The organism is Lactiplantibacillus sp. 30.2.29, assembly GCF_018991255.1.
GTDB lineage: Bacteria > Bacillota > Bacilli > Lactobacillales > Lactobacillaceae > Lactiplantibacillus > Lactiplantibacillus pentosus.
Genome location: NZ_JAGYGU010000005.1, coordinates 1 through 57,671, shown reverse-complemented (window position 1 = coordinate 57,671; position 57,671 = coordinate 1). Strand labels below are relative to the sequence as shown.

45 protein-coding genes, 1 tRNA gene and 2 pseudogenes (1 of these 48 running past the window's edge) are annotated in these 57,671 nt (G+C 46.6%); 12 read left to right on the top strand and 36 right to left on the bottom strand.

The window, feature by feature from the left end; genetic code table 11:
- Window positions 1–619, top strand: partial view of a glycerol kinase GlpK gene (glpK, locus tag KGF65_RS04115; protein ID WP_216748396.1) — the final stretch only. 878 nt of this gene lie to the left of the window's left edge; the window shows 619 of its 1,497 coding nt (coding positions 879–1,497); its start codon lies off the left edge, out of view; the stop codon is at window positions 617–619.
- A 95-nt stretch (window positions 620–714) separates the two neighbouring features.
- Here glpK and KGF65_RS04110 read toward each other — a convergent pair whose 3' ends face one another.
- The 4 genes from KGF65_RS04110 to KGF65_RS04095 form a co-directional block, all read right to left on the bottom strand.
- On the bottom strand, window positions 715–1,911 hold the full coding sequence (locus tag KGF65_RS04110) for an MFS transporter (RefSeq protein ID WP_216748395.1): 1,197 nt from the start codon (window positions 1,909–1,911) through the stop codon (window positions 715–717).
- Window positions 1,912–2,366: 455 nt separating this feature from the next.
- Complete coding sequence (locus KGF65_RS04105) at window positions 2,367–3,119, bottom strand: nitroreductase family protein (RefSeq protein WP_101873965.1); 753 nt, start codon at window positions 3,117–3,119, stop codon at window positions 2,367–2,369.
- Window positions 3,120–3,542, bottom strand: a complete 423-nt coding sequence (locus KGF65_RS04100) for a hypothetical protein (protein ID WP_101873966.1) — start codon at window positions 3,540–3,542, stop codon at window positions 3,120–3,122.
- A 263-nt stretch (window positions 3,543–3,805) separates the two neighbouring features.
- Window positions 3,806–4,114: a hypothetical protein gene (locus tag KGF65_RS04095; protein ID WP_003637905.1), complete on the bottom strand. Its 309-nt coding sequence runs from the start codon at window positions 4,112–4,114 to the stop codon at window positions 3,806–3,808.
- Window positions 4,115–5,571: 1,457 nt separating this feature from the next.
- Between KGF65_RS04095 and KGF65_RS04090 the strand changes: the two are divergent.
- Window positions 5,572–6,591: pseudogene (locus tag KGF65_RS04090) on the top strand (aldose epimerase family protein).
- Between the two features lie 12 nt (window positions 6,592–6,603).
- Complete coding sequence (locus KGF65_RS04085; RefSeq protein WP_050339100.1) at window positions 6,604–7,194, top strand: TetR/AcrR family transcriptional regulator; 591 nt, start codon at window positions 6,604–6,606, stop codon at window positions 7,192–7,194.
- 199 nt (window positions 7,195–7,393) lie between these two features.
- Here the strand turns inward: KGF65_RS04085 and KGF65_RS04080 are convergent, their stop codons facing one another.
- The 5 genes from KGF65_RS04080 to cdaA form a co-directional block, all read right to left on the bottom strand.
- Complete coding sequence (locus tag KGF65_RS04080) at window positions 7,394–8,209, bottom strand: Cof-type HAD-IIB family hydrolase (RefSeq protein WP_101873968.1); 816 nt, start codon at window positions 8,207–8,209, stop codon at window positions 7,394–7,396.
- Window positions 8,210–8,505: 296 nt separating this feature from the next.
- The gene (gene glmS / locus KGF65_RS04075) at window positions 8,506–10,323 is read right to left on the bottom strand and encodes a glutamine--fructose-6-phosphate transaminase (isomerizing) (protein ID WP_216748394.1); all 1,818 of its coding nucleotides are present in this window, start codon (window positions 10,321–10,323) and stop codon (window positions 8,506–8,508) included.
- A 1,611-nt stretch (window positions 10,324–11,934) separates the two neighbouring features.
- The gene (gene glmM / locus KGF65_RS04070) at window positions 11,935–13,293 is read right to left on the bottom strand and encodes a phosphoglucosamine mutase (protein ID WP_216748393.1); all 1,359 of its coding nucleotides are present in this window, start codon (window positions 13,291–13,293) and stop codon (window positions 11,935–11,937) included.
- Window positions 13,294–13,323: 30 nt separating this feature from the next.
- Complete coding sequence (locus KGF65_RS04065; protein ID WP_050339105.1) at window positions 13,324–14,301, bottom strand: YbbR-like domain-containing protein; 978 nt, start codon at window positions 14,299–14,301, stop codon at window positions 13,324–13,326.
- Window positions 14,298–15,140, bottom strand: a complete 843-nt coding sequence (gene cdaA, locus KGF65_RS04060) for a diadenylate cyclase CdaA (RefSeq protein WP_003637898.1) — start codon at window positions 15,138–15,140, stop codon at window positions 14,298–14,300. The genes KGF65_RS04065 and cdaA overlap by 4 nt, the downstream gene beginning before the upstream one ends.
- Before the next feature lie 182 nt (window positions 15,141–15,322).
- On the opposite strand from cdaA, the gene KGF65_RS04055 reads away from it, so the two are divergent.
- On the top strand, window positions 15,323–15,982 hold the full coding sequence (locus KGF65_RS04055; RefSeq protein ID WP_101873970.1) for a DUF1361 domain-containing protein: 660 nt from the start codon (window positions 15,323–15,325) through the stop codon (window positions 15,980–15,982).
- A gap of 84 nt (window positions 15,983–16,066) precedes the next feature.
- Here the strand turns inward: KGF65_RS04055 and KGF65_RS04050 are convergent, their stop codons facing one another.
- The 4 genes from KGF65_RS04050 to KGF65_RS04035 all read right to left on the bottom strand — a co-directional run bounded on the left by KGF65_RS04050 (window position 16,067) and on the right by KGF65_RS04035 (window position 20,875).
- A complete protein-coding gene (locus KGF65_RS04050) occupies window positions 16,067–16,579 on the bottom strand; it encodes a MarR family transcriptional regulator (protein WP_003637896.1) in 513 nt (170 codons plus the stop codon).
- Between the two features lie 135 nt (window positions 16,580–16,714).
- The gene (locus KGF65_RS04045) at window positions 16,715–18,844 is read right to left on the bottom strand and encodes a sodium:proton antiporter (protein ID WP_050339109.1); all 2,130 of its coding nucleotides are present in this window, start codon (window positions 18,842–18,844) and stop codon (window positions 16,715–16,717) included.
- A gap of 34 nt (window positions 18,845–18,878) precedes the next feature.
- Entirely contained in the window at window positions 18,879–19,787 is a 909-nt protein-coding gene (gene murB / locus KGF65_RS04040) for a UDP-N-acetylmuramate dehydrogenase (protein WP_050339110.1), read from the bottom strand.
- Between the two features lie 185 nt (window positions 19,788–19,972).
- Entirely contained in the window at window positions 19,973–20,875 is a 903-nt protein-coding gene (locus KGF65_RS04035) for a Gfo/Idh/MocA family protein (protein WP_050339111.1), read from the bottom strand.
- Between the two features lie 1,141 nt (window positions 20,876–22,016).
- Between KGF65_RS04035 and KGF65_RS04030 the strand changes: the two genes are divergently transcribed.
- Window positions 22,017–22,781: an exodeoxyribonuclease III gene (locus KGF65_RS04030; protein ID WP_021337446.1), complete on the top strand. Its 765-nt coding sequence runs from the start codon at window positions 22,017–22,019 to the stop codon at window positions 22,779–22,781.
- Window positions 22,782–22,843: 62 nt separating this feature from the next.
- Window positions 22,844–23,380: a 3'-5' exonuclease gene (locus KGF65_RS04025; protein ID WP_003637891.1), complete on the top strand. Its 537-nt coding sequence runs from the start codon at window positions 22,844–22,846 to the stop codon at window positions 23,378–23,380.
- 60 nt (window positions 23,381–23,440) lie between these two features.
- Here KGF65_RS04025 and KGF65_RS04020 read toward each other — a convergent pair whose 3' ends face one another.
- The 4 genes from KGF65_RS04020 to KGF65_RS04005 form a co-directional block, all read right to left on the bottom strand.
- Window positions 23,441–23,956, bottom strand: coding sequence for a GNAT family N-acetyltransferase (locus KGF65_RS04020; RefSeq protein WP_050339112.1), 516 nt, complete (start codon window positions 23,954–23,956; stop codon window positions 23,441–23,443).
- A 5-nt stretch (window positions 23,957–23,961) separates the two neighbouring features.
- Window positions 23,962–24,423 carry a tRNA (adenosine(37)-N6)-threonylcarbamoyltransferase complex ATPase subunit type 1 TsaE gene (gene tsaE / locus KGF65_RS04015; protein ID WP_101873971.1) on the bottom strand — a complete coding sequence of 154 codons (462 nt, stop codon included), beginning with the start codon at window positions 24,421–24,423 and terminating at the stop codon, window positions 23,962–23,964.
- Window positions 24,424–24,539: 116 nt separating this feature from the next.
- Window positions 24,540–25,517: a phosphate acetyltransferase gene (gene pta / locus KGF65_RS04010; RefSeq protein WP_105923692.1), complete on the bottom strand. Its 978-nt coding sequence runs from the start codon at window positions 25,515–25,517 to the stop codon at window positions 24,540–24,542.
- A 23-nt stretch (window positions 25,518–25,540) separates the two neighbouring features.
- Window positions 25,541–26,233, bottom strand: a complete 693-nt coding sequence (locus KGF65_RS04005; protein WP_050339114.1) for a uracil-DNA glycosylase — start codon at window positions 26,231–26,233, stop codon at window positions 25,541–25,543.
- A 115-nt stretch (window positions 26,234–26,348) separates the two neighbouring features.
- Here KGF65_RS04005 and KGF65_RS04000 point away from each other — a divergent pair, with 115 nt between their 5' ends.
- Both KGF65_RS04000 and KGF65_RS03995 read left to right on the top strand, forming a co-directional pair.
- Window positions 26,349–27,218 (top strand): Cof-type HAD-IIB family hydrolase, encoded by an 870-nt coding sequence (locus KGF65_RS04000; RefSeq protein WP_216748622.1) that lies wholly within the window; start codon window positions 26,349–26,351, stop codon window positions 27,216–27,218.
- A gap of 23 nt (window positions 27,219–27,241) precedes the next feature.
- Window positions 27,242–27,829 carry an LURP-one-related/scramblase family protein gene (locus tag KGF65_RS03995; protein WP_050339116.1) on the top strand — a complete coding sequence of 196 codons (588 nt, stop codon included), beginning with the start codon at window positions 27,242–27,244 and terminating at the stop codon, window positions 27,827–27,829.
- Window positions 27,830–27,892: 63 nt separating this feature from the next.
- On the opposite strand, the gene KGF65_RS03990 is transcribed toward KGF65_RS03995, so the two are convergent.
- The 17 genes and pseudogenes from KGF65_RS03990 to rpoN form a co-directional block, all read right to left on the bottom strand.
- Window positions 27,893–28,645 carry a Fic family protein gene (locus KGF65_RS03990; protein WP_216748621.1) on the bottom strand — a complete coding sequence of 251 codons (753 nt, stop codon included), beginning with the start codon at window positions 28,643–28,645 and terminating at the stop codon, window positions 27,893–27,895.
- A 1,078-nt stretch (window positions 28,646–29,723) separates the two neighbouring features.
- Entirely contained in the window at window positions 29,724–30,458 is a 735-nt protein-coding gene (locus KGF65_RS03985; protein ID WP_088769962.1) for an amino acid ABC transporter ATP-binding protein, read from the bottom strand.
- A gap of 2 nt (window positions 30,459–30,460) precedes the next feature.
- Window positions 30,461–31,897, bottom strand: coding sequence for an amino acid ABC transporter substrate-binding protein/permease (locus KGF65_RS03980; RefSeq protein WP_003637882.1), 1,437 nt, complete (start codon window positions 31,895–31,897; stop codon window positions 30,461–30,463).
- A 539-nt stretch (window positions 31,898–32,436) separates the two neighbouring features.
- Window positions 32,437–33,492, bottom strand: a complete 1,056-nt coding sequence (locus KGF65_RS03975; RefSeq protein WP_216748620.1) for a bacterial Ig-like domain-containing protein — start codon at window positions 33,490–33,492, stop codon at window positions 32,437–32,439.
- Entirely contained in the window at window positions 33,468–37,238 is a 3,771-nt protein-coding gene (locus tag KGF65_RS03970; RefSeq protein WP_216748778.1) for a BspA family leucine-rich repeat surface protein, read from the bottom strand. The genes KGF65_RS03975 and KGF65_RS03970 overlap by 25 nt, the downstream gene beginning before the upstream one ends.
- Before the next feature lie 393 nt (window positions 37,239–37,631).
- Window positions 37,632–38,102 carry an SsrA-binding protein SmpB gene (gene smpB, locus KGF65_RS03965; protein ID WP_003637880.1) on the bottom strand — a complete coding sequence of 157 codons (471 nt, stop codon included), beginning with the start codon at window positions 38,100–38,102 and terminating at the stop codon, window positions 37,632–37,634.
- 25 nt (window positions 38,103–38,127) lie between these two features.
- Complete coding sequence (gene rnr / locus KGF65_RS03960; protein WP_216748618.1) at window positions 38,128–40,530, bottom strand: ribonuclease R; 2,403 nt, start codon at window positions 40,528–40,530, stop codon at window positions 38,128–38,130.
- Between the two features lie 8 nt (window positions 40,531–40,538).
- On the bottom strand, window positions 40,539–41,288 hold the full coding sequence (locus tag KGF65_RS03955) for a carboxylesterase (RefSeq protein ID WP_105920636.1): 750 nt from the start codon (window positions 41,286–41,288) through the stop codon (window positions 40,539–40,541).
- Between the two features lie 281 nt (window positions 41,289–41,569).
- The gene (secG, locus tag KGF65_RS03950) at window positions 41,570–41,806 is read right to left on the bottom strand and encodes a preprotein translocase subunit SecG (protein ID WP_003637877.1); all 237 of its coding nucleotides are present in this window, start codon (window positions 41,804–41,806) and stop codon (window positions 41,570–41,572) included.
- A 99-nt stretch (window positions 41,807–41,905) separates the two neighbouring features.
- Window positions 41,906–43,456: pseudogene (locus KGF65_RS03945) on the bottom strand (ClC family H(+)/Cl(-) exchange transporter).
- 18 nt (window positions 43,457–43,474) lie between these two features.
- Entirely contained in the window at window positions 43,475–44,350 is an 876-nt protein-coding gene (locus KGF65_RS03940) for a hypothetical protein (RefSeq protein ID WP_216748617.1), read from the bottom strand.
- A 147-nt stretch (window positions 44,351–44,497) separates the two neighbouring features.
- Complete coding sequence (gene eno / locus KGF65_RS03935; RefSeq protein WP_003637874.1) at window positions 44,498–45,826, bottom strand: phosphopyruvate hydratase; 1,329 nt, start codon at window positions 45,824–45,826, stop codon at window positions 44,498–44,500.
- A 79-nt stretch (window positions 45,827–45,905) separates the two neighbouring features.
- Window positions 45,906–46,664: a triose-phosphate isomerase gene (gene tpiA / locus KGF65_RS03930; RefSeq protein ID WP_003637873.1), complete on the bottom strand. Its 759-nt coding sequence runs from the start codon at window positions 46,662–46,664 to the stop codon at window positions 45,906–45,908.
- Between the two features lie 26 nt (window positions 46,665–46,690).
- Entirely contained in the window at window positions 46,691–47,893 is a 1,203-nt protein-coding gene (pgk, locus tag KGF65_RS03925; protein ID WP_003637872.1) for a phosphoglycerate kinase, read from the bottom strand.
- 116 nt (window positions 47,894–48,009) lie between these two features.
- Window positions 48,010–49,032, bottom strand: coding sequence for a type I glyceraldehyde-3-phosphate dehydrogenase (gap, locus tag KGF65_RS03920; protein WP_003643974.1), 1,023 nt, complete (start codon window positions 49,030–49,032; stop codon window positions 48,010–48,012).
- A 66-nt stretch (window positions 49,033–49,098) separates the two neighbouring features.
- Entirely contained in the window at window positions 49,099–50,130 is a 1,032-nt protein-coding gene (locus KGF65_RS03915) for a sugar-binding transcriptional regulator (RefSeq protein WP_003637870.1), read from the bottom strand.
- Window positions 50,131–50,349: 219 nt separating this feature from the next.
- The gene (gene rpoN / locus KGF65_RS03910; RefSeq protein WP_213472034.1) at window positions 50,350–51,684 is read right to left on the bottom strand and encodes an RNA polymerase factor sigma-54; all 1,335 of its coding nucleotides are present in this window, start codon (window positions 51,682–51,684) and stop codon (window positions 50,350–50,352) included.
- 82 nt (window positions 51,685–51,766) lie between these two features.
- Here rpoN and KGF65_RS03905 point away from each other — a divergent pair.
- Window positions 51,767–51,838 (top strand) — tRNA-Arg (locus KGF65_RS03905).
- A 615-nt stretch (window positions 51,839–52,453) separates the two neighbouring features.
- Here KGF65_RS03905 and KGF65_RS03900 read toward each other — a convergent pair.
- Window positions 52,454–52,591, bottom strand: coding sequence for a MerR family DNA-binding transcriptional regulator (locus KGF65_RS03900; RefSeq protein WP_082230272.1), 138 nt, complete (start codon window positions 52,589–52,591; stop codon window positions 52,454–52,456).
- A gap of 85 nt (window positions 52,592–52,676) precedes the next feature.
- Between KGF65_RS03900 and KGF65_RS03895 the strand changes: the two genes are divergently transcribed.
- The 3 genes from KGF65_RS03895 to KGF65_RS03885 all read left to right on the top strand — a co-directional run bounded on the left by KGF65_RS03895 (window position 52,677) and on the right by KGF65_RS03885 (window position 55,478).
- A complete protein-coding gene (locus KGF65_RS03895; protein ID WP_216748616.1) occupies window positions 52,677–53,420 on the top strand; it encodes an SDR family NAD(P)-dependent oxidoreductase in 744 nt (247 codons plus the stop codon).
- Window positions 53,421–53,702: 282 nt separating this feature from the next.
- Window positions 53,703–54,293, top strand: coding sequence for an ATP-dependent Clp endopeptidase proteolytic subunit ClpP (gene clpP, locus KGF65_RS03890; RefSeq protein ID WP_216788188.1), 591 nt, complete (start codon window positions 53,703–53,705; stop codon window positions 54,291–54,293).
- A 213-nt stretch (window positions 54,294–54,506) separates the two neighbouring features.
- Window positions 54,507–55,478: a 2-hydroxyacid dehydrogenase family protein gene (locus KGF65_RS03885; protein WP_101873980.1), complete on the top strand. Its 972-nt coding sequence runs from the start codon at window positions 54,507–54,509 to the stop codon at window positions 55,476–55,478.
- Between the two features lie 151 nt (window positions 55,479–55,629).
- On the opposite strand, the gene KGF65_RS03880 is transcribed toward KGF65_RS03885, so the two are convergent.
- A complete protein-coding gene (locus tag KGF65_RS03880) occupies window positions 55,630–57,282 on the bottom strand; it encodes a peptide ABC transporter substrate-binding protein (RefSeq protein ID WP_105923695.1) in 1,653 nt (550 codons plus the stop codon).
- Window positions 57,283–57,671: the final 389 nt, after the last annotated feature.

The window sequence follows — 57,671 nt, the reverse complement described above, 5'->3', positions numbered from 1 at the left end:
CCTCAACGGCGAAGTCAATTACGCCCTGGAAGGCTCGATTTTTGTTGCCGGTTCCGCGATTCAGTGGCTCCGCGACGGCATGCAACTGATTGAAACGGCCCCTGAATCTGAAACGCTGGCCCGTCAAGCCACCAGTCACGACGAAGTGTATGTCGTTCCCGCCTTCACTGGTTTAGGCGCGCCGTACTGGGATTCTGAGACTCGTGGCGCCGTCTTTGGTTTGACCCGCGGCACGACCCGGGCTGATTTTGTCAAAGCAACGCTCCAATCGCTGGCCTATCAATCCCGCGACGTCATCGACACGATGAAACACGACGCCCACATCACCATGCCAACACTGATGGTCGATGGCGGTGCGACCCGTAATGACTGGCTGATGCAATTTCAGGCGGACATCTCGAACGTCGAAATCATTCGGGCCGCTGACTTGGAAACCACCGCGCTCGGGGCCGCCTTTTTAGCAGGGCTCGCAGTCGGCTATTGGCAAGACTTAGCTGAAATCAAAGCCATTCACCAAGCTGGCCACGTTTTCAAGCCCCAGATGTCTGAAGAACAACGCACGATCCTCTATCAGGGCTGGCAAACAGCCGTGAAAGCGGCGCAATTATTTAAACACTAACCAAAAATCGGCGTCCCAACATCAATTGCAATCACTGATGTTGGAACGCCGATTTTCATTTGACCACAGCCCCATATGTATACCGGCCAAATTAATTATAATTGCAAGTCATCCACCCGACTGAAGGACCAGCTGAGCGCGAATAATAGGAACACCACGGCGTCGAATACGCCGAATAAGAAGAGAAAGAGTCGTAAATCGAAGCGGTCGGCTAGGTAAGCAAAGGCGATTGAACCTAACGGGAGCGTGATGGAGACCAGGGTATAAAAGCTGGTCATGACCTTACCAAGTTGATCTGCGGCCACACTGGCTTGAATCATTGGCGTTTCATACACTTGGGTCAAGCCTAGGAAAATAAAGCTTCCTAAATAGACCACCGCAAACGCCCAAAATTGATTGAATGTGACGACCGTCAAGAACATGAATATCGTGCAACCTAGATTGCCAATCAGATATGCAACGCGAACCGACAATCGTTTTAAACTCCGGTATAACAACGTCATCCCCACTAACGTCCCAACTGCGGACATTGATTCCAAAATTCCATAATAGATTGAACCACCAAAATGCCGGCCAAATAATACCACGTACGTGTTCAACCCACCGAAAAAGAAGTTCAAAACGGCACTGGAAAACGTCAATAAGCCCAATAATCGATTTTTCGAAATGATCTTGAAGCCGACCAGTACTTGTTGAAAGTAAGGCTCAGACGTTTCGGCAGTTTGGTGGTGCGGCTCGTGCACCTTGATTCGATTAAACGTCAGGACCGTCACGACGAAGGTGACTGCATCCGCAATGAGGATTCCAAGTACCGACAACAACCCAATCAAGAACCCCGACAACGCGTTAAACACATAGTCGGTCCCCTTGTAAGCAATCGACATGTATTCCTGTGCCTGGACCAGTTCATCCTTTTTGACAATCAATGGCACCAAGGCGTCTTGAATGGGATAGGCCAAGGAGCCGAACAACGCCGCGATGAAGACCAAAATGACGTAGACGCCCGCTAGCTTAACGTGCGCCAGCAACGCCACAATCAATAATACGACGACCACTAATTGTGAGAACTCAACGGCCACCAGCAATCGACGCTTGGAATGCCTGTCGATCGTACTCCCAAATAAAAACAATAGAATGCCTGGCAACACAATGGCTGCGTTCATGATGCCAATCCACAAGGCACTATCGGTTAGTTTGAGAATAAACCAGTTCATCGCAATCATGTAAATACTATCGCCGGCATTACCGATGGCCCGCCCAAAGACCAGCTTACTAAAATTCGGATTGATCAATCGTCATTCCCCCTCTCAAAAAATGATTATGTTTGCCGGATACTGCCAATTGACTATTGCACCAATAGCGTTTGCTCACAACGGACAGTTATGCCGGTTGAAACTGGTTCGCGTCTGAAACGCTAAAACAAGCATCCGTTTGAATTGGCAGAATCACGCTTGCTTTAAATTATAATACAATGAGAGTTTTTTGAATAACTAATTTTATTTTAACTTAAAAGCTTATTCGTCGATGTTATTAGTTGTCACAAGATCATCGAAGTCATTCATCATCAGCCTGGAAAGCTTCACCAATAAACGCCATCGTCTCTGCCGCTTCCTATCAGTGCTCATACAGCATGCCAAAAAGCCACGCCATCGATTCAACTTCGATGACGTGGCTTTCAAACGCTTAATTTATAGGTCTATTCAATACTGATTCATATCGCTTAGTCGCAACAAGTTGCCCCCGTTAACTAGTGATCTAGTTCCGGTAAGAACCCCTGTCGACGCGCAATATTCAAGAATTCCCGACGTTTGGCCGCTGAATGGGTCGCTTCGGCCGTCATGTGGGCTAAATGTTCGGTCCGAGCATGACTGCTACGATGTTGGTAATACTGATTCAACACGCCATCAAAACGAGTCAACTCGTCTTGATACGTGGTCGGTTCTGCATATTGATCCTTAAATAACACTGCTGAAAGACCTAGTCGGGGCTTAACTTCTGGCACGTCAGCCGGATGTCCCAGTTGCAAGCCAAATACTGGCAAGGTCAAGTCGGGCAACTTCAACGCGTCAATGACCGCTTGCGTATCATTGTTGATTGACCCCAGCACGACCGTCCCGAGTCCGAGACTTTCAGCCACCATCACCATTGCCGCGGTCATTAGCGTGGCATCTTCAATACTGCCGACGAACCGATCAAACTCACTGAGCGCTTGGCGCGTAGTTGCGCCCGGTGCCAACTGAACGTTACGGTGCTGGTCTGCTAATACCACGAATAGTCGGCCATGTTCGCCGACCGTTGGCATCGTGGTAATCTCAGCTAATTGCTGCCGCAATGCTGGTTTGGTAATTTCAATCAAGCTATACGCTTGTAAATACTGACTGGTCGGCATCCGTTGCGCCGTCGTGATAATTTCGGCTAACTGGTCATCACTGACGGGTTCATCCGTGAACAGCCGCCGAGTCCGGTGGTCTTGTAAGGTTTCAATCACACTTTTTGCCACTTAATATCGCTCCTGTTCTTGCTGAAGTTCTTGGGCCCAACTGGTTAATTGGGGTAAAACGTCTAAATTCAAATTAAAAACGATGCGCTGACAAACTTGGTCAAGTTGGACACTCCGAAACAACGGATAACGTGTCCGTCCCTGGTCTTGAACTATCATGACACTGAGCGTTGTCAACTCGTCTAACGCCGTTTCTAACAACGTCATTTCACTCTTCGGGAAGTACTCGCGCCGCAGTTCTGGCGCATCTAGGGAACACCCCGCCAAACGCTCGATTTCTGGGCGCGTTAATAATAAACTTTCCGAATGCTCACTAATTAGCCGTGTCAAAATTTGAACGGTTAACCGTGATTCAAAGCCGTTGCGAAACCGAAAACGCGTCTGAAAATGATTCTGAATAAATTGTAATAATGATTCGGTCACGGCTCACCCTCCTATGCACGCTTAACGATAATACCACGGATTTTTTGATTTGTAAGTTATTTTCCCCGCCCAACGGCACCCAAAAAAGTCGTCACAAGCGTAACGCTGTCTGCTTGTGGCGACTCTCCTTAGGTTCTGATTTAAATTAGCATCGAGTTGTTGAATGTCCTGTAACGCAGCGTTTGAAGCGACTCATTCAACACGCTGTCACCTGATGCCCTTAAATTGCTACCAGTAATGCACTGAACGATGGTGTGTTTCGTTTAACCAATATGGTTTTCTTTCAAAATCATATCGACTTCTTCTTGCATTTCCGGTGTCTTCGTCCATTCTTCCCAATGATCCATACTCTCATCCGGGATTGTAAAGGTTTCGTTAATGTACTGCTCATATTTCACCACGTGGGTCGAATGTGGAATATTCAACTGCAAAATTCGGACCTGCTTAATGAATCCCCGTTCAGCAGCTAGTTCGGCACGACCATTCATCAACATATTGCCAATTTCCATGTAAGTTGTCCCGTCATTACGGGTAATCTCTTGAATCAAATCTAACACTTCATGATTTTTCAACTGTCATCCCTCACTTCAAACTTTAGTATAGCGAGGGCCAGCGACGGTGTCAAAGCCCACTTACTTAGTGGATTCCTGTTCGTCGGCCGGGGCGCGTCTTAGTCAGCCAGCCCCTACAGTCGGGAAGCCGCTCGAATGGCGGATGAACGGCCACCTATCTTGGTGCAATTGACCATTGAATATTAGGAGGCCGGGCCTTCATGCAAACTTTCAATTGGTATCGATGATGCTTTGTGTCATTTGTATACTAAGAAGATTTCCTGAACGTTATTCACTAATTTAAATGGTACCGGGTGTTGAAATTAGTCGATAGAATTGCCTTCGCTTACAGTTCGAAAATTTGCTATCTCAGACGAACAGAGAATATTTTGACAAATTCAGTGAAGTCGCTTGTCCGAGAATCTGAAACATGGTAAGGAAGTTTAGCGATTGTTAGAAACCAGTCTGATTGTTGAATATCAAAGTTTCCTCGTACTAAGGAACCAACGACTAATCCAACAAAAAGTTGGGCCGCATACATCCGCCTTTCGAATACTATCCCGGCTGGAAGGTATTCTGGGCAAGGCCAAGTGGTGAAATTTCACTTAGCAAGCGTCTTGTGCTTGGTTAGTGAAAGACCAGTATTTAAGACGTGGTTTTCGGCTTAAATCTGTGTCCACCACGTCACGGGCATTGCCCAGAATGCCTGGAAGCTGGCGTAGGACGCGTCTATCTACTAGTTTTACGCTAACTCGCTTTGTTTCCAGCGGGGCTCAGCTGGCTGCTTTTGAACTTGAAAGCAGCATGCTTTAATCATGATTCGTGTCAAATTAGTTGGACACCAAATATCATAAGTTGGACAGAAAAAAACCACTATCCAAGCAGATAGTGGTCGGCATAAGAGAGAAAGAGAATTGATTAGAAGGTAACTAAATACCTTACAAACTAAGAATAAGCGAATTTGTAAGCGTTGTCAACAGTTAGTCGAAATAAATAGATAAATTATTTCAGTTTGATGGCTAAGTCCCTGTTAAATCGCATCGTAACAGTCATACGCCCGCGGTACTAGACCTGCCATTTATTAGTTGACTTTCTTTAACGTACGGCCGTTACTGATATTGTCTAATCGTGAGCATGTGCAGTGGAAAACAATAAGTATTTTTGTTTGAGATTATTACCTATTTACATAAATGAGCACCGTCCTGCCACGTCTTTTTTTAGCATACCTGGAATCAAGTATACGAGGACGAATTTATCACTGCAGGTTTACGCTAGCCTGTACTATTTCCAATGGATCTCAGCGGATCACCCTTGATTGCCACCCCACCCATTTTGATATTCAACTCATTTAAAAATCACTACCAAAACAATTGCGGCACACCGACATCCAGGACGGTTATCGTTCGCAATCTCATTACTAATGAAATATACTAAAAGTAGGCAGTTACTCGGGAAGGCGTTATGGGGGTAAGGGTGTTATGAAAATACTAGAGCATCAAGAAAACGGTATCAATTATTATACATTAGTTAATAATCATCACATGAGTGTGACCATCATGGATTGGGGCGCGACCATCACGGCGATTCGCACCCATGATAAGGATGGCAAATTTGCCAATATCATTCTTGGATTCGACGAAGGCGCGGACTATATCGACAAACAGTCCTTTTTTGGGGCGACGGTCGCCCGGGTCGCAGGTGTCATCAAGAATGCGCGCTGGCGGCAATACGACTTAACGTAAAATGCCGGCGAAAACCATTTGAATGGCGGTAATATGCCACAAATCTCCTTTGAACCCTGGTTTCTTGAACGCAAGCTACACACCAGTGACCAGGTTGGTTTGGTCATGCAATACATCACGTTAGACGGTGAGAATGGCTATCCAGGAACGATGACCATCACCGCCAACTTTGTGCTGGATAATGATGGTAAGTTTACCATTAGTTACACGGGCAAGAGTGATCAAACGACCCTGTTCAACCCGACCAACCACACTTATTTCAACCTCAGCGGCGATGCCGAACGATTGATTGACCATCAGATTCTCAAAATCAACGCGGACGAATACGCGGCACTGAACAAGCATGATATTCCAACGGGCAAGCTACCGTGGGTCACCGGCTCCCCGTTTGACTTCCGCGATCGCACCGAAATCGGTCCACAAATTGCTCAGATCAAAGGTGGCTTGCGGCACGGCTTCGTGTTAAACGATACCCCCTATCCACAAGTCGAATTGTTGGACCGGGTCAGCGGGCGAAAATTAACCATGCGGACGAATGCACCAGCCGTCGTGGTTTCGAGCGCCACGAACTACCGTGACGACCGCTACCGACTCAATGGTGGTAAACCAATGCGCTCCCAGCTGGGGCTGTCTTTGCAAGCACAAAAACTCCCAGATGCCATTCATCATAAGGCGTTTGGCAGCATTATCATTGAACCAAACGTCCCCGTGACCTACCAGACGGCTTATCGTTTTACGAATATTTACGACGTTTAGGGGGCGTGCTATTTGCCAACGACTGATTTACGCGTTCAACGGACACAGGCAGCGCTTAAGGCGGCTTTTCGGACCTTAGCGCTCAAGTACCCGCGGTATCGTGACATTACCGTCAAAGAGCTCACCAGCGTCGCTAACGTCAATCGTAAGACGTTCTATCTGCACTTTGACACCATCGACGACCTCGCTGAAACGTTCGTTGAAGAAGGGGCCAATAACATTCTTGCACTGATCGACCCCCAGGACTTCAAACAAACCATTGCGCAACCAGGCTTGATTTTTGACCGGCTCGTCGCCTATTTTCGTCAATCCGAAGCCTTTAACCGTGTCATTCTGCTCAACGACGATTACAGCTTTCTGTCACGCAAGATTCAGACCGCGGTAGCAGATGGGTTAACGGCCACGATTCAAGCCAGCTACCATTTGTCGGCAGTCGACGCCAAGGTCTGTTCAAGCTTTCTGATTCACAACAACCTGACCTTCTACCGGCTTTATTTTACTGGCGAGTTGGGACTGAACCTCGAGGAGGTCAAGCAGCGCTTAGTCTCACTGAACGCCTATGGTATCCATCAGTTCTTTTATCCACATCAACCACTAAAATGAGACCCAGGCGGCGAGGCTTAAATCACAATCTAAAAAACCTTGGCACGACCAGAATACCTTTTCCAGTCGTGCCAAGGTTTTATTTATTAGCTGATTCACAACATAATCATAACCACCGTTAAACACGAACCGCGACGTGAAATCTAGCTTCGACGCAATCCACTCACGATTAGTATCGGTCTCCACAGCCACTTATCCATCAGTGATTCAGTAGTTGTGCCTCGATTGTCGCTAAGACCCCGTCATGTTCATTATCCACAATCGTCACGTGTTTGGCGGCCGCTTGAATGGCTGCTGGCGCGTTTGACATCGCAAAACTGTGCGTCGCGTATTGCAACAGTGGGACGTCATTGTCACCGTCACCAAAGGCCATGATGTTATCCGCCGTTAGTCCCATCTTAGTGGCTAAAAACTGAATCGCTGGCAACTTGCCGACGTTTTGAGCGACCAAATCAACGACACCATAGCCGCTATCATGGGCTTTCAATTGCCCGGCAAAATAGTCGTTAGCTTGCGTTACCAGTGCTGCAGCTGCTTCCGGACGCGTTGCGATACTAATTTTTTTGATGGTATCCCGCACTTTCGCGAGGTCGTCAACCAATGCCAAGTTATCATAGAACTGACGCGCCATCGCCACTAATTTGGCCGGCGCCCCCGTTTCAGTATACGAGCCGTGACTGCCGACTAGAATGACGTACGCCTGTTTGAATAATGGCTGTTGGCGGTCGACCGTCACAAATTGGCGCTGTTGTTTTGTGGACAAACTGCCGTCGAAAATCAACTGATCCTGCGCATAAATCGACGCCCCGTTTTCAGCGACCACAATCAGATTATCTGCCATCACATCATGAAACAACTGTTGTAAATGGGCGTACTGATTCCCCGACGACAACACCAATGACACACCAATCGATTTCAACGCTGCTAAGACCCGTTTGAAGCGTACCCGGTCAAACTGCTGGTCCTGGTGCAATAACGTTCCGTTCAAGTCCGTCGCAATTAACTTGATTGCCACTCGATTCACCTCATCCTCTACTAGTTACTTAAACTTTACCCGATGGTCTACGATTTCTAAACCATCAACTATCCAATTGATTCTGCCGATTAACTCGCAACTACTAATCAAACGGTGGTCATCCCACCATCGTAGCCCGATACATCACAAAATCAGGTTCTTTCCATTATAAGCCCAAATTCATCGCTGATGCTAGTCTGTAAACCGTTGCTGGTCCGTAGCTACCCCAGCAAAAAACGCCATCGGACGACTGCCGATGACGTTTCCTGGTGCCCACACACTTTTATTTTAATGAGTTATTCAACGGTAACACTCTTGGCAAGGTTCCGTGGCTTGTCAACGTCTAAGCCCTTGTTCAAACTCGTGTAGTAAGCGAGTAATTGACCAGGAACGACGCTTAACAAGGCCGTCAACCGTTCGTCAACGGCTGGTAAGATGACCGTGTCGCCTTCTTTGGCTAAGTTATCGGTAACAATCGTAATCGTCTTCGCCCCCCGAGCGGCCACTTCTTGTAAGTTGGAACGCGTCAAACCAGCGGTATTCTTCTGGGTGATAATCCCAATAACTGGCGTATCCTTTTCAATCAAGGCAATCGTCCCATGCTTGAGTTCACCTGAAGCAAAACCTTCCGCTTGCACGTAGGAAATTTCCTTCAACTTCAAAGCAGTTTCTAGTGAAACGGCATAGTCTAAGCCCCGGCCGATGTAAAAGGCGTTTGGCGTATTCAACAATGCGTCCTTCGAGATCTTCTCGAACGTATCCTTTTCATCAACTAAAGCCTGCATCCCGTTTGCGACCAGTGCAAGTTGTTGTTTGACATCGAAGTCATCCGCAGCCAGCTGGTTGGTTGCGACGCCTAAAGCTTTGGCGAGAATTGCTTCCAATGCGATTTGGGCCGTGTAAGCTTTGGTTGAAGCCACCGCGATTTCTGGACCAGCATGGAGCAATAACGTGTAAGTTGCTTCCCGTGATAACGTTGAGTTTGGCACGTTCGTGATCGTCAAACTTGGGAAGTGCTGTTCGTTGACGTTTAAGAGCACTTCACGACTATCGGCAGTTTCACCAGACTGTGTCAGGAAGATGAAGAATGGGTGTGCCGATAATAATGGTTGGTTATAAGCGAATTCAGATGAAACGTGCACTTCAGTTGGCACCCCAGCAAGTGATTCGAATAACTTGGCACCCACTAAACCAGCGTGGTAGCTTGTCCCAGCGGCAACGATATAGAGCCGGTCAGCGGCTTTGAGCGCAGTCATTAAATCATCATTAATCACTGGTTCACCCGCATCGTTTAAGTAAACTTGGGATAACTTCCGCATCACGTTTGGTTGTTCGTCGATTTCCTTCAACATGTAGAATGGGTAAGTGCCTTTGTCGGCTTGAGCTGCGTCAATGTCGACATGGAATGGCTTCCGTTCAACGGATTCGCCCGCTTGGTTGGTAATCTTGATTTCATTAGGCTTAACCACAACGATTTCGCCATCTTGAAGTTCCAAGAAATCCTTGGTTTGGTCAAGCATTGCCAAACTATCTGAGCAGACCACGTTGAAGCCGTCGCCAACCCCAATCAATAGTGGACTCTTGTTCTTAGCCACGTATAACGTATCAGGATTTTCTTTGTCCATTAATAAGAAACCGTATGAAGAGTGGCCTAATAAGCTCAGTGTCTTCCGGAAGGCATCCAAGGTGCTCAAGTTTTCCTTCGTCACGAACCGGTCAACTAATTGCACGATGACTTCGGTATCAGTTTGAGATTTGAAAGTAACATCACTTAAGTAAGTTTGTTTCAAATCTTGGAAGTTTTCGATCACACCGTTGTGGACTAAGTAGAAACGACCATCAGCGGAAACTTGTGGATGGGCGTTAGCAACACTTGGTTCACCATGGGTTGCCCAACGCGTATGGCCGATCCCAGTTGAGCCATGAACAACTTCGCCCACTTCTTTACGAAGGTCATCGATGCGACCCTTTTCTTTAACTAAATAATCATGACCATCTTGGTCGTTAACATAGATACCGGCCGAATCGTAGCCCCGGTATTCCAATTTTTCCAATCCATTTAATAAGATTGATACTGCGCTATCTTTTCCAGTTACACCAACAATTCCACACATAAATAATTCTTCCTTTACTGTTTGAATTGTTTCTAGCTGCGTGGTCAAAATATCTGTCACCAATTTCACAACTGGTTTTTGTAATTGACCTGTAGAGTGCAGTCCCTGACGTCACCCGTCGATTATCGATAAACGTCATCCTCGTCAACTTTAGATTCTAAAGTCCTGGCGCTATTCCGCTTTAACCAATTAACAATTGGTCTAGTCTAACCTCCGATTGGTATATTTCCTAGAAACAAGTTAACTTTACCGTTACACCCGATAAATGTCAACTAGATAATGCATTGGTATATGTGTTTGTTTGCATGTAGACCAATCTAAAATGCGGCCAAATCAAGGCCATTGCCGAATTGCGAATTTTTTGTAACTTTTTAGTGGGTAAAATATTCTGCGGTGGTCAGGTTGAACCTCAACCGTATGAACACTGAAGGAAACTAGTTCTTTTCAAGGTCAAAAGCGGCCAGCTGAGCCCCGCTGGAAACGGTGCGAGTTACCGTAAACTTTCTGTGGTAGCCGCGTCCTAGGCCGGCCTCCAGACATTCTGGGCAATGGCCGGAACGTGGTGGACGCAAATTTAAGCCGATAACCCACGTCTTAAATACTGGTCTTTCACGTTAGCTGCAGTATGGATGAAACGTGTTCGGGTCAGACTGGGACTTCCGGTTAGCTACGCCAGAACGCCAAGCGGAAGTTCACCGCTTAACGCTCTAGCTAGGCTAATCCTCAGTCCCAACCCGTCTGAACCTCACACTCTGAAAATACTTGGCCTTGCCCAGAATACCTTCCAGCCGGGATGGTATTCGAAAGGCAGACGTGTGCGAACTCAACTTTTTCTTAGATTAGTCGTTGATTCATAGTCCAAGGTCATTTTGACACTCACTGTCAGACTAGTTTCTAATGATAGCTAAGCTTCCTAACTCATGTTTTAACTTTTCGAATCAGCAGTTTCACTGAATTTGTCAGAACTTTCCTTAGTCGTATGAGATAGAAAAGTCTCAAATTATAAACGAAGGTAATTTTATCGACTAAATTCAAGACTAATGTCCGTTGAATTTTGCGAATCTTGCGAATAAAATTCAACTGATTTTTTCAGTGATTAAGTGTGATAAGGCATTATTGAGGCCAATTAAAAGTTTGCCTGAAGGAACAGTCACTTAATATTCAGTGATCAATTGTACCCAGATAGGTGGTCGTTCATCCGCCATTCGAGCGGCTTCCCGACTGGAGAGGCTGGCTGACAATGCTCAAGGGCGAAGTTCTTCTTGTCCGGGTGGTCTTCCCGGGCTAGAAGAAGACTCGTATTTGAAATTGCGCAGTGGGGTTCTGCGTAAGTTCAAATCGATGTCCGCCCTGTTCCAGCGTTGTCAGCCAGCCTCGGAGGTCAGAATATGGCGCACCGAAGCTGACGAACAGTAAACCAACTCGCCTTGTTTCCTGTGATTCTCAGCTGGCCGCTTTTGAACTTAAAACGTGTAACATGTTAAAGACTAATTGCAGTTGACTTACACTCGCAGATTGATCCCTATCAGAATCACTGTATCAGCTATTCCGGATTTCAGTGCAGTAAAAAACCGTTACTCACATGAGCAACGGTTTTTGATTGATCAATTATTAAGCTTCAACGCCAACTTCAGCTTTGACAACGTCGACGATGCGGTCAACGTAGGCATTAACTAATTCGTCAGTTTTAGCTTCAGCCATGACCCGCAACAGGTCTTGGGTCCCGGAAGGACGTACGAGGACGCGACCGTCACCGGCCATTTCGTCTTCAACCGCTTTGATAACGGCTTGGATCTTGTCGTTGTTCAGCGCAGCCTTCTTGTCTTGGACCTTAACATTCACAAGTTTTTGTGGATACGTCGTCACTTCAGCAGCTAATTCAGATAGCTTCTTGCCAGTTTCCTTCATAACGTAGAGAAGTTGAATCCCAGTCAGCATCCCATCACCAGTCGTATTGAAGTCTAGGAAGACCACGTGACCAGATTGTTCACCACCGAGGTTGTAGCCATCTTTCAACATTTCTTCAACCACGTAACGGTCACCAACTTGAGTTTGCTTGCTGTGTAATCCAGCGGCTTCAAGGGCTTTGTAAAGGCCTAAGTTACTCATAACCGTCGTGACGACCGTGTCTTGCTTCAACTTACCGCGTTCGCTGAGGAACTTCCCGCAGATGTACATGATTTTGTCACCATCGATGACATTGCCCAATTCGTCCACCGCGATGCACCGGTCGCCATCGCCATCAAACGCTAACCCAACTTGGGCGCCCTTTTCAACGACGAATTTGGCCAAGGCATCTGGATGCGTCGAACCAACGCCCTTGTTGATATTCAAACCGTCTGGAGACGTGGCCATCGTATCGAAATCAACGTTCAAATCGGCAAAGATCCGTGAAACTAAGTTGCTGGTCGATCCATTGGCACCATCGACAGCTAAGTGAATGCCGCTTAAGTCATCAGGAATCGTTTGTTCCAAGAATTGGGAATACTTCAAGTTACCTTCTGGGAAATCAGCAACCGTTCCTAACCCCTCGGCAGCTGGCCGTGACAAGGTATCCTTAGGTTCGTCTAATAAGGATTCGATTTCTTCTTCCTTGGCGTCTGACAACTTGAAGCCGTCGCCACCAAAGAACTTGATGCCGTTATCTTCAACCGGGTTATGGGAAGCGGAGATCATGACCCCGGCATCCGCGTCTTGGATCCGAACTAAATAAGCCACTCCAGGTGTGGTAATCACACCTAAACGCAGTACTTCGATTCCAGCTGAAAGTAAGCCGGCAATCAAGGCTTCTTCTAACATTTGGCCCGAAATCCGGGTATCCCGTGCAACTAAAACGCGTGGCTGGGTGTCCTTATTTTCCGCATGTTCCGTTAAGACATAGCCACCGGCACGGCCTAAACGAAATGCCATCTCAGGTGTTAAGCCCGAGTTCGCAATTCCCCGAACACCATCAGTACCAAAATATTTCATTATCATTTACCTCATTTCAAAATTTCGTTATTAATCTTTTTTGACTGTAATTTTTACTTTGACCGACGTTGGACTAACGGATGAAATGCCATCTTCATCACTCGCTGAGACCTTGACCGTCTTAGTCGTCGTTTCATCCACATCCGTCACATCAACATTGACCGGCAATGACTTAAGCTTGGCTAATGCCGACTTGGTCCCAGTCACTGTCACCGATTTGGTATCCGAGGAGAAGGAATAACTCGTATCGGCAGTCGTCGTCCCACTCGCTTTCAAATCAATCGGCACATCCTTAGTCGTCGTTGCCTGGGTAATTGGAATATACACCGAGGTGGTCGAAGGCGTCAAGACGACATTCAAGTTTTGACCATTCGCATCCAAAGCTTCAATGATGGCTTGTTGGTTGACGGACTTTTCAAGATTCTTATCCGTATTGACCACCGCCACGACCTTAGCAACCTTGCTAACTTCACTGACCGCGCCCGTCACTTTGACAGACGAGGTACCGAGACGCGCCGTCCCGACTTCGTAACCATCCGCGACGTTGGCCTTATTAAAATCTGCACTGACCTTATAAGTCGCCGTTCGCCGCGGTTGAATATTCACATGAATATACTTCTGACTAAGGCTATAACTCAACTCTTTATTCAACCCATCGACATCGATTTTGACACTATGCCGACCGACCGCTAGTTTGGACAAGTTCGCGTACACCTTAAAGTTCTGGGTGTTTGCCGTCGTCGTCACGAGCGCAGCGGGCCCTTCCAGCGTCACTTTGATATTTTCCGGATAGCCAGTCACAAAGTACTTGGTGCTATTGACGTTCAATTCAAGTGGCGCACTAATGGTCACTTTCCGATTGGAAGTCAGCGTCGTCTTGGATGAACTATTCGTCAGCACACTTGAATTATGCGTCGACTTCATCGAGTTCACGTAAGCAAACAGGACCAGGGCACAAATTAAGGCCAGTAAGCGCATCGACCAATTGCTATTCATAAATTTTTTCATTTTCGGGGACCTCCTCCGAAAATCCGTCCAAACCAGTTTTGGAACGCATTTTGCTTGGTTGAATCCTCAGGCGTTAACAAGACTTGCCGGAAATAACGTAAGTAGTTCTCACGCGTCATGCCCCGCATCAACTCATTATCCTTGGTAATTGACACTTCACCCGTCTCTTCTGAGATAACGATGGTCAACGCATCCGTCACTTCACTGATACCGACCGCCGCGCGATGTCGAGTCCCAAGTTCCTTGGGAATCAAATTACTTTCGGATAATGGCAGATAAGCTGCCGCCACCTTGATTTGATTGTCTTGAATAATGACCGCACCATCATGCAAAGGGGTATTCGGAATGAAAATATTGATCAATAATTCACCCGTGATATCGGCATCCAGTGCAATTCCAGTCTCGATGTAATCTTCCAAACCAGTGTCCATCTTAATGGACATTAGAGCACCGATACGCCGCTTGGCCATGTATTGAATGGCTTTATCTAATTCGGTAATCATCCGCTCTTCGTCTTCATTTTGACGTTTTCCACGGGCAAACATGGAGCCTCGTCCTAAATGTTCTAGCCCACGCCGAATTTCGGGCTGGAAGATGATGACCATTGCAATAACCGCCCAATTAATAATTTGGTCCATGATCCACGAAACCGTGTCCAGACCAATCAAAACACTAATGGCTTTAATGACCGCAATGACCACGATACCGCGAAATAGTTGTACGGCTTTGGTTCCTCGCAACAAGACGATCAGCTCATAAATGACAAACCAGACTGCCAGAATGTCAAGGAGCCGGACGAAATTTTGTAAGGTCAGCAAACCGCTCCAATTGAAAGTCATAGTCCTCCTCCTCATGAAAATCATTTACTTTCACATTATAGCACGGGAACCCGCTTCTCGCGGATTGATTTAGGGGTGGACACTGTTTTTAGTCATATTTTGAAGAAATATTAAGCTTGATGTTATTTAATATAGCTTGATTAATATTTCTGTTAAAATTGGTGGTGAAAGGAAGTGACTAAATGACTAAGTTACAGCGTTGGCTGATTCGCCTTGCATTCTGGGGATTCTTCGTCTTCGCAGCGCTCGATTTGCACGGCGCGTTCCACTTTTTACTACTCAACTCAATTCTGGCCTATATTCCAATCGAGCTCAGCTTCTGGTTGACAACGCGGCGAAGCCCATTACTATTCTGGCTGATTGCGGTCATTTGGTTGCTTTTCTACCCGAATGCCCCTTACCTGATGACGGACCTGTTCCATCTCAGCTTACTCAAGCCCTATGGTATTAACGGTCTCCTGCGATTTGATTTACCGATGTGGCGGGATTTTGCCTACTTGGTTGGGCCGATGATGGTCGCCACGATTGTCGGTACGTGGGGCGTCGACCGCGTGGCCCAACAATTGACGCAGCGGTTACACTTAACGAAGTTACCTGCCAACCGCGTTTTGATTTGTGCGGCGCTCTTCTTATTCTCAAGTATCGGTGTTTATGTTGGTCGCTTCATGCGCCTGCATTCAATCTATTTGTTGATTACACCGCAATACATTATCAAACAATTACTCGAAATGTGGTCGCCAAAAATGCTCGCTTTCGTTCTCATGATGTGGCTCCTGCAGCTACTCATCTACGCGGCGTGGCGGTTTACGATGCCAGCTACTGACAACCACCCAACCAATTAAACAAAGAAACACCGTTCAAACGATGACTAAGCATTCGTTTGAACGGTGTTTCTTATTATTGCTTAAAATTTAACTAATTCTTAATTAGTTTTTGGCTTTTGGATCACTATATTCGGTGTGCCGGCCCCGCTTATCATGCAAGCCACTGAACCCGCTAAAGCCCAGTTCAGTCGCCTTTTGTTCAGCATCGTTGATATAGCGTAAGGTATCACTCGCCCGCTTTTCACCGTAGACTTGAACCCACTGGTGGAAGCGTTCTTCAGAAGCCTTCGTGATTTCCTTTTCAACTTTGACTCCCGCTGGCGTCAGCGACAAATACTTGATGCGCCGGTCATTGGTGTTAGTCGTCTGTTCAATATACTTTAAGTCCAATAACACATTGATTTGCCGTGCGATGGCGCTACGTGAAACCCGTTGTGCCTTTGCAATCTTAACCAATGTCAACGGTTCGTCACTTGTCGCAATCATCCGCATCACGGTATAAGCTTCAAACGTGATTTTATACGGCCGCGTTGGGACCGACACAAAGTCGCCAACGTACTTCAAAATATGCATATAAGTGTCTACAAAACGTTCGTGTATCTCTGATTCTGTCATAATGATGTCCCCCTGTAAGGTCGCCCTTATCCTTCTTTTAAATAATGATTCTTTTGCAGACCCAACCTTTTACCGTCAATACTACTCTTACATCATTATAACGTAGAACTACTAATTTACAATCTAAAAAGTTAACTATTCGTCATCAGCCTCAATATCATTGAGCATTAATAGGTTCTCTGAGTAATTAATGAACTGCCGTAACTTTGCCGCGGTGCGCAGACTGATTTGCCCACTTTCCAGCAAATGTTGTACGCCAGCACGTTCAGCGCCCAGGCTCTTGATTCGTAAGCTATGAAGTTGCCGCTCATAATCATCACGCGACAAGGTATGATCATTCTTGGCGTTTTCGATGCGGTTTCGGTAATGCACGATCAAGTGATACAAGGCTTGGCGGTCAAACTGTTGCTCATCGACATTGGCTTGCTTCAAATACTGCGACAACGCTTTGATGGCCGCTTTCGAAGCCTCCCGCTGAATATTCAACAGTTCCGAACGTAAGGCGTCGCTGTCCCCTGGCGCTAACCAGAGGCGAATTCCTTGCATGGCGCGGTTAAATAATAACTGCAATGAGCGCAAGGTTGGTAGTCCTGGTTTGTGCGTCGCTTGTAAGAACCGTTGTTCTCGGCGGTCGATTCGCCGCAAGTAAACTTGCCCCGCTAATTTAGTCGTTTTCTTCGACGTAATTAACTCACGAACTGCCGCCCGTTCGCCATTCAATGCGACTAACCGGAGCTGCAACTCATCCGTCAGCATTGGTGCTAATTCATCCGCAGTCTGGGACGCCACTTCTAACCGCCGAATTTGAAACTGTTGGTCTAAGATCAAATCATACGCGGCGCGCTGATTCTCAGGACGACGATGTTCCTCGATGTTTTGAACGGCTAATTGTAGAATGTAAATCCGAGCTTGTTTATAAGTTAACTGTTGCAAGCCGCCGTCCGCATCTTCGGCTTCATCCAAATCTTCAGCCAAAACAGTATCATCTTCGTCAGGACTCGAACCCCGGGTCACAAACGGTAGCGACTTCGACGCCATCAATGGTAAGATGGCAGCCGCCGCAACCAGACTCAGGATAATAACCCCCGCTGCAATAAAGAGCACCAGTGAGCGTTCTGGAAAGGCTTCGCCAGTCGCAATCACGGTCGGAATCGTAAAGACCCCGGCCATCGTGATGGCACCCCGAACACCGGACAAACCGGATAACGCGGCGATTCGCAGACTTGGCTTGACCTTTTTATGATGCCGCAGCCAATTGAACAGCATGTACGCATATGTCCATGCGACCCGAATGAGTAGTAGAATGCCCCAAACGATCAACACATCGAATACCGCATGGAACGTGTTCGTGTGCGCCCCTTTGATCGTCGCCTGAGTGGCAACTGGGAGTTCAATTCCTAGAATCAAAAAGACGATTCCGTTTAATAAGTAAACGACGACGTTCCAAACGCGCTCGGTAACGAGTCGTAATTCGGGCGCATCTTCACTCTCATGTGAATTTTGAATATGTGCCAGCACGCCGGCCGCAACCACGGCGACAACGCCTGAAGCATGGAACCATTCTTCAGCGATGAAGTAAATGGCAAAGGGCGTCGTAATCTGTAACACGACGTTGAACACAATGTCGTTGATTCCTTCTCGTCTCAAAATATCACGAATCAACTGAATGACCGTAATCAGTGCCAGTCCAACTGCTAGCCCGACCAGACTGATGTAAAAGAAATCGCCGATGGCCTTACTCAGAACAAAGGTCCCGGTGACGGCGGCTGCTAACGCATATTTGAAGCCAATCAAGCCACTCGCATCGTTGATCAGACTTTCACCGCTAACCAGGTGTAAAATTTCTTTCGGTAATTTGACCCCTTCCGAAATCGACTGCACGGCAATCGGATCGGTTGGTGATAGGATGGCGGCCAGTGCAATTCCGACTGCGAGTGGAATCGTCGGAATCAAGACGTGAATCAAAAAGCCGCCTAAAATGGTTGTAATAAAAACGAGCACGATTGCATTTGCGAAAATCGCCCCGCGTAGTTCCCACAGCTCTTGCTTAGGGAACTCTCTGCCGTCGTTGTACAGCATTGGCGCAATAAAGACGAGCATAAACCAATCTGTTTGCAGCTTAACTTGTACGTTTAATAATAAAGCCACTCCTAGACCGAGCCCGACTTGAATTAAACTGACCGGGATTGCGACTAGATAGTGGCTCAACACATTCGACAGCAGCACTAAACATGCCAGTAAAATCACTAATTCGATAATCGGCATCTAAGTGGTTGCCTCCTTTGTTAAATTGACAATACTAACTTTGGTCAACATCCTCTCCAATAATCCGCACTTCGGTTTGAAGATGAACGCCGAACCGTTCAAATACAACTTTTTGGACGTAGTGAATCATATCCATATAATCCGTCGCCGTGGCGTGGTCGACGTTAATAATGAAACCAGCGTGCTTCTTAGAAACTTCCGCACCACCGATTCGATGGCCCTGTAAACCAGCATCATGAATTAGTTTACCAGTAAAGTACCCGGTTGGTCGCTTAAAGACACTTCCGCAAGACGGCCATTCAAGCGGCTGTTTTGCTGCCCGCAACGTATTGAGTTCATCCATCCGCGCCTGAATCTTAGTCTGATTGCCGCGTTTCAAGCCGAACGTCACCGAGACCACAATGTCATCGTAATCTTGAATACTACTGTGGCGGTATCCAAAATCCAAATCCGCGTTGTCTAGCGTTTTGAGCTGACCTGAAGTCGTCAAAACGGTGACCGTCTCGACCACTTCGCTCATCTCACCATCGTAGGCCCCGGCGTTCATGAAGACGGCACCACCGACACTCCCAGGAATGCCCGCAGCAAATTCCATCCCAGTCAGGCTGGCACCACAAGCCACCTTGGTCGTCGCAATAATCGCGGCCCCTGCTTCAGCCACGACTTTATTGTCACTGGCATGGATTTGATTCATTTTCGTTAAAATAATGGTCAGCCCACGAATCCCGCCGTCCTTAACAATTAAATTGCTGGCGTTGCCAATCACCGTTAAGGGTAAGCCTTGCTCGTTGGCATAGGTAATCAATGCTTTGGTCTCGCTAATCGACTTGGGAAACGCCACGTAATCTGCGGGGCCTCCCGTTTTGGTATTCGTATAATGACTTAGTGATTCATCTTTTTTAATTTCGATGGCTGGAAAAGTGGCCAAGACATCTTGGGTCATGGTGAAAAGTTCCTTTCGTGTTTCAATTTAATTCACTTACTTCAACATATACCGGTCTCACAGCGTATTCGTTAATCTAGCAGGTCTAAAAGCTTCCCATGACAACGGGTCGATAAGTTGAAACGCTACGCTAACGCTATGGCCCTGTTGAAAATTGTAAGTCTATTATTCAATTTTATCACTTTTTAGTCACTTAATAAATGACGGCACACCGCGTGACTCGTAATCGCGGACGACGGTGCGACCGGATTCTCCCCGTGAGTCGCGACAGCCGTTAAGAAGGCCCGAATCAAAGGCGCAAACCCACGTTTTTCGAGCGTTGGTGTCCAGTCAGGAAAACTAGTCGTCAGCTGTTCAGCCGTCGTCAACACCGTTTTCGTGCTTAAATCAGTGACCATCGCACGCTGCTGTGCCGTTTGGACCGTCACTTGTTCTAAGTTTACGCCGCCGTACATGTTCGTCACGACCTGAAGTTGTTCGTGCGCGGTCTGAACGGTTAAGTAGCCTTGCGCTAAGGCGCCACTATCTGTCGTGACGATTCGGCCGGTAGTGTCTGCTAACGGTTCGTCCAATAAAAATAACCCGGTATCCACCATGTGAATCATCAAGTCAAAAACCGCTGTTTCAGGATCCTGCCCACCCGCTTCGCGAACCTTTTCCGCAACGATCAGTCGTTTGTCTGGCAAGGCCTTCAACTCCTGATTAAACGGGGCAAAGCGGCGATTGAAACCACAGGTCAATAGTAAGTGACGAGCAGCTGCTAAATCATATAAATTCTGGACGACTTGTAAGTCTGTTGCGACTGGTTTATCCACATAAACATGGATGCCGGCCAACAACAACTGCTTGATGATCGCACCATGCGTCTGAGTTGGCGTATGCACGAATACCGCATCCGGCTTTGTATCAATTAATTCTTCCAACGTCGCGTGCGTGTGTTGAAACCCATACATGGCTGCCAACTTCGCCCGCTTTTCCGCATTGCGTGTGGTCAAATGAAATTCATACTGATCCTGCATCGCTGCCATCACTGGTAGATACGCCTTTTGCGCGATATTGCCTAACCCCAGTACACCAATTTTTAACATATAGAATCCTCCCGTAACTTGTTTTGACTGATTATGACATTTTATGAATCATGATTAGAATATGCTAGTTTTTAAGTTCAAAAGCGGCCAGCTGAGACCCGCTGGAAAAAGTACGAGTTACCGTAAACTTGCTGTTGTAGATGCTTCCTAGTCCGTCTTCCAGGCATTTCTGACAATGCTGGAACGCGATGGACGCAGATTTAAGCCGAAGCCCACGTCTTAAATACTGGTCTTCCACGTTCTATACAACATTGCCGAAATGTGTTCGGGTCAGACTGAGACTTCCGGTTAGCTACGCCAGAACGCCAAGCGGAAATTCACCCCTTAACGCTCTAGCTAGGCTAATCCTCAGTCCCAACCCGTCTGAACCTCACACTCTGAAAACGCTGAGCATTGTCAGAAACACCTTCCAGCCGGAGATGGTATTCGAAAGGCAGACATGTGCGGACTCAACTTTTTGTTGGATTAGTCGCTGGTTCTTGGCACACGGTCATTTTATGAGTCAACTGTCAGATTAGTTGTTGAATGATTGCAATACTTTCTTACCCATGGTTTAACTTTTCGAATCATCAGGTTAACAGGAATTGCAGTATCTTTCTCTGGTTGATTGAGATTAGCAAGGGTTCGAATTATAAACGAAGACAATTCTATCGACTAATTTCAAGACTAGTTACCATAAAATTAGTGAGTAATATTTAGGGAACTTCTCAGTCCTCAAATGCTGTAAAGCACAACAGATATCGAATAAAAAGTTTGCCTGAAGATCCTGTCTCCTAATATTCAATGGTTAATTGCAACAAAATAGGTGGTCGTTTATCCGCCATTCGAGCAGCTTCCCGACTGTAGGGGTTGGCTGACAATGCTCAGTAGCCAAATTATTCTTAGTCGGAAGTGAATTTCTTCCGGCTTAGAATAAGACTCGCATTTGAAATTGCACAGGGATTTTCTGCGTGAGTTCAAATCGACGTCGGCTGCGCTCCAGCAATTGTCAGCCGGCCCCGGAAGTCGGACTAAGACGAGCAAATGCTGACGAACATCAATCCAACCAACATATCCCTATAATCCCATGACAAATCGACCCAATCATGACTGCTGACCGTGTTACAATAGTTGTAAATGACTCGAAAGGTCTGAAATTCACGTGAAACTTATTTCTTGGAACGTTAACGGACTGCGCGCTGCCGTCAAGCATGGCTTCATTGATGTTTTCAATGAACAGGATGCTGACTTTTTCTGCGTGCAGGAAACCAAATTACAAGCGGGTCAAATCGACCTCGACTTTCCCGGTTATCAACAGTATTGGAACTACGCGGAACGTAAGGGGTACTCAGGTACCGCGATCTTCACCAAGCACACCCCGCTGAATGTCACCTATGGCATCGGGGTACCAGAATTTGATACTGAGGGACGCGTCATTACCTTAGAGTACGCCGATTACTACGTGCTGACTTGCTACACGCCTAATTCCGGTGGCGAATTGAAACGCCTCGATTATCGCCAGCATTGGGAAGACGCCTTTTTAACTTACATCAATAGTCTAAGCGCCAATAAGCCGCTGATTTTCTGTGGTGATTTGAACGTCGCCCATGAAAATATCGATTTGAAGAACTGGCGCAGCAATCATCATAGTGCCGGGTTCACCGATGAAGAACGGGGCAAGTTTGACCGCCTCTTAGCGAACGGTTACACGGACACGTTCCGTCACTTCTATCCCGACCAAACGGATATTTATTCCTGGTGGAGCTATCGTGGTCATGCTCGTGACAATAATTCCGGTTGGCGCATCGACTACTTCATCACCTCGCAACAATTGGACGGTCAACTCCTCAACGCCCGCATTCTTAACGACGTCTTCGGTTCTGACCACTGCCCAGTGGAACTGGATATTATTTTACCGAACCGTTAACTTGAAATTTTACCGCAAGCTTTGTACGATAAAGCTATTCTTTAGAAACGGTGGTGGCAACTTTGAACTTTGTCGCAATGGACTTTGAAACGGCGAACGCCAAACGGGATAGTGCCTGTTCACTCGCACTGACCGTCGTCCGGAACAATCAAATCAGTGATGAGTTTTATACCCTCATCAAACCGGAAAGTGACTTCTTCTGGCGTAACGTTCAAATTCATGGCATTCATGAAGCAGACGTCGCCGATGCACCGAAATTTCCGGAAGTCTGGCAGCACATTGCGCCATTCTTCCAGCGTGATCGGTTAGTGATTGCCCACAACGCCCCATTTGATATTGGGGTGCTACGCAATACGCTCGCACACTATGGCATCAGCGCACCCGAATACCTATCCATGGATACGGTCAAGACGAGTAAGAAGTTCTACCCAGAACTGCCGAACCACAAGCTTGACACGCTCTGCCGTGCACTTGATATCGAGCTTCAACATCATCACAACGCCTTAGACGATAGCCTGGCCTGCGCCAATATTCTATTAACTGAGGCGCAAACTTTCGGCACCGAACAGCTAAAACCGTTCGTTCGCGTTCAGGGCTAATCACATCCATCAATCATCGCTCAGCAATTGCTGGGCTTTTTTTGTGCAATTCAAGCCAGTCTAGACCCAAAGACTCATATCGATTGCGGCCACCCGCTGGCCAGTCGGGTCGACGACCTCATAACTGGTGGCCGTACAATTTTCAAACCCTAAGTGTTGGTACAACTTGGCGGCACGGGTGTTGCGTAGCTGGACCGTCAAAACGAGTCGCTCGAGTGAACTATAATTGCGGGCCCAATCAAGGATTTCTTCGACTAACGCGGTCCCGAGTCCCATTCCCCAGAATTCCTTGAGGACGGCGACTCCGACTTCACCTTGCGCAGCACTAAAATCCGTACTGGCCTGAACGGTGCTAACGCCAATCAGTCGATCTCCCAGCACCGCCACAAAAATGACGTTGGTCGTGGTGCCGCTGATGCGTTCAATCTGTTCCGCTTCATCCGTTTCACTTAATTCTTCGATGCCATCATCAACCGTGAACGTGTTACTCTCACGTCCCAGTTGCGCTAACAACGCCAATAATTGCGCTGCATCCGTCACTTCAGCCGGACGAACGTCGACAACTTCTTCTGCCATGGTTGTCACTCCTTCAATTGATCAACCAGGTGTTGATAATGGTCGCCCTGCGGTTTGAATGTCATCACACGTTGATCGTCAGCGTCCGTGTCACGGCTGATGGCAATTCTCAAGTAGGTTGTGGGCAACAGCTCAGCAATAAATTGTGACCATTCAACAACACTGACACCATCACCATCAAAATACTCATCCAAACCTAAATCTTCCGCGCCACCATCTTCTAGCCGATAAACGTCCATGTGATACAGTGGCAATCTGCCCTGATGATATTCACGAATAAGCGTAAACGTCGGACTTTTGACATTATTCGGGATGCCGAGACTCTTCGCTAACCCCTTCGTAAAAGTGGTCTTGCCAGCACCCAGGTCACCATCTAGTAAGATTAGATCTCCTGGTTGAACTAACTGCCCAAGTTTGGCCCCGACTTGCATGGTCCCTTCCGGCGACGTTACCGTGATTGATTCCATATTCTTCCAACTCCTCATCCTATTTACAGCTTGACTGCTCTTATTATAGAAAAAACGGGGGAAACTTCAAAGTACAAGCTCTGAAGTTTCCCTCGTTTAACAAACTAAGTCAGCGTTTAAGCTAAGCCTTGAGCCGCGGTAATGATGGCGACCTTGTAGACATCTTCTTCGCTGCAACCACGTGACAAGTCAGAAACGGGCTTGTTCAAGCCTTGCAGAACGGGACCAACGGCTTCGAAATGACCGAAACGTTGCGCAATCTTGTAGCCAATGTTACCAGATTGGAGTTCTGGGAAGACGAAGACATTGGCATGGCCCGCAACTTTTGAACCTGGCGCCTTTTGTAACCCAACCTTTTCAACAAAGGCGGCGTCAAATTGCATTTCACCATCAATCGCTAATTCAGGGGCAGCCGCTTGTGCCTTGGCCGTTGCTTCCTGAACTTTAGTGACCATGTCGCCCTTGGCAGACCCCTTAGTCGAGAAGCTCAGCATTGCGACTTTCGGGTCAATATCAAAGACCTTGGCAGTCGCCGCACTCTGGGTCGCAATTTCGGCTAACGTATCTGCATCGGGATCAATGTTGATGGCACAGTCCGCGAAGACGTACCGTTCTTCACCCTTTTGCATGATGAAGGCCCCAGAAATGCGGTGTGAACCTGGCTTGGTCTTGATAATTTGTAAGGCTGGACGCACCGTATCACCAGTTGGGTGCACGGCACCAGAAACCATCCCGTCAGCCTTGCCCATGTATACGAGCATCGTGCCAAAGTAGTTTTCATCTTCCAACATCTTAGCAGCTTGTTCTGGCGTGTTCTTACCCTTACGCCGTTCAACCAGTGAATCAAGCATTGCTTGTTTATCTTTAGCCGGGTATGTCGCAGGATCAAGGACTTGAACACCTGCTAAATCAGCGTTCAAGTCTTTAGCCACGGCCTGAACCTTGTCCGTTGCGCCTAACACGATCGGCTTAACTAAGCCATCCGCTGCTAACCGTGCAGCGGCGCCGACAATTCGGGGTTCAGTGCCTTCAGGAAAAACAATTGTTTGATCTTGACCAGTAATCTTTTGTGATAATGACTCGAATAAATCCATGTGATAACCCTCCAATAAATTAATTAATGCTCGAGATTGACGTGTTCTGGTAACTGCCAGTTAATTGGCTGCTCGCCAAAGGATGTTAACGCAATGTTCGTTTTGGAAAATGGCTTCGAACCGAAAAAGCCACGGTAAGCTGATAACGGGCTCGGATGCGGTGCTTGTAACACCACGTTGGTCTGCGTGTTGATCAGTTTGATTTTCGAACGAGCTGCCTTGCCCCACAAAATAAAGACGACCGGCGTCTCCCGTTCTGATAACCGCTGAATGGCAACGTCCGTTAGCCGTTCCCAGCCTTTGCCCGCGTGTGAAAAAGCGACCCCATTTTGGACCGTTAAGACGGAGTTCAACAACAACACACCCTGCTTGGCCCAGCTCTCTAAGTACCCGTGCTCGACCGGTGTACAGCCGACATCATCCTGTAATTCTTTATAAATATTGCCTAATGATGGCGGTACCGCCACTCCGGGTAGCACGGAGAAGCTCAATCCGTGCGCCTGACCAGGACCATGATACGGATCCTGACCTAAAATAACGACCTTTGTGTCAGCAAATGGCGTCCATTCAAAGGCCTGAAAAATATTGTACATGTCCGGGTGAATATTTTTCGTTCGGTATTCATTTTTCAAAAATTCGTGCAATTGGTGGTAATAGGGCTTCTCAAACTCCGGTTTTAAGACGTCCCACCAGTCCGTATGAATAAACGCTTTCATCCTTAACACCTCTCGTTTTATTGTATCATAACCAAAACCGGTAATGATAATAATTCTGTATTCAGACCCAAACATGTTAGAATGTAATTATTAAGACAACTAAGGATGTGACAACATGATTTCGATTATCGCCTCTGACATGGACGGAACGTTACTCAACAATGAAATGGTCGTTTCTGATTTTAACGCTGACGCCATCCGTCAAGCACAACAGCAAGGCGTGCACTTTATCGTTTCCACCGGACGCCGCTTTTCCGAAGCCCAACCGCTCCTGGCTGCCCAGGGAATTACCGCCCCACTCATTACGTTGAATGGTGCCGAAGTATATGATGCTTCCGGCAAGATGCTCGACATGGTGCCAATTACGAATAGCGTTGCCCGTGCTGTATTCCATACGTTAACGGCTCAAGACTATTACTTTGAAGTTGTGGGCAACGACGGAATCTATTCCAATAACAAAGCCAAACGAATCGAACAAATTGCCCATCTTTTAACCAACTTGAATCCAGACACGACTTTTAAAATCGCGGTCTCACTTGCTTCTGCTCGTTTGGAATTAATGGACATCAATTACGTGGATAATTATAACGAGCTACTAGACGACCCGACTAAGCACGTGATGAAGATTATCGCGTTTAGTGAAGAAGGTCCTAGCAAGCTCAAGCCACTGAGCGACGAGATTCTCGCCAAACACTCATCGCTTAAGATTACGTCTTCATCCGCTTCCAACATTGAAATCAATAACATCAACGCGCAAAAAGGGATCGCGGTCGAACGCTGCGCCAACATGCTCAACACGCCAATGAGTGACGTGATGGCGATTGGTGACAATAACAACGACGTCTCAATGCTCGAACTCGCTGGTGTCAGCTACGCGATGGGCAATGCCAGTCCTGAAGTCAAACAACTGGCGCGCTACATCACGGATACCAACGTCAACGATGGCGTGGGCAAAGCGATTCTCGAGGTGCTTGCGAAACAATAGTTTCCGGAAAACGGAGGTTGAAGATGCGTAAATTATATTTCAGCCGCAATAGCTTCGCCCAAGGTGCTCGGATTGTTCGCGACGCGCATAATCAATCCCACTACCTCTTAGTCGGACGCTGGGGGCGACGCCAAGATGCGCTCAGTCTATATGCCATCCAAGGTGAACTACTGGCCGAGATTCGACAAACGACTCTGGGCTTATTACCAAAATTTGATTTGTACTATAATCGCCAAAACGTCGGCTCCATCAGTAAAACGCTCGGTTTTTGGCACGAGATGCTCTACGTTCGCAAACTTCGCTGGATCATCATGGGCAGTTTAAACGCTGAAAGCTACCGCATTTATCACGGGACTGAATTAGTGATGACGATGCGGCCAGTCGTCACGACGAACGGTGAAGCCTTCGAATTAGCCATCACCGAACCGACCACTGAACCGCTCTGTATCTGCATTGCAGCGATTCTCGACCATTGGCAAAAGCCAACAAATCGCACCCGGACACCCGTTGCAAAAAAGGGCCTTAAAGTTAGTTTTGGTGAAAGCAACTACACCCTGACGCCCCATGATAAAGTCGCCCAACACTATAACTGCGGACGCGGTTCACACTGACGAGTACTGATAATAGCCAAAAAATCTGAACGGTTAAATGTTGAATTTAGCCGTTCAGATTTTTTAGTCTAATTCATGATTGGGTTCTGGGAAGAAGCGGGCAATCATGCCTTGGTAATTATCTTGTTCATGCCCTAGCGTATCAATTAAAGATCCAGGTGTCGTTTTAAAGGTCTTTAACCCACGCAAATAATAAGGTTTAGTGTCTTCACGGATAATCAATGGGACCGCCCCACTTCGGCAACCTTCCTTAAATATTAATAAGCGTCCGATTCTGCCATTGCCATCACTGAATGGGTGAATCCTTTCAAACTGCCAATGAAATTTGGCGATGGCGCTCAAATCACGACCTGTTTGGCCTGAAGCTTCCCACTCTGAAAACAAGTCAGCAATCGCTTGAGGGGTATCTGCGGGACTAGTCGTTTCCGTGGCATCGAGAAAGCCAATCTGATTCGGCACTATTTTGAAGCCGCCCACATGATACTTGGCATCATTTTCTTGACTGGTCGCGCGTTTGAGAATGCGATGTAATTCGAAGACGTACGCACTGGTTACCGGTACCTCAACAGTATCTAAAAGATAGTCAAAAGCGCGAAAATGGTTAGCTGTTTCTAGGACATCATCAACTTTGATTGCCTGCCCGTCATTGGCAAAAACCGTCCCCGTATCAAAAATCTGTTGTGTCTGATCTTCAGTCAACTGTGTGCCTTCCATATGATTCGAGTTATAAGAAAACAATATTTGTATCCAGTAATATAAACTTCCTGATAATTGCTTGTCACGTTCATTCTTTAGCTCAGCGACTAAATTTTTCATGGCTTCATCTCATTTCACATTTAGTATAGCATGCCTAGTCGTGAGACGGCATTTTACTGTGCTTGGCGCGCACAGTTACAAACAGCGTCCCAGACGGTCGCGTCGGGTTCGACCATGTAGACAATCATAAATCACACCTTGTGCCAGTTAATTTGTCATGAATCATGAGTAAAACGTGCCAATCAATGGATTCCTGTTCGTCAGCCAGCCCCTACAGTCGGGAACCCGCTCGAATGGCGGATGAACGACCGCCTATTCAGGTACAATTGATCATTGAATATTACGAAACTGGCTCTTCATGCAAACTTTTGAATCATCATGGATGATGATTTATGGCATTTAAATGCTAGGAAGATTATTCATTAACCTCAATAGTAACTAATCTTGAAAGAAGTCGCTAGAATTGCCTTTCGTTTAACTGCTAGAGTTTGATATTTTATGTGATTTGACAAGACCCATTTAACGTTTCTGCAACGCTGCTGTTTCGCCAACACGAGTCTCCCAACATGGCGACTAGTGGCCCAAGTTTTACAGTTAGATGTCAAATAGCTGTTTACTTAAGTGTCAACGACCAACTCCTCAAAGGTGGGGTCCGCACATGTCCGCCTTTCGAATACCATCCAGGCGAAGGTGTTTCTGACAATGCTCAGCGGCTCCTAGAGTGTGAGGTTCAGACGGGTTGGGACTGAGGATTAGCCTAGCTAGAGCGTTAAGCGGTGAACTTCCGCTTGGCGTTCTGGCGTAGCTAACCGGAAGTCCCAGTCTGACCCGAACACGTTTCATCCATATTGCAGGAGACATGGAAGACCAGTATTTAAGACGTGGTTTGTCGGCTTAAATCTGTGTCCATCGCGTTCCAGCGTTGTCAGAAATGCCTGGAAGCCGGTGTAGGACGCAGCTATCAAATCAGGTTTACGCTAATTCGTTTTGTTTCCAGTGGGCCTCAGCTGGTTGCTTTTGAACTTAATAATTGGCACGTTTTGATCACTTTTAATACCAATAACTAGCACAACACGTATAAGGCTTAAAAAATTGGCACGCCTCCATCATGAGACGTGCCAATCAAATATCCTATTCACTAAACATTAATAACTTTCTCGAGGAAGTCCTGTAGCCGGGGACTCTTAGGATGATTGAAGACATCCGCAGGTTTACCCGTTTCTTGAATCAGGCCGTCAGCCATGAAGACGACACGGTCCGCGACTTCTTTGGCAAAGCCCATTTCGTGTGTGACCACAATCATGGTCATCCCATCGGCGGCTAGCTTCTTCATAACGTCCAAGACATCGCCGACCATTTCAGGGTCCAGGGCAGACGTTGGTTCATCAAATAGCATGATTTTGGGATGCATTGCTAACGCGCGGGCGATGGCGACCCGTTGCTTTTGCCCACCAGATAATGATTTCGGCATTGCGTCAGCTTTATCAGACAACCCAACCGTCGCTAACAAATCACGCGCCGTTTTTTCGGCTTCTTGTTGGGTTTCCTTTTTAAGCTGAGTCGGTGCTAAGGTGATATTTTGTAACACCGATAAGTGCGGGAATAAGTTAAAGTGTTGGAACACCATCCCGATATTTTCACGCACTAAGTTGATGTTGGTCCCTTTGTCAGATAGGTCGTAGCCACTAATCACGACTTGCCCCTGCGTTGGCACTTCCAAATCATTAAGACAGCGCAAGAACGTACTCTTACCGGAACCAGAGGGCCCAATCATACAAACGACTTCGTTATCTTGAACTTCGAGGTTTAACCCCTTCAAGACTTCGTTGTCACCGTAACTCTTATGCAAATCTTTGACACTTACTTTCGCCATGCCTAGTTAATCCTCCTTTGAACCCAGTTAGATAACCATGTTAATAACGTAATGATAACCAAGTAAATAATCGCAATCATCAGCCAAATCTTGAACCCTTCAAAGTTCCGGGCGATAATCAGCGTCCCAGTTTGAGTCAATTCAACGATCCCGATAACGGACAGAATCGACGTATCCTTCAACGTAATAATAAATTGGTTGATAAATGACGGAATCATAATCCGAATTCCTTGAGGCATGATGACCTTGCGCATCGCCGTCCAGTAAGGTAAGCCCAGTGAGCGCGCCGCTTCCATTTGGCCATCATCAACGGCCGCAAAGCCCCCTTTGACGAACGCCCCGGTATAGGCCCCTTCATTCAGCATCAGCGTAATCATCCCGGCGATGAATGCTGGAATCTTAAACCCGTGCCCAATCAGATCTGGGAACCCGATGTAGATGAAGAAAGCCAGCACCATCAGTGGCATCCCCCGGAAAATATAAATGATCGTGCTAGAGATTGCTGGACCAACTTTACCAGGCATAACGCCGAGCACTCCGAGGATGAGGCCAAGAATCGTGGCTAAAATAATTGAAATAACCGTTAATTCCAAAGTCATCCATAACCCAGAACCAATTGTATCAAGGTTTTGCGTGAACAAACCGATAAAGGTCCGGCTGCTGGCTGTTTCACCAGTCAATGATGATTCACTGGAATTCAAGTACTTATTGACGATCTTCTTGTAAGTTCCATCCGCTTTGATGGCCTTCAGCCCAGCGTTGAACTTCTTCAACAGTTCGGCATTTTTACCCTTTTTAACGGCAAAGCCATAGTCACCAGCGGCATATTGCTTGGTCACGATCTTCAATTGAATCCCATTTTTAATCCCATATGACATCACGGGATAGTCTTCAAAACAGGCTGCCGAGTTACCGACTTTCACGTCGTTATACATATTGTTGGAATCATTGAAATACTTGATTTTAAAGCCATATTTGCTTTGAATCGACTTCGCATAAGCAGCACCGGCCGTCCCAGTCTTCAACGCGACCGTCTTGCCTTTCAACTGCTTAAAGTTCTTGACCTTACTATCCTTGGCGACCGCCATAACGACGCCAGACGTATAGTAAGCATTCGAAAAATCGAACGTCTTCTTACGTTCGGCCGTAATATTCATTCCGGCAATCACCCCGTCAACTTGGTTTGCACTAAGCTGCTGAACGGCGGCACCAAAACTGATCGCTTTAAGTTTATAATTGATGTTTTCTTTTTTAGCAATCGCTTTTAAAATATCAATATCAATTCCCTTGTACTTACCACCCTTGGCCTGAAATTCAAACGGCGCAAAGGTCGTATCCGTTGCAATGGTGTATGTTTTCGCCTGCGCCTGGGTACCAACTGCAAACCAGCTTCCCAACGCTGCTAACAACATGACAACCGCAACTTGCCACTTTCTCATCGACGAGACCTCCTCAAAAAATTACCGAAACGGTATGTCATAAAATATAACATAATTCATGGCTCGCGACCAATCCGATTTGTTATCTTTTTCTCATTATGCTTTAAGGATGGCGCTAAAAACGAGGTTTAACTTAATAAAATTAAGTTAAATGTCAATTTCAAAAAAGAATCTAACGAAAGCACCGTGATTTAACGTTTTATAATTTAGTGAGCCTGTCATCTTAGGTCCATATAACTCAACCTCATCTGTAGAATAGGCTGACCAAGCCGTTGTGATGATAGAAAACGTTTCACCACGCACTCGATGTCTCCTTTCCAAAATGGCTTTTAGCAATCACTTTATCAGTCTCAAAACGACAGTCACTTCAAGTTACGAAATGACTGCCGTTCTGAAAACAGTTGATTTAAGGGGTGCCTGCTAGTTGTCTGACCAGCAATCATGACGACCCTCACAATGATATTCTTCGACCCAACTGGGTTGCGACTGACTTGCAATGACAATCAATGACAGCTGCACCCTATCTTTTCGAACACAGATTAATCTTCATGTTCGAAGTGCCGACGCCATGCCGCCAGTCCACTAAGCCCTAATAGTCCGACTAATCCTAATACGACTGCGCCCACTGATGCCGAGGCATTAGCTTCACTTGTTTGTGGCAATTGACCATGGCGGTTAGTTGCCTCAGTTGCGCTTGACTTAGCTGATTGCGTCGAATTAGTTGACGTGACATTAGCGGTTGCATTTTGTGCAATTGCATCCGCTTTTGCCGACCGGACCAGTGTCTTAGCGGTGCCTCCACCATTGCTATGATGCTGGGTCGTTTTCGCTGGTCGAACAGTCGCAGTTGGCCGGCTTCGACCTGGCCGGCTAGCTGATGCCTGACCATGATGGTTTGTTTCCGGCTGCGTCGTCTCATTTGTCGACTGATCATCAGGAATCACATCAGGTTGCGTACTGGTCTCCTGGTCATTGCCACCCGGATTCGTTGTACCCATATCGGGTTTGGTACTATCCGTATCGTTATCTGGTTTGGAGCTATCTGTATCCCCCGTGCCAGGTTTCGTATTGTCTTCACTATTATCTGGTTGGGGCTGATCAGGATTATTGTCATCGGGCTTAGTCTGACCACCATCTGAATCTGGTTCATCCGGCTTGACCTCGTCACCGTTGCCATTTTCGTCGGGATCAACTGGTGGTGCGACGACGGTAATCAGTGCCGTTTCACTGATGGCATTACCGACCGCATCCGTGTAAGCATAAGTTATCTGATAACGACCAGCCGTCTGAGTATCGACTTTACCAGTCACGGTCAAATCAGTTAGCGCGAGCGCATGGCCTGTTGCATCAACCACTTGCACGAGGTTATCCGCAGCTTGCCAAGCAGTACCGACCGTCAATTGACTGTCGCGGACTTGAATCGCTGCTTGACTCGCGGCAACCGTGACAATTGTTTGACCCGTGACTAGGTTCCCAGCTTCGTCAAGGTATCGTAACGTTAACTGATACGTCCCTGGCTTGCTTAAGTCTGGCAGGCTGTCAGTCGTCACTTGTTTAAGCTGTGCGGCAGTCAGTGCTTGCCCATTGGCCCGCAACTATGGGCCCCATCAATGCTGTCAGCAAGCTCCCAAGAGGTCTGAGGACCAGCAATCAAGCTGACTGGTTGTCCGACCAAGACCGCTTGGCTAGCAACCGTTGTCACGTCAAACTGGCCGATATGTTGCTGACCTAATGAATCTAAATAACGAAATTGAACGGTTTGCGGTTGCCCAATTTTGGCAGTACTCAAATCCGGATGATTGAGCAACTGAATGTTGGCATTCGTCGCCTCAATTGACTGACCCATTCCATCGCTCACTTGTTGAATTGCGGCCAAATACTGCCAAGTCGCAGTTGGCCCAGCAATAACCGTCGTCGGTTGCGTCGTGATCGTTGCTTGATCGACAGTCACTTTTAATTGTGCAGTTTTCAAGTTACCCACTTCATCCATAAATGTGAGCGTGACTAATTGAGCGCCAGCACGGTCGGCAGTAATCGGACTCATCGTCAATTGGCCGGCTGCCAAATTAGTGAGTGGTTGTCCGGTTGCATCCTGAACATTGGCCACTAAGTCCGTTGCCTTGAGATTGATCACTTCATGCGGCCAAATTACTTGGTCGGCCTTGGCAGTGATGCCAGCTTTGGACGCTTGCGTCGTTACTACAACAGTAACTTGTTGTATCTGGCCGAGGTCATCGGTATAAGTCAGTGTAATTGATTGCGGGACACCCACCATGGCGCTCGTTAAATTAGGCTGATCATAACTGAGCTTGGCCTGTTGTGCATCAATCGTTTGGCCATTCGAGTCCGTAAGTGCCTCAATGTTGTCTATATAATTCCAAGTAGCGGTTGGCCCGGCAATTAACATCGTATTTTTCCCGCTGATCGTCGCAAAATCGACCGTCACAACTGATTGCGTCGTTAACACATTGCCATAAGCGTCCGTGTAAGTCAGCGTTACGGTTTGCGGACCACTAGTCTTCGCGTCAAACCCCTGCATTGTGACCGCACTTGTATCAGTCAATGCGGTACCAGTCACATCCGTCAACTCAGTGACCAGTGTCTTAGCACTCACCTGAGCAGCCTTATCAGCGAACACAATCACTTCTGGTTGGCTGTTGAGGGTTGCCGCAGATGCTACGACGTTGACCGTCGTTGTCACAGTATGCACGTTGTCTAGCGCATCCGTGTAGGTCAACGTAATCCGTTGGGTACCTGGCGTCTTTAAGTCGGGTTGTTTGTCAGCCACGATATTCAAAGCGTTCCATTGTTCTGGCGCAATCATCTGGCCGTCAAAATCAGTGACATGGGTCAGATAATCATGAAAATCCCAGCCCGTCTGATTAGGACCAATACCAATCATACTATCCTGGATAGCTAAGGTCGCTTGACTCGCAATCATTGTGACGGGCACCTCAGTCGTGTGGCGCTGGCCAGTGTCATCCGTGAAAGCTAGGGTTACTTGTTGTGTGCCTGGTTGGCTCATATCGAGACCGCTGACCGTGATTCGATCAATTTCTGCCGCACTCAATTGCTGACCCGCAGCATTTAGAGATTGGGTTTCATCAATCAAGTCTGACAGTTGGTAGGCCGCGTGTGGCCCCATCTTAATCGTTACTGCCCGACCGACGAGCTTGGTCTGATTCGGAGCAATCACAATCGTACTAGTTGCCTCATGTTTCACACCGTAACCATCAATATATTGTAAGGCCACTTGATAGGTGCCAGCCGTCTGCGCATCCACCGTCGTCACGGCCGTATCTCCGTTGACACTCAATACTTTGACTAACTCGTCAACGTTGGCACTAATATCAGCACCGGTCACGTCTTTCAAGGTCGCAACGCTATCAGCTAGCTTCCAGGTCGTATTGGGCCCAGCAATTAATCCCGTCACATCGGCCGCTGTTAACTCAGATTGCGAAGGCGCCGTTTCCCAGACCCAAGTAGTCGTTGCAGTTGGATTGGTCGTGCCATTATATAAGGCCATCAAACCAGCTGAGTCATAGCGCTGAGTGGCGTCTGCCTGATTGACCCAATAGCCGGAATAACCGGTCCCCGTTGAAATTGCGGGCAACATACTACCCGTTAATTTGCTCGTCGCGCCAAGGGTCAACTGTTGTAAATTAAATGGCACCGAATTTTGCCGATTATCTTGGTTGATCAACATCTTAGTCATTGTCGCCGAACGCATGTCGAGTGCCGACAAATCCAAGGTAGTCAGTTTAGATGTTCCCTGAAACATGTAGTTCATGTCGGTTAATTTGGCAGAAGTTTGCCAGCCACTCAAGTCAACGTGGGTCAATTGGTCATCATAAATAAACATCGAACCCATGCTGGTCACATTTGGCAATTGCCAACCATGCAGATCTACCGATTTCAACTGCATGGTCCCACTAGCAGCACCGGCAAACATCCCGCCAATATTGGTCACCATGCGCGTATCCCAGGCACTTAAATCAATCGTGGTCAGTGCCGTATCTGAATTAAACATCATAAAAAGATTGACCGGCTTAGTCTGATTGAGCTGCCAGTGACTTAAATCAATCGTTTGCAGGGACTTGTTATTCGCGAACATGCTGTTAAAGCCCGTTCCGGCACTGACATCCCAATTCGCAATGCCAGAGAAATCACTGATCGCCGTGTTAGTGAACATGTGACTGAAATCCGTTACTTTGGAAGTATCCAAATTTTCGAATCCTTGAATCGTTTTGAGGTTGGACGTACTGAAAAATAGCCAACTGAGATCGTCGCCAGCATTGACTTTGCCATCAATCACGACTTGGGTGAGTTGTTTGCCGAAATTGCCAACAAGTGATCCCACGTCAGCATTCGACCAATCGCCCGCACCAATTGTCAGTACGCCATCATCGGTCATCGTCCAGGCACTGGTTCCAATCGTTCCACTGGAAGTTACGGTTGCCGGCTGCACGCTTCTTAATACTGCTCGACTCATCTTGGCAGCTGTTGGGACTATACTCGAATCGTCCTGAACGGTGGACTCAGTGTTCGTTCGTGTCTGATTGGTCGCCGCTTCAGATTCAGTTAACGTGGTTGCTGCATTAATCGTCGCGTCGGTAGTGTTGGTCGTTGATGAGGCATCGGCCGACGCAGCCGTCGTTTTTGCTGTCGCAGCTGGGTTGACCACCGAGTCTGTGGATGTTGTCGGTGATGCTGCATCCGGTTCGGTGTTCGCAGTCGTAATATTTTTCTCGTCGGTTGTTGTTGTCGTATCCGCTTTAGTTTCGGTGGTTGCCACGGTGGTCTGTTTGCCATTCACTGTAGCTTGTTGAGTGTCATTAGCTGGATTAGCAATGCTAGCCTGCGCGCGGCTCGATGTCGGCTGAGTTGTTGACTGATTTGCTGTTGATGTGCCAGGCATCTGCGTATCAGTCGCATTTGACTGTGCATGTGCATTATCGTTGGTCAAACTAGTATCAGTCTTCATAGCGACCCGTCCCGTAGCTGACCCAGATGTATTGCAGCTGGAATCGGTTATATTTTCAGTCTGCTGATTTTCCGCACTAGATGTTGATTCACCTTTGGTACTCGTCTCATCAGTCTGAGCTTGTGAAGCCCCCTGCTCATTCTGCTTGTTCAAAACCACCGTTTTACCTGTTGCCACGCTGGCTTGGTTGGTCATCGCCGCACTCGTCGTTGACTGAGTCGAAACCTTATTTTCCTGGTCTGCACGTCCAATAATTGGGCTAATGCCAATGGTTGCGACCGTTATCCCTGCAAATACCCAGAAACGGCCCTTTTTATACATTTTATAATACTGTTTTTCCGTTTGTACATGACGCATATCGATGTCCCCCTAGATAATAACCGTGTGTCAGTTTGTACATGTTTTGATTCATTAAAGTATCGTTTACTTTTCGGGTCTCCAATCCGAATGGCATAAAATTAACGTTCGTTTTTAATTTATGACATTAACTAACGACTGCTTTAATTATTCATCCACTTATAACGTAACATAAACTAGTTATATAAAGCAATTAATATATAGCTATTAGCTAAATTAATTTATAGTCTGATAACTCAGTTTGCTAACGATGAAAATCTTAAATGTGCGCCATCGCTCGATCTGCAGCGACCATTCAACGACCGTTTCAAGCTACAATCCAACTGGTCTAATGAGGGACGCAAAAAAGGACCCCTCAACGAAATCTCGTCGAAGTGTCCTTATATACCCGGTCTAATAATGTTTCATGACCCGGTCGATTTGCCGTTGTTGTTCACGTTTCTTAATATCTTGGCGCTTATCGTATTCCCGTTTCCCATGAGCGACCCCAATCAAGACTTTCGCAAACCCGTGTTTGAGATACATCTTGAGTGGAATGATGGTGACACCCTTGGTCATCGTTGCAGCACCGAGCTTGCTGATTTCTTTCTTATGCAACAAGAGTTTCCGGTTACGCAGTGGGTCAACGTTAAAGCGATTCCCCTCTTTAAACGGACTAATGTGAACGTTTTGCATCCACGCTTCACCGTTACGAATCTGAACGAACCCATCTTTCAAGTTCACACGCCGATCACGGACGGATTTGATTTCCGTCCCGGTCAGTGCGATTCCTGCTTCATAGGTGTCCTCGACGGCATAGTCGTGACGTGCTTTCCGATTTTGAGCGAGGGCGGTATCTGGGTGCTTACCGTGTTGTTTGGCCATTGCCGCACACCCCCTTAGTTAAAAATTAGCGCCGACGATCACTAGTTGACCGTCGATTACTATTATTATTACTGTGATTATTCGGACGACCATTGTTATTACGACGGCCGTTGCTGTTGCCATTGCGATGGTTATTATTGCCACCCCGCCGGTCATTGTTGCGGTTATTGTTATTCCCATTGCGGTGGTAATTATTCTTACCGCCACGACGATTATTACCACGATAATTATCGGAATGTTCCCGTTTTGGTAATAAGTCCGTCTTTGGCGCTTCTTCCGGATTCAACAACTTGAAGTCGACTTCACGTTGGTCCTTGTCCACCCGCATCAATTGAACTTTGACTGGTTGGCCGATTCTAAACGTCCGCTTCGTCTTACGCCCGACTAATGCAAGTTGTTTTTCAACGTATTCGTAGTAGTCATCGTCCATCGTACTGATGTGGACGAGGCCTTCAACGGTGTTCTCCAACTCAACAAACAAGCCGAACTTCATGACGGAATCAACGACAGCTTCGAAGGTCTCACCAACATGGTCAGCCATGTATTCAGCCTTCTTCATGGAATCCACGTCACGTTCCGTATCGATACCCCGGCGTTCGTGGTCGGAAGTCGTTTCTGCGATATTTGGTAAATTATCCCGATAACGTGCCCGCGCTTCTTCACCAGTCCCGTTTTCAGCGTAGTGCCGAATCAACCGGTGGACCATCATATCTGGATAACGCCGGATTGGTGACGTGAAGTGGGTGTAGTATGGCGCAGCTAACCCGAAGTGTCCAAGTGACTGGTCAGCATACCGGGCTTGTTTCATACTCCGGAGCATCATCACTGAGACCATGGCTTCTTCCGGCTTGCCAGCGACCTTCTTCAAAACATCCTGGAGCATCTTCGGTTTAACATCCTTCGAGCTCCCCTTGACACTGACGCCAAAGTTGGTGACAAATTCAAAGAAACTCAGCATCCGGTCACTATCAGGTGTTTCATGGACCCGGTAGATAAATGGTACCTTGAGTTGACTATAATTTTTAGCAACCGTTTCGTTAGCGGCTAACATGAAACTTTCAATCATCCGTTCAGCTAAGCCCCGCACCCGCAATTGGATATCGATTGGGTGACCCGCTTCATCAACGATGATCTTAGCTTCGTTATCATCAAAATCAATCGCGCCCCGGTGCCGACGGTGTTTGTATAAGATACGGTGTAAATCACCCATCGTATCAAACATATCGACCAAGTCCGCGTACTTTTCACGCGTCTTAGGATCGTGGGCTTCCAGAATTTGGTTGACGGCGTCATATGTCATCCGCGCGTGGGACCGAATCACACTTTGGAAAATCTTGTGATTGACGATTTCCCCAGTTGGATCGATTTCCATCTCACAACTCATGGCTAACCGTTCAACATCTGGATTTAATGAACAGATTCCGTTCGATAACCGCCGTGGTAACATTGGAATCACACGGTCAGTCAAATAAACGGAGGTCCCGCGTTTGAATGCTTCACGGTCCAACTCAGAGTTTTCAGTCACATAATGGCTAACGTCTGCAATGTGAACCCCTAAATGGAAGTTTCCATTCGGCAACCGCCAAGCAACGACCGCATCATCCAAGTCTTTCGACTCAGCACCATCAATCGTGACTAATGGCTGGTCAGTAATGTCGACCCGGCCAACTTTTTCTTCATCCGTCACGTAGTCTGGAATCCGGTTGGCTTCATCCGTGACTTCTTCAGGGAAGACGGATGGCACATCGTGTTGGTAGACCACTTGAAGGACGTCCATCCCAGGGTCATCAACGCTCCCAATCACCTGCTTGGCGATCCCAATCATCCGCGTTGGATGTTGGGCATCCGGATAAGCGGCGACTTCGGCGATGATCACTTCACCCTCAGTTGGGTGGAGGCCTTGGTCAGTGATTAATAATTGATATTTAGAGAGCTTCTTGTCCTTGATTTCGACAGTCCCAATAAACCCAGCTTCATCAGTGCTAGGCGTGTAGGCACCGACGATTTGGGTGTAGTTACGTTTAACGATGCTGACGATTTTACCTTCAGGACCGCGGTCCGAACCAGGACGGGCTGGCCGAATAATTTCAACCGCAACATCGTCACCAGTCAATGCAAACTGCGTATTGTCGGGATTGATGTAAATATCGGGCAAATCTGGATCGTAGCGTACGAAACCAAAGCCCTTATCATTGCCATGAAATGACCCTTCAACGGTCTTGGTTTCTTGGACCAACTTAAAATGGTCATGGTCGTCGGTACTGACGAGTTTCTTGCGTTCCATATTCGCAAGTTCCTTCACTAAAAATGTAAAGGCCGTTGCGCCTGTATAATGCAGTTCGTCCGTCAACTGTTCGACACTATAAGTGCGATCAGGATGGGCCTGCAGAAAAGTCAGGATTTGTTCTTGTAAGTTTGCTTCTGACATCATTTACCTCATTTATATATAGATTTTAAATATGTTAAGACATCTTGTTCTAATTGATGATGGGCATTATTCACGGTAATCACATGCCCCGCATCGGCATACCAATGAAAATCAACGGGCACTTGCGTTAGCGCTGCTTGCAGCCGACGCGCCACGTTCGGATCGATCAATTCATCTTGACCACCCTGACCAATGAAAAACGGTTGTGTGACGTTGGTTAACTTGGTCGTAACCTCTTGCTCAGTAAAGGTATTAACGGCTTGTAACTGCTGCTGGACGAGTTCTGGCAGTACTGCCAAGATTTGTTCCCGTTCGGCCAGTGAAAATTGGCTATGCGCCAACTGATGGTGACTAAGCGTAATGAACATTTCGGCGACATCACTGCGATTACCCGCAAATAGCGGTGAGCTAAACGTCCCACCACCTAGTAGTTGCGGATCACGTTCCAACGCAGCAGTCGCAAAAATCCCTCCTAATGAAAGGCCAAAGATACTAATTTTAGTATAGCCTTTTTGCCGTAGAAATGATATTGCTTGTTGGGTATCTTGCCACCATTGGTCGGGTGTTTGGGCTAAAATATCACGCGGATCATTCGTCGCGTGACCACTGAATTGCGGGCCGTACACGGTATAATCAGACCGTTCCAGCGTCCGCCCCAACATCCGCACGTCATTGGCGCTGCCAGCATAAGCGTGGAGTAAGATAACGGCCCGTTCACCGTGTTCAAAGTAAAATGGTTCCGGTTGTTTTAACATCATTACCACCAACTTTCGTGAACTACTCGGCCATAAATGACCGAGCTTCTAGGAACACCGCTAACTTACACATCAGTGGCTAGCACTTGTGCAGAGGTTACGGCTATTTACTATGGCGCATCCCGCGCCTAATTAGTCGGTTAAGCACTTAAGATATTCTTAGTAGCGCTAATGTCTCGGTCATGGCTAATACCATAATGAGAACAAGTCCACTCACGAATATCTAACGTGTTTCCTCGCTAAATTTCAAAAAAATCCTCCTGAAATCACAGGAGGACGGTCAATTACTTCGATGAGTACCATGCTAGAGCTAACGCTAGGATAAAGAAAGCGATTCCTAATACCACGGTTACCTTCTGCATGAACGCTTCAAAACCGCGGGGCTTCTGCTTGGCGAACAAGTCATCAGCACCACCGGTCAATGAAGACATGGCATCATTAGTTTTGGATGGTTGCATCATTACCGCGATGATAATCAAGACGGAAATGACCAGTATTAACGTTAACAATAAATTATACAAGAAATGTGCCTCCTAAAGAGTCCGCTATGTCTATAACAATTTAACATATTTCGCCTTGTTTTTCCAGTATCCTGGACAATTCGTTGGTTTGTTCAGCACTCAAGGCGTCGCGACTGTCAAATGCGAGATTTGATGGCGAACCCAAGCACGGTTATCGCGGTCGGTTAAGATAATTAAGGTATCCCCCGCGCGCATCAAGGTATCCCCATGTGGAATCACCTGTTGTTCACCACGGCGAATCGCAATCAACAGCGACTCAGCTGGCCATTTGAAATCACGAACTTGGTGTCCCTCCAACTTGGAGCCTTCAAAAATCGGCAATTCGAGCCGGTCCTGAACGCCACTGTGCTCGGGCATCCGTGGCCGAATGAGCTTTTCCAATAAGGCTTCATAGATGGGTGCCCCGCCTAAGAGGTCCACTACTAAGTAGGCCGTCATCGAGACAACGGCTAATGGCATCAAATGGTGCAGCGTCCCAACCATTTCGGTAATTAGCAGAATCGCGGTAAAGGGGGCTTTCCCAATCCCAGCAAAGTAGCCGGCCATCGCAAAAATAATAAAATTGGGAATCAAGTTAGTCGGCATCCAGCCCAACATGACCATGACTTGGGCATAAATCGCCCCTAGAATGGCCCCTAACGATAGAATCGGTAGAAAAATACCGCCGGGCAACCCGGACCCGTATGAAATCGTCGAAAAGCTGAAGCGCAAGACAAAAATCCCTAATAAGGCAATTAATGCTGGCGTAGCAGCGGCTAAATTCAAGATAACCGCATTACCGCCACCTAATAGTTGTGGCCACAGTAAGCCAATCGGGATCACTAGCAGAAACGGGATCAACCCATCGAGCCAACTCGGCAATCGCAATTTAGCGTACCAGTTGGGCATCGTCAACGTGACGTTTTGATACAGATAACCAAACACGCCTAAAAAGATGCCAAGGCCGATTAAATTGCCGTACTGACTCAACGGCAAATTATAGTCATAAGGGATGTGCAGCACTGGCACCAGGCCAAAAAAGTTCAGCGAAATAAAGTCGCTGGCCATTGCACTCACTAATGCAGTCGTCCAGATGATTGGTGAGAAGTTATGGTAAACTTCTTCAAGCACAAACAGCGTGCTGGCAATTGGCGCATTGAACGCCGCTGAGAGCCCAGCAGCAGCCCCACCGGCAATTAGTGAGCGCCGATCCGAACCCGTCTGACGGAGCTTGGCAGCGACCCCTTGGCCAATCGTAGCGCCCAATTGAATCGACGGCCCTTCACGCCCCAGAAATAAGCCAGAACCAATGCCCAGCACGCCACCAACGAACTTCCGCCACAGGACCGACCACCAGCCGTAGTCTAACTCACCGGCTAACTGCCCTTCGACTTGTGGAATCCCGGAGCCCTTGATGTTGGGTTCCCTTTTGACCAGCCAACCGACGAATACGGCAACTAGCACTGTTAAAATCAGCCAAGGAATCAGTAGCAGCTAATTGGCATGAATTTGTCCGTAAGCCCATTGAACGAACTTTAAGCCCTGTTCAATGCTGAAACGAAAAATGCTAACGACGAACCCCGCAATCACGCCGACAATCAATGCCCGGCCGATTGAACTAAAGCGTGTGAAGTCAAAATGTTGTTTGATATTGTGCGGCCGTTGTGCCACAGCGAGTCCCCCTCCGAATTATGATAGTAATGTTGCAATTTTTTGTTGAAGCGCAGCCAATGTAACGGTCTGTGCTGGTAATAACGCTTGAATTCGTTGTGGCCCATCTGCTCGTAATAGCAAGCCCAACATCAGGTCGGTCGCTAAATCGCTCGTCAGATAAGTTGCCCTAAAGCCAGCCAACAACTCAGCGTCACCATTGAACGCGTCAAAGATCAAGGGCACGAGCTCCGTCTGTTTGGCAGCTTGATGTGCCGTGCTAAAACGCTGCAGGCCTAATTCACCGCTAGTCACAATCAGATTGTCACCGGTTAAGTTACCGTGTACAAACTGGTTAGGCGTCACTGGATGTTGGGCCAACCACGCTTCCCGTTCAGCTGCGAAGTCGTTTCCTAACACTTGCCAGTCGCCAACTGGTTGACTTTCTGGGCCGAACGTCGCAACTTCGGTATTGAGCTGCGTCAACATCGTGCCAATCTGACGACCGAGTGTCGACTTAGCCAACGGTTTGGCTGTCGCGCAGAATTCAGTCAGCGTAATGCCTTGCAATGGCCGATAAATGACATAATAGAATTGATACTTATCGAAAACAAAACCAGCATGTAATAACCGTAGTGCACCCAACTTGAGGCGTGCCATCCGAGTCAGGCCAAAACGTTCCGCTTGATAGTACGCCCGGGTTTCGACCATGACATCACTTGGCGGGAAAATTGCGATTTCCGTAGGGCCGATGGTAAACCGTGCCGCGAACTGGTCGGCAACTGGTTCTGGTGTTTTGTAGGGTTCATTTTCACTGGCATAGATTTTTTGAAGCACTGGTTCAAAAGCTAATGCATTAGTTTGCAGTCCTTGCCAATCAGACCACACATTGATTTGTTGCTGAAAGTCATCCATTCCGTTCTCTCCTTACTCAAATACACATGCTCTTATTTTACCACGACTTCCCATGGTCCAGGCGTTAAACTCAAACAGATGTTCCTTAAAATATGTATAATAAAAACGCCGCTCCAGAGGGAACGACGTCTCTATTAGAACTTCAAATTACTTGCTAGTAATGGTGTTCCGTGCAGCTTCGTCTAAGTTGTAGAAGCCGTGGATACCTTTGTATTCTGAAGTGCTTTCAAGTTGGTCTTCGATCCGCATTAATTGATTGTATTTAGCAATCCGTTCAGTACGGCTCATTGAACCAGTCTTGATTTGGCCAGCGTTCATTGCGACAACTAAGTCAGCAATGGTCGTGTCTTCAGTTTCACCAGAACGGTGTGAAACGATGGCAGTGTAGCCAGCTTCTTTAGCCATTTCGATAGCTTCAACAGTTTCAGTCAAAGTACCAATTTGGTTAACCTTGATTAAGATTGAGTTAGCAACGCCCATCTTGATACCCTTTGCAAGGTAGTCCGTGTTCGTAACGAATAAGTCGTCACCAACGATTTGAACTTTCTTACCAAGCTTGGCAGTTGCCATTTGCCAGTCCTCCCAGTTGTTTTCATCCAAAGGATCTTCGATGGAAACGATTGGGTACTTGTCAACGATGCTGTCAAGTAAGTCAACGAATTCTTCGGCAGTAAATGATTTCCCATTTTCGCCTTCACCCTTCAAGTCGTACTTGCCAGTTTCTTCGTTGTAGAATTCTGAAGCGGCACAGTCAAAGGCAATGGCAATATCCTTACCAGGCTTGTAACCGGCACGTTCGATAGCTTCAACCAAGATTTCGAATGGTTCTTCGTTGTTCTTCAAGTCAGGTGCAAAACCACCTTCGTCACCAACGGCAGTCGAGTAACCGCGTTCGTTCAAGATCGCTTTCAAGTTGTGGAAAGTTTCTGAACCCATCCGGATAGCTTCTTTAACTGAAGAAGCACCAACAGGCATGATCATGAATTCTTGGAAGTCAACGTCGTTGTTGGCGTGGGCCCCACCATTGATAACGTTCATCATTGGTGTTGGTAAGACGTGGGCGTTGAATCCGCCAAGGTAGTTGTATAAAGGCATTTCAAGTTCGTCAGCAGCAGCACGTGCGGCAGCAATGGAAACACCTAAGATAGCGTTAGCACCTAACTTAGCTTTGTTAGGAGTACCGTCTAACTTGATCATCGCTTGGTCAATGGCACGTTGGTCAGTTACATCGTAACCAACGATTTCCTTAGCGATTAACTTGTTAACATTGTCAACGGCCTTAGTAACACCCTTGCCCATGAAACGGCTCTTGTCACCGTCACGTAATTCAACGGCTTCATGTTCACCAGTTGAGGCACCTGAAGGAACGATACCGCGACCAAATGCGCCGCTTTCAGTATAAAGTTCAACTTCAACAGTTGGGTTACCACGTGAGTCTAAGACTTCGCGAGCATAAATATCTGTAATAATAGACATTAATTTCTCTCCTTAAAATTGGCTTGTTTTTGTTCACACTTATTGTAGAAGTTTGTCCAACAACTTGCAATAACTATTATTAGTTATTTTGGTAGTTAACAAGTTCCAAGAATGAATCAGGTTGTAATGAAGCACCACCGACTAAACCACCGTCGATATCTTCTTTGCCCATTAATTCGTTAACGTTGGCTGGTTTAACACTACCACCGTATTGAATCCGAACTTTATCCGCAACTTCTTGTGAGTAAAGATCAGCAACAGTCTTACGAACAACTGCACAAATTTCTTCAGCTTGGTCGCTTGAAGCAGTCTTACCAGTACCGATGGCCCAGATTGGTTCATAGGCAATAACCAATGAACTTACTTGGTCAGCTGATAAGTCCTTCAAAGCAGCCTTGATTTGGCCAGAAACCCATGATTCTGCTTCGCCGGCTTCACGTTGTTCAAGTGATTCGCCACAGCAGATGATTGGCTTCATGCCGTTCTTGAAGATTGCGTGAGCTTTCTTGTTAATGTCTTCGTCAGTTTCGTGGAAGTAGCCACGACGTTCTGAGTGACCAATAACAACGTAGTCAACGCCTAAGTCAGCTAAAGCGGCTGGTGAAGTTTCACCAGTGAAGGCCCCAGCATCTTCAAAGTAAGCATTTTCAGCAGCAATCTTTAAATCAGAACCCTTGGCAGCTTCAACCATTTCTTGTAAGAAAAGAGCTGGTGCAGCAACGACTGATTCAACTTTTGATGGATCTGGTAATTGATCCTTAACCGCGTTAACGAAAGCTAAAGCTTCGCTAGCAGTTTTGTTCATTTTCCAGTTACCGGCAATAATAGGTGTACGCACGATAAACCTTCCTTTCGGAGAACAGATTATTTTTCAGAAATAGCAGCAATACCAGGTAATTCCTTACCTTCAAGGTATTCAAGTGAAGCACCGCCACCAGTAGAGATGTGGGTTAACTTGTCGCCAACGCCAAGTTGCTTAACAGCGGCAGTTGAGTCACCACCACCAACGATAGTCGTTGCTTCTGATAAGGTTCCTAAGAACTTACCAACTTCAAGCGTACCCTTGGCGTAGTTGCTCATTTCAAAGACACCCATTGGTCCGTTCCAAACAACGGTCTTAGCGTCGCGTAAAACGTCTTCGAATTCTTCGATTGACTTAGGACCAATATCTAAGGCCATGTAGCCATCAGGAATTGAACCCTCAACAACTTTGCTAGGAACATCGTTGTCAAACTTTTCAGCAACAACTGAGTCACTAGGTAAGACCAACTTGTCGCCAGCCTTTTCGATGATTGACTTAGCTAATTCAATCTTGTCTTTTTCAACAAGTGAGTTACCAATGCCCATGCCTTTAGCAGCATAGAACGTATAAGTCATCCCACCACCGATGATGATCTTGTCGGCTTTGCTGATCAAATGATCGATAACACCGATCTTATCAGAAACCTTGGCACCACCTAAGATGGCAACGAATGGGTGCTTAGGATTGTCAACGGCGTCACCTAAGAACTTGATTTCCTTTTCCATTAAGAAACCAGCGGCAACTTGGTCCATGTTTGAAGCAATCCCAACGTTTGAAGCATGGCTCCGGTGAGCAGTCCCGAATGCATCGTTGACATAGACATCACCAAGTGAAGCCCAGTACTTACCTAATTCAGGGTCGTTACCAGATTCGCGCTTAACTTGTTCGCCGTTCACAACGTCTTCAAAACGCGTGTTTTCAACAACTAAGACGTCACCGTCGTTCATGTTGTTGATGGCAGTTTCAAGTTGTTCGCCTTCAGTAACAGGTACGAAGGTAACAGGCTTGTTTAACAAGTTTGAAAGACGTTCTGCAACTGGACGTAAGCTTAAGCCCTTCTTGTCGTCTTCGCTCTTGATCCGGCCTAAATGTGAGAATAAGATGGCTTTACCATCATGTTCAATCACATATTTGATCGTTGGTAAAGCAGCGACGATCCGGTTGTCGTCACCAATTTTGCCGTCTTTAATCGGAACATTAAAGTCGACACGAATTAAAACTTTTTTATCTTTAACATCTAAATCTGAAACGATTAATTTAGCCAATGTTAAAATCCTCCTAGAATTCGTGACTGTTAAATTAAAAAACGGCAAGAGGAGTTTGCCTCCCCCCGCCGTCAAAACCATATGCGGTTTTAAAGTCCTGAACCATCTAATTAATATTAGAGAGTGGCGAACTTCAATAAAGTACGTACCATTTGGCAAGTGAAGCCGTATTCGTTATCGTACCAAGCAACAGTCTTAACTAATTGGTTGTCACCATCAGAAGTAACTTCTGTTTGAGTAGGATCGAAGATTGAACCGAAAGTAGTACCGATAACATCAGATGAAACGATTTCGTCATCGTTGTAACCAAATGATTCGTTACCTTCAGTATGCTTCTTGATTGCGGCGTTAACTTCGTCAGCAGTAACTTTCTTGTCTAAGATAGCAACTAATTCAGTTAATGAACCATCAACAACACCAACACGTTGTGCGTGGCCTTGTAATTTACCGTTCAATTCTGGGATAACTAAGCCAAGAGCCTTAGCAGCACCAGTTGAATGAGGAATAGTGTTTACACCGGCAGCACGGGCAGCACGGAAGTTACCACCACGTACAGGGCCGTCAAGTAACATTTGAGTTGAAGTGTAAGCATGGATAGTAGTCATAGTACCAACCTTGATACCGAATTCTTTGTTTTCAAAGAATGCTAATGGTGCAAGGCAGTTAGTAGTACATGAACCAGCAGAAACGATACGGTCATCTGCAGTCAAGATGTCATCGTTAACATTGTAAACGATGGTCTTCAAGTCTGAGCCAGCAGGAGCAGAAATCAAGACACGCTTTGCACCAGCGTCCAAGTGAGCTTGTGACTTAGCCTTTGAAGTGTAGAAACCAGTACATTCGAGAACGAAGTCAACACCGTCGTTCTTAACCCAAGGAATGTTTTGTGCTTGTGGTTCAGCATAAACACGGTAGTTCTTACCGTTAACAACGATTGAATCGTCGGTTGCTGAAACGTCAGCGTTCAAAGTACCATGAGTTGAGTCATACTTCAAAAGATGAGCCAACAATGCAGGTGAAGTTAAATCGTTAATAGCAACAACTTCGATATCACTTGACTTTTCACCAAGTTCTAAGATACGACGGAATGCTAAACGACCGATACGTCCGAAACCATTAATACCAATTTTTACAGACATACTAGAATTTCCTCCTTGTGGAAATAAAAATAGTTTTATTTTAAAAAGCAACTTCACTATAGAAGATTACTTTTTTAAAATCAAGTTAGCTGCACCCTCATCCGTGATCAAACACGTCTGTTTAGGTGCGATGTTCTTCATATACGCGCCAATTGCCGGTGCTTTAGAAGCGCCTCCCGCAACCGCGAGTATAATCTCCCGATGGGCCAGTTCTCCGATTTGCAACCCAATTCGTGGAATCCGATAGACCACGTTACCCTTCTTATCGAAGAAATAACCAAAGGCTTCACCAATCGCATCGCGACTGCGTAATACCTTAATCTGATCTTCTGACATATTACGGCGATGCGCCATCGAAATGGCTTCACCGATACTATGCACAACCACGTTAGCTTGCCCGATAATCGCCAACACCTCTTGAATACTAGGTTCTTTGAGGAGCGGTTCATACGTCCGTTCACTGACCTGTTCTGGCACGAACAACGAGCGGAATTTACCGCCAGTATGTTGTGCCATTTGTGACGCAATGGTATTTGCCTGAATCGCAACCGACTCACCAACACCACCACGTGCCGGAACAAATAGCAAATCACGTTTATCACCTAATTTATTAGTTAAGTGACTTGCGACATGTTCCATGGTATGACCACCCATCACGGCAATAATGTTATGACCTTCTGGCAATAACTGCTGTAATAGTTGGTTCACTTCTTCGCCCATGGTCCCAATAACTTTCAACTGTCGATCGGAATCACCAGAAACGATGATGCAACGCTTAATGTTAAAGTATTGCGCCAACTGCCGTTCCTTCTGGCGAATGCCCATTAACTCATCCATGAAGTGGCTTAATCCGACCAACACGTCCTGACCTTGCTGGGTAACTTGCATGCCTGACTTGTTCGTCATGATCAAATCAAGCTTGCGTAGCGTATCCGTTTCGGTTCGTAACGTCCGTTCGCTAACACCTAATGTCTGAGCTAATAGCCGACGTCCAACTGGGGCCATCCAATTAATGGTTCGTAATACTAAGTAACGACGACTCAGCATGTCAACCATATCTGGGGCAATTGCCTCAATCCATTGAATATCTGAATGCATGGCATCCAACCTGCTCTCTAGTGGGACGGGTCTGGTCCAGCTATGTCGAAAAACGACCCAAAGACTTCAAAAAACAAAGCACACAACGCTAATTTACTAAGAAATCGATGTTGCATACCTCTCTTACCACAACATGAATTATAACAGGTTCATCAGGTGGTTGCAAATGAAACCCTGTGGGGCCTTATAACCGACTGGTCCAAAACCGGTCACAAACTATCATTCGGTTCTCAAGTACTGTTTCCGTTTGGACGAAGACGGAATGTTAAGATTTTCCCGATATTTTGCCACTGTTCGACGAGAAAGTTCGACATTTTCTGCATTAAGAATCTGAACAATTTTTTGGTCTGAAAGCGGTTTTTCTTTATTTTCCTGCTCAATCAGGGTCATAATTCGGTGTTGGACACTGTCTGCAGACACAATTTTGCCCCCAGTGGGACGTTTGCTGACAGCTTTGGTAAAGAAACGTTTAAGTTCAAACATCCCGAAGTCCGTTTGAATATACTTCCCATTGATACTACGACTGATCGTCGACTCATGAACTTGTAGCTGTTGGGCCACATCTCGCAATAATAGCGGCTTTAAATCTTGACTTTTTTCTAAGAAGAAATCTTCCTGGCGCTCGATAATCGCAGTGCCGACCCGAAAAATGGTTGCTTCTCGTTGCTGTAAGCTACTGGCAATCCAGTCATACTCATTTTTCTTTTCCTTCAGATATTCCGTCACTTCCCGGTCATCGTGCTGCCCCATCTGCTGATAATACTTGCGGCGGAACTTCACCACCGGCTGAGCCATCGACGCAGTCTTTAATGCGAGTTGACCTTCATGATTAGTGACGACTAAGTCTGGAAAGATGTAGCCGGTCGTTTCTTGTCCAATCGCCGCACCCGGTACTGGTGTCAACGTCCGAACGTAATCATAAATATTGGAAATATCAGCCAGCTCGACCTGGTACTTTTTCGCCAAGCCATCCCAGTGACGATTAACAAACGCGTCGAAGTCTTCTTCTAAAATAATGTATGCCAAATTAGGCGCGTGGTCATCATTTTCCGTCTGAAGCATTAAGGCCTCTTGTAAACTGCGGGCACCGACACCTGGTGGATCAAGTTGCTGGAGTAACGTGATGGCATCCAGTAGTTCAATCGGTGTTGCCTGTGTTTCTTGCCGTGCTTGAGCTTCATCAAGATGCAGATAACCATTGACGTCCACGTATTCAATAAGATACAGCACGATTTGCCGCAAATGGGTATCGCGCATCGTTAAATGAATCTGATCCAATAAGTATTCAAATAAGGAATGCTGATTCGACGTCGACACCCGTTCAATAAAATCATCCTTTGCAGTCACGTTCTTAGCTGCACTTAAACTGGCGTGATTATTATTCCAATTCGTATCCACATCGATCAACGGATTCTCAAGGGCTTTTTGCGTGAGAAAATCCCGCAATTCTTCCACATTGAACTGTAACATCTGAATAGATTGTTGCAGCCGCTGGGTCATCGCTAACTTCTGCGATTGCCGTTGTTGCTGGCGAAAGCCTTGTCCCAGTGCCATAAAAATACCTCCCAAAATAAATTTTTATGTAAAACCCTTGTGTTTTTATCCATTATTCGCTAGAATATAATATGTTGTTTAGGCGCCCGTAGTGTAATGGATCGCACGTAAGATTCCGGTTCTTGAAATGGGGGTTCGATTCCCTCCGGGCGCATCGCAAAGCTGAGAAGTGATTCTCAGCTTTTTTTGTGGCCTAATTCTGCTGAATTGGTGGCCTATACCGCTTACATCTTTTTATGGTAACTGAATTTAAACCTAATCACAAGTTAGACACTACCAACCATATGACATTGGCAACCGCGTGATTTATTTCATCTAGTTAGCCGTCAATATAATTGGACCATCTATCAGTATAGTTGTTCGATGAATTTAATGATAGCAAAAGTTTTATTTCTACATATCAGAATACGAGTTATGCTTTATCATTAAATATGATTAAATCATGTCAGGTGTTAAGTTCAAAAGCGGCCAGCTGAGACCCGCTGGGAACAGTGCGAGTTACCGTAAACATACTCTTGTGGATGCGTCCTATGCCGGCTTCCAGGCATTCTGGGCAATGGCCGGAACGTGGTGGACACAGATTTAAGCCGATAACCCACGTCTTAAATACTGGTCTTTCACTAACCAAGCACAAGACGCTTGCTAAGTGAAATTTCACCACTGGGCCTTACCCAAAATACCTTCCAGCCGGGATGGTATTCGGAAGGCAGACATGTGCGGACCCAATATTTTGATGGGTTAGTCGTTGGTTCCTTGGTACACAATCATTTTAACATTCAGCTGAGGAGATCCGTTGACCATGTTTATTTCGCGCCACATCCGTTAACAACCCACAGCGCTCATAAAATCGCAATGTATCATAAGTGATCCCAAATTGCTGTGCGACTTGTTTGATTGATGCCACCATCGTTTTCCCCCAACTTTTTTACTTGCGCTAGTGTAACGCTAGCGTGTTAAGATTACCATTATTCTATTAAGAAAGTGTGATTCAGATGACCAATGAAATTGTTACGCTCGTCACTGGCGGCAACCGCGGTATGGGACTGGCACTCATTAAAGCACTACACGCCCAGGGGCAACAGCTCATTATGGGTAGCCGAGACTTAGCAAAGGGGCGAGCGGCCGTTGAAGCAGCCCACCTGGCAGACGTGACCGTTGTTCAACTGGATGTCACCGATTCCCAATCCATTCAAGCTGCCGTAAACACAATTCAAAAGCAATATGGTCAGCTCGACATTTTAATTAATAATGCTGGAGCAGCATTTGACCATCACCAACGACCTTCACTCATCAAACTGGAGACAATTCAAGCCGACCTGAATCTGAACTTTCTAGGCACAATCGCCATGACTCAAGCTTGCCTGCCATTGTTGACTAAGTCTAGCCCATCCAAAATCATCAATATTTCTAGCATGATGGGCTCGCTCACGAACGCATTAGACCCCCAGTCGAGCGTTTATCATGCCAGCGCGATTGGCTACCAAGCTTCTAAGGCCGCACTCAACATGTTCACGATTCAGCTCGCCAAAGAGCTTCAAACCACCAATATTACGGTTAACGCCGTTGATCCCGGAATGGTTGCTACTGAATTCGGCGGGATTACCCCGGAATTAGCTAGCCAGCACGGCGCTAAATCAATTGCTCACGGAATCCAACGAACAACTGATTTAGCTACGGATACGGATAATACCACCACTGGCACGTTTTCAAACACCGATGGACCGGTTGCTTGGTAACAGCCAACGTCCCTGTTCAATCTAATCGCAATTCGGCAACTGGCTCAATCTGCAATTTTCGTTATGTTGTTGACCATTGAAGTTTGACGTAAAAAAAGAGATTGGGATCACCCAATCTCAAGCCGTATATGATAGAAACCTAAGTATACCACGTTAAGTCACAAAACGGAATTTAGTTTTTGAGGTTTTTCTTTTGACCTTCACTGACCTTTGCGGTAAACTACACTTATTAATTAGCAACCAAGCTAATCAAATATTGCAACCTTAGGAGGCTAACAAATCATGTATCCAGTTCCTACAGTTATTGAACAGTCATCACGTGGTGAACGTGCTTATGACATCTATTCACGACTATTAAAGGACCGTATCATTATGCTTTCCGGCCCGATCGAAGATAACATGGCCAATGCGATCATTGCCCAATTACTCTTCTTGGATGCCCAAGACTCAGGTAAGGACATCTACCTTTATATCAACTCACCAGGTGGTGTGGTTACTGCCGGCTTAGCAATCTACGATACGATGAACTTCATCAAGTCTGATGTTCAAACCATCGTTATGGGGATGGCCGCATCAATGGCCAGCGTCCTAGCTTCATCCGGTACAAAGGGCAAGCGGTTCGCTTTACCTAACTCCGAAATCTTGATTCACCAACCATCCGGCGGTGCTCAAGGTCAACAAACGGAAATTAAAATTGTTGCCGAAGAAATCTTGAAGACTCGTAAGAAGATCAACCAGATTTTGGCAGACAACTCTGGTCAAACCGTCGAAAAGTTGAACCACGATACTGAACGTGATAACTACTTAAGCGCACAAGAAGCTAAAGAATATGGTTTGATCGATGATATCATGGAAAACAACAACTTAAAATAATGGCAGCATCAAACTGAACCGCCTTCGGGTTGGTTCAGTTTTTTTGCGCTTTCTTTTAACTACTCACAAGGCGCGTTGCATGGTTCGCGCAGCGTTCTGACTTGTTTTTTGCAAGTAAAAAGGCCATACTGCAATTGACTTCAAGCGACGGGCATTCTTGCTAAAACAGCAGATTCACCGTGGCTTAATTTATCAGTAAAGGGAGTTTCCACTATGCCTAAAGTTTTGGTTGCCGGTCAATTACCGGCGAAAGCAAATACGTTACTGCGCCAAAATCAGCTGACCATCGACACCTATACCGGTGAGCAACTGATCAGCCACGACGAACTCATTGACCGCGTAGCTGACGCTGACTATCTCATCACCCCGCTTTCCACGCAGGTTGACGAAGACATCTTGGCACACGCGCTAAAGTTAAAATTAATTGCGAATTTTGGTGCCGGGACTAATAATATCGACTTAGCGGCCGCGGCCGCCCGCCACATTCCTGTGACCAACACGCCGAATGTTTCATCAGTCGCCACCGCTGAATCGACAACTGGTCTGATTATCAGCCTCGCACACCGCATCGTTGAAGGCGACCATTTGATGCGAACAACCGGATTCGACGGTTGGGCGCCACTTTTCTTTCTCGGTCACAACTTACAAGCTAAGACACTCGGCATCATTGGCATGGGCCAAATCGGCCAAGCCGTTGCCAAACGGTTACACGCCTTTGATATGCCAATCCTCTACACGCAACACCACCCGCTCCCCGTCAGTGTTGAGACGCAACTGGGCGCAACCTTCGTCTCCGAAGACGACTTACTCGCCCAGTCCGATATCGTGAGTTTGCATTTGCCACTCACCCCGCAAACGATGCATCTGATTGACCAAGCGGCCTTCAAAAAGATGAAATCCACTGCCCTCTTGATCAACGCCGCGCGTGGCCCAATTGTCGACGAACAGGCCCTAGTTACTGCGTTACAAACGCACCAAATTGCTGGCGCAGCCCTCGACGTTTACGAGCATGAGCCCCAAGTGACACCCGCACTGACGACAATGGACAACGTTATCTTGACGCCACATCTGGGCAATGCGACCGTCGAAGCGCGTGACGGAATGGCGGCAATCGTTGCTGAAAACGTGATTGCGATGGCCAATCATCAACCAGTCAAGTATGTTGTTAATCACATCGACCAGTAGCCCGTCACCTCCTCAAAATGACACTTTCCCTACTGTGTTTAACGACGACACAAAAGCCCACCATAATCGGTTGCAATTGCTGCAACCTAATTATGGTGGGCTTTCGTGTCTAAAAGTATCGCTTAACAACCAATATTAAGAAACTGGTTGTTTACTTTGCAATATAAGCATACTTATAATTCCACTGCGTTCCGGCGGTGTTGTGAATAATCCCTTTGACCTTCGGATTCTGCAAGTAAGAATAGTTCGTCTGATACAACGGCGTAATGCCTTGGTCTTGCATAATCGTCTTTTCGGCGTTAATCATGTCTTGCCAGCGTGCACTTGCCTTGTTGGCATCCTGGTTCTGCGCCTTCTTGACTAAGGCATTGTAGGTTGAACTATTGTACTTCCCATAGTTGTAACCACTGTTGTTGGTCATGATTTGTAGATGTGAGATTGGGTCATTGAAATCTGCGCCCCAACCACTCAAATAAAGATCAAAGTTACCACTTTGCGCCCGGCTAGAAGCGACTTTAGAAGGAATATTAGAAAGGTTGACCGTTAATCCATCTAAATTCTTTTCCAGCGCTGACTTCAAGTATTGTGAAATTGGCTTATTCGGGTCATCATTTGAAGCCAACAGCGTCAATGATAATTTCTTAATCCCAGTCTCCTTCAACCCTTGTTTCCATAACTTCTGAGCTAAGGCCTTGTTATAAGACGTTGAATTCTTGACCGTCGATTCATCCGCAAAATCCTTACCGTTCTTAGGATCTTTGACCAAGTCTTGCGGCACGAATGTCTTGGAGACGGTCGACGCATCACCAATGACGTTTTTGACCAGCGTCTTGCGGTTGATCGACAATGAAATGGCTTGGCGAATGTTCTTATTATTCAGTGCCTTCTTGATCGTGGCATTGCTGTCTTGGAAGTTATAAATCAAGAATGCCGTAATGGAATATGGGTACGTGGTGTAATCAGCGTTGGACTTAAGATTCTTAACCTGTTCACTGGATAGCTGAGTGAGGTCGAGCTTCTTTTCTTGGAACAAGTTCAACGTCGTGGTCGTACTTTCATTCACCGTATAGTTGATTTTCTGCAAATGAACGGCTTTCTTATCCCAATACTGGTCGTTCTTGACGAATTGCCACTTGTTGTTGGTCCCAGTCCAACCCGTCAGCTTAAATGGACCACTGTAGAGCATGTATTGGGCTTTCGTGGCATACTTGCTACCCCACTTTTTAACCGCTTTTTCACTGATTGGTCCAAACAATGGGTAAGTCATTAACTTCTTGAAGTACGTGATTGGCTTATCCAAAGTGACGATGAAGGTATGTTGACCCTTGGCTTGCACACCTAGCGTATCTGGTGATTTTTTACCAGCAACGATTGCATCCGCGTTTTTCACCCCTGAAAATAGGTAGGCGTATTGCGATTTCGTTGCGGGGGTCACCGTGCGTTTCCATGAATAAACAAAATCTTGCGCAGTGATTTTGGACCCGTCACTCCACTTGGCATTGCGAATCGTGAATGTATAAGTCTTACCGTCCTTTGAAACCTTGGTGGACTTCGCTAAACCAGGCGTAATACTCCCGTTCTTACCCAAGCGGTACAAACTTTCAAAAATATTCCCGGTACTGCCATAACCGGACATGTTAGAAATATCAATCGAATCTAATGAGCTCGGGTAGGACAGATTCAGGACTTGGCTACTGGCATACTTGCCGCTGCCAGTACTCTGACTACTCTGCTTGCCACACGCGGCCAACACCGTGACTAATGCTAAACTCATAATTGCTGCAACTATTGCTCGTTTTTTCAACCTGATCGCCCCTTTATTTCCCAAATTAAATGACTTATCCCCATCGGTGGTAACAAAAAACGCCCACTTAGAATCTCGTCAGATTCCAAGCAGGCGTTTCAAAATTAACGTTGTGAGCTCAATCCCGTTATTTTTGATGCTGAGACGCTTGTAATCCTACGCAAATAACCATGTTGTGTGATTCACAACATGGGCAGCACATCATCATGTTAGTAGCTGACTTTTGCATAGTTAACGTCTCTCCGATTTCATAAGTTGTGTACAGTATAAATAGCTTTACTTACTTTTGTCAAGTGTTTTTTAAGGCGTACCAATCTTGCTATTAGTGAACGCACTCAAAAAAATTGCGCCAAGCACTGGTCGTAACCCACAGCTTGGCGCAATATTAA

What these genes read in the sequence shown, in the direction of transcription:
- pta (WP_105923692.1), bottom strand. Translation starts at nt 25,517, where the DNA reads ATGGATTTATTCGAGTCATTATCACAAAAGATTACTGGTCAAGATCAA.
- eno (WP_003637874.1), bottom strand. Translation starts at nt 45,826, where the DNA reads ATGTCTATTATTACAGATATTTATGCTCGCGAAGTCTTAGACTCACGT.
- KGF65_RS04045 (WP_050339109.1), bottom strand. Translation starts at nt 18,844, where the DNA reads ATGCCGATTATCGAATTAGTGATTTTACTGGCATGTTTAGTGCTGCTG.
- cdaA (WP_003637898.1), bottom strand. Translation starts at nt 15,140, where the DNA reads ATGACTTTCAATTGGAGCGGTTTGCTGACCTTACAAAATTTCGTCCGG.
- KGF65_RS03985 (WP_088769962.1), bottom strand. Translation starts at nt 30,458, where the DNA reads ATGGCGAAAGTAAGTGTCAAAGATTTGCATAAGAGTTACGGTGACAAC.
- KGF65_RS03895 (WP_216748616.1), top strand. Translation starts at nt 52,677, where the DNA reads ATGACCAATGAAATTGTTACGCTCGTCACTGGCGGCAACCGCGGTATG.
- KGF65_RS04005 (WP_050339114.1), bottom strand. Translation starts at nt 26,233, where the DNA reads ATGAAAGCGTTTATTCATACGGACTGGTGGGACGTCTTAAAACCGGAG.
- KGF65_RS03995 (WP_050339116.1), top strand. Translation starts at nt 27,242, where the DNA reads ATGCGTAAATTATATTTCAGCCGCAATAGCTTCGCCCAAGGTGCTCGG.
- KGF65_RS03980 (WP_003637882.1), bottom strand. Translation starts at nt 31,897, where the DNA reads ATGAGAAAGTGGCAAGTTGCGGTTGTCATGTTGTTAGCAGCGTTGGGA.
- KGF65_RS03885 (WP_101873980.1), top strand. Translation starts at nt 54,507, where the DNA reads ATGCCTAAAGTTTTGGTTGCCGGTCAATTACCGGCGAAAGCAAATACG.
- rnr (WP_216748618.1), bottom strand. Translation starts at nt 40,530, where the DNA reads ATGTCAGAAGCAAACTTACAAGAACAAATCCTGACTTTTCTGCAGGCC.
- glmM (WP_216748393.1), bottom strand. Translation starts at nt 13,293, where the DNA reads ATGAAATATTTTGGTACTGATGGTGTTCGGGGAATTGCGAACTCGGGC.
- KGF65_RS04055 (WP_101873970.1), top strand. Translation starts at nt 15,323, where the DNA reads ATGACTAAGTTACAGCGTTGGCTGATTCGCCTTGCATTCTGGGGATTC.
- KGF65_RS04050 (WP_003637896.1), bottom strand. Translation starts at nt 16,579, where the DNA reads ATGACAGAATCAGAGATACACGAACGTTTTGTAGACACTTATATGCAT.
- KGF65_RS03940 (WP_216748617.1), bottom strand. Translation starts at nt 44,350, where the DNA reads ATGGATGACTTTCAGCAACAAATCAATGTGTGGTCTGATTGGCAAGGA.
- KGF65_RS04035 (WP_050339111.1), bottom strand. Translation starts at nt 20,875, where the DNA reads ATGTTAAAAATTGGTGTACTGGGGTTAGGCAATATCGCGCAAAAGGCG.
- glmS (WP_216748394.1), bottom strand. Translation starts at nt 10,323, where the DNA reads ATGTGTGGAATTGTTGGTGTAACTGGAAAAGATAGCGCAGTATCAATC.
- KGF65_RS03955 (WP_105920636.1), bottom strand. Translation starts at nt 41,288, where the DNA reads ATGATGTTAAAACAACCGGAACCATTTTACTTTGAACACGGTGAACGG.
- gap (WP_003643974.1), bottom strand. Translation starts at nt 49,032, where the DNA reads ATGTCTGTAAAAATTGGTATTAATGGTTTCGGACGTATCGGTCGTTTA.
- murB (WP_050339110.1), bottom strand. Translation starts at nt 19,787, where the DNA reads ATGACCCAAGATGTCTTGGCCACTTTTCCAGCCATCGAAATTAAAAAA.
- KGF65_RS04020 (WP_050339112.1), bottom strand. Translation starts at nt 23,956, where the DNA reads ATGGCAGAAGAAGTTGTCGACGTTCGTCCGGCTGAAGTGACGGATGCA.
- KGF65_RS03900 (WP_082230272.1), bottom strand. Translation starts at nt 52,591, where the DNA reads ATGGTGGCATCAATCAAACAAGTCGCACAGCAATTTGGGATCACTTAT.
- clpP (WP_216788188.1), top strand. Translation starts at nt 53,703, where the DNA reads ATGTATCCAGTTCCTACAGTTATTGAACAGTCATCACGTGGTGAACGT.
- rpoN (WP_213472034.1), bottom strand. Translation starts at nt 51,684, where the DNA reads ATGGCACTGGGACAAGGCTTTCGCCAGCAACAACGGCAATCGCAGAAG.
- KGF65_RS04065 (WP_050339105.1), bottom strand. Translation starts at nt 14,301, where the DNA reads ATGAAAAAATTTATGAATAGCAATTGGTCGATGCGCTTACTGGCCTTA.
- KGF65_RS03990 (WP_216748621.1), bottom strand. Translation starts at nt 28,645, where the DNA reads ATGAAAAATTTAGTCGCTGAGCTAAAGAATGAACGTGACAAGCAATTA.
- KGF65_RS04000 (WP_216748622.1), top strand. Translation starts at nt 26,349, where the DNA reads ATGATTTCGATTATCGCCTCTGACATGGACGGAACGTTACTCAACAAT.
- KGF65_RS03970 (WP_216748778.1), bottom strand. Translation starts at nt 37,238, where the DNA reads ATGCGTCATGTACAAACGGAAAAACAGTATTATAAAATGTATAAAAAG.
- tsaE (WP_101873971.1), bottom strand. Translation starts at nt 24,423, where the DNA reads ATGGAATCAATCACGGTAACGTCGCCGGAAGGGACCATGCAAGTCGGG.
- KGF65_RS03915 (WP_003637870.1), bottom strand. Translation starts at nt 50,130, where the DNA reads ATGCATTCAGATATTCAATGGATTGAGGCAATTGCCCCAGATATGGTT.
- smpB (WP_003637880.1), bottom strand. Translation starts at nt 38,102, where the DNA reads ATGGCCAAACAACACGGTAAGCACCCAGATACCGCCCTCGCTCAAAAT.